Below are 56,314 nucleotides of genomic sequence, written 5' to 3' on the forward strand. Positions count from 1 at the left end.
GGCAGCGTGCGTGCCGCGCGGAACGAAGGTGTTCCGGGGACGTTCACGGCGGTTCGGAAGGAGTGCAAGCCGGTATGGGAGAAGGGCGGCGGCGGGTGCAGCTACTTCGGCGACTTCGTCAGTCGTGACGGTGCGGTGCGACTGACGGATGTGTTCTACGAGGGGGATCCGGGCGACATCGGAGACTCGGTGGCCGCGCAATACGTCGGCACGACGGATCCGCCCAGGGTCCACAAGGTCAGCTCGGACGAGTGGGTGTTCGTCGGTCTGTTCATCCTCGGCTCCAGCGGTTACCTGGTTTTCCGCGTGTGGAGCGGCCTGCGAACGCTCCACCGCCGGCGGGTCAGGCGCGCTTCCAGTGCGTCGGCCGGGTGACCGCAGCCGGCAGTTTGGTTGCGTGGTCGCCTCGGGCGGCGTTGATCTGGGACTGGGTGAGAAACAGAGCACCTGTCAGATCAGCGCCGCTCAGGTCGGCGTCGCGGAGGTCGGCGCCGATCAGGTCTGCTTGGCGGAGGTCTGCTTCGCGTAGGTCGGCTCCGATGAGGTAGGCGCCGCGGAGGTTGGCTTTCGCGAGGTCAGCTTGGTGCAGCCGTGCACCGATCAGGTCCGCGCCGCGTCGTTCCTTCTTCTTGCTCTGCTTGCCACGGACGAGTCTGCTGGTCTCGAGCAGCAGCTCGTTGACGATGGCCCGCTCAGCCGCCACGTCGACGGTCGTGAGGTCCGCCGTACGGCTCACTGTTTCCACTCGGTCGATCGCCGGCTGCAGATTCTTGTTGTATTCAAGGGCTTCCGTGAGATACCAGAGCAGCTCGTGCAACTGGCGGAGGATCGGGAGCGCGGCGAACATCTCCGGCCCCGGCTTCCCCATCCGCTGCGAGATCGCCTGCCCGGCGCCGAAGCAGTCGTACACCGTGCAGCCCGCGAAACCCTTGGCCCGCAAGGTGCTGTGGATCGTGCAGCGGTAGTCGTCGCTCAGGTTCGGGCACGGCTCACCCGCGGACTTGTCGATCGCGAAGTCCGCCGACTTGCTGAACGTCAGCGCGATACAGCAGAGGCCGAAGCAACTACTGCAGTCGGCCTGCAGATCAGTTGTGTTCGGCAACCGTTTGGCCGGTGCGGCGCCAGCGGATGCCGGCCTCGATGAAGTCGTCGATCTCGCCGTCGAACACACCGGACGTGTTCCCCGACTCGTACTGCGTGCGCAGGTCCTTCACCATCTGGTACGGGTGCAGGACGTACGACCGCATCTGGTCACCCCACGAGCCTTGCACGTCCCCGCGCAGCGCGTCGATCTGGGCCCGCTCCTCGGCCTTCTTCAGCGCGAGCAGCTTGGCCTTCAGGATCACCATCGCGCTGGCCTTGTTCTGCAGCTGCGACTTCTCGTTCTGGCAGGAGACCACGGTGCCGGTCGGGATGTGCGTGATCCGGACCGCGGAGTCGGTGGTGTTGACGCTCTGGCCACCCGGACCGGACGACCGGTACACGTCGATCCGCAGCTCTTCTTCCGGTACGTCGATCTCGTCGGTCTGCTCGAGCACCGGGACCACCTCGACCGCGGCGAACGAGGTCTGCCGGCGGCCCTGGTTGTCGAACGGCGAGATCCGCACCAGCCGGTGCGTCCCGGACTCGACACTCAGCGTGCCATACGCGTACGGCGCCTTGACCCCGAACGTCGTCGACTTGAGCCCGGCCTCTTCGGCGTACGACGTGTCGTAGACCTCGGTCGGGTAGCCGTGCCGCTCGGCGTACCGCAGATACATCCGCTGCAGCATCTCGGCGAAGTCGGCGGCGTCGACACCGCCCGCGCCGGAGCGGATCGTCACCAGCGCCTCGCGCTCGTCGTACTCACCCGACAGCAGGGTGCGGACCTCGAGGGACTGGACCGACTTGGTGACCGAGCGCAGCTCCTTCTCGGCCTCGGTCAAGCTGTCCGCGTCGTTCTCCTCGCGGCCCAGCTCGACCAGCGCGCCGACATCGTCGAGCCGGCCGCGCAGGTTCGTCACCCGCTCGACGTCGGACTGCAGGCTGGACAGCCGCGACGTCACCTTCTGCGCGTTCGCCTGGTCGTCCCACAGATCGGGCGCAGCGACCTGCTCGCCGAGCTCGTCGATCTCCTTGCGCAACGCAGGAAGATCGAGCACTTTCTCGATCGAGGTCATCGTCGCGTCGAGCTGCTTCAGCTCCGCGTCAAAATCCAGTCCAGCCACAACTAAGCAGCTTAGCTTAGAGGGCGACTGGGGGTCCTGCGCCGTAGCGAGCAGGTGCTCGGCGAGGTGCCCGCCGAGTGCCGCGCAGTAGGCGCAGGACCCCCAGTCGCCCTCTTAGCCGAGACCTCGGCGAAGAACGGCGAAGACCTCGGGGATCGCCTGCTCCAGCGCTGTCTGCGCTTTTTGGAGCTCCTCGGGTGAAGCGTTGTCGGACAGCGCGCGCATCAGCTGCTCCTCGAGGACCTTCTGCGCGGCGGCGTACAGGGCCGCGATCAGCCGGTTGCGCAGGTGATCCGGCGACCGCTCGTCGAGGGCCTGCGCGAGCGATGTCTCCAACTCGTCGACGGTCAGCCGGCGCCGGGCGAGCAGTGCGGGGCTGTCCTCGATCGTGCGGACGTACTGCTTCCAGGTGGCCAGATGACCGACCTCGAGCCGCTCCCGGGTCCCTTTGAGGTACTCGGCCTCCAACACATCCACCGGATCCGCGTCCGGCGGCGCCTCGCGGATCGCCCGCGCCGGCCCGGTCCACCACCCCGGCTCGTCGAAGAACAGGTCCTCCTTCGCAGGGAAGTGGTTGAACACCGTCTGTACGGCGACATCCGCGGCCCGCGCCACCTCGGCGACGGTGACCGCGTCGAAGCCGCGCTCGAGGAACAGCGTGGTGGCCACGTCCGAGATGGCCTGCCGCGTCTGCTGCTTCTTGCGTTCCCGTCGCCCGAGCTCCATTGCACCGACCCTAGCGGATCTGCTTTACTGATTCCATTCTTGTAGTCACTCTAACTTTGGAGCATCTCCAATGACTGTTCTCGTCACCGGCGGTCGCGGTGCGATCGCCCGCGCCGTCACCGCCGGCCTGATCGCGGCCGGACAGGACGTCCGCGTCGCCAGCCGCGAGCCCTCCGCCCTCCCGTCAGCCGTCGGCTACGACCCGGCCGACCCGGCCGAAGCGCTCCGCGACATCAGCCAGGTCTTCCTGTACTCCTCACCGGCGACGGCGCCCGCATTCGTGGCCGCAGCCGAAGCCGCCGGTGTGAAGCAGGTGGTCCTGCTGTCGTCGCTGTCCTCGGTGGGCGGTCCCGAGGATCCCCACGCGAAGACCGAGCAGGTGATCACGAACGCGTCGTACGCGACCACCCGGCTGCAGCCCGGCGCATTCATGAGCAACGCGAAGTACTGGGCTCACCAGGTCCGCGCGACCGGTCAGATCCGGCTGCCCTACCTCGAGGCCGAGGAAGCGCCGATCCACGAGCAGGACATCGCCGACGCGGCGCTGCGGGTGCTGCTCGACGGGCCGGGCAACGGACACGACGGTCGCGGGTACCCGATGACCGGCCCGGAGTCGATGACCCGCCGCCACCAGATCGGGCTCGTCACCGAGGTCACCGGCGTACCGATCGAGGCCGTCGACCTCACCCCCGACCAGGCCCGCGCCGAAATGCAGATGCGCGACGAAGGCCAACGCGAAACCCTCCTCGCCTACTGGGCGTCCCGCGTCGGCACCCCAGCCACCATCGAACCCGGCGTCGAACTCCTCACCACCCACACCGCCCGAACCTTCAAAACCTGGCTAACCGACAACCCCAACCTCTTCACCTAGAAGCGTCCCCGCGCGGCTAGGCCAGAAACCCTCCACCCACAGCTCACACGCACCGCCCGCTCGCCCCACCGCACCACCGCCCCACACGCACCACCGCACCGCTCGCCCGCACCACCACCACACCACCGCTCGCCCGCACCACACCACCGCACCCACCGCTCGCCCGCACCGCACCCCCACCGCTCGCCCGCACGCACCGCACCACCGCACTGCTCCCGGCATGCGCCGCCCGGTCCGTCCCAGCGCCGGCAGAGCGAGCGCGGCGAGCGCCTCGCACACGAGGGGATATCCGATGGTGTTGTGGCTTCTCCGGTGGTACTAGAGGGGAGAACCCACAACACCAGGGGATATCCAGTCTTCTGCTGGATGGGTGTGTGGTGGGTGTTGTGGTGCCGGCTGGCGGGTTATTTGGGCGCGATGGCGGGAAGCAGCAGGCCGGCGGTGACATAACCCGCCAGCGGTGATCTGCCGATGGGCACATCAGTCGCGAGAGCCGCGACAACCGTCCGGTCAGCGGATTGGGACGATGGCGGCGGCTTCGGAAGCGACGTCGGCTGTGCCGGGGAAGCCCGGCGGCTGGAACGGGAGGTCGGCGGTGGAGGTGAGCCGTACCGTCACCGTCGTACCCTCGACGTCCACGGACCAGTCGAGGTTGTCGAACCTGTTGCCCGCGGCAACGTCGTCGAGGTAGTCCGCGGTCAGCCGGCGCGCCTGGTCGGGGTCGATCGCGGCGTTGCCGCCGGCGCCGGGCTGGGCGTAGACCGCGGCGAGCCCGTTCGCGGCCGCGAGTACGGCGCCGTCCGCGGTGGCATCGAGGTCACGCCGGACCAGGAACGCCTTCGAGATGTCGGTGACCACGACGACCATCAGCAGGATCACCACGGTGAACCCGACGATCAGCACGGTCATCTGCCCCTCTTCACCCCGGAAGCCCCGCCTGCCCCGCCCGCCCTGTCTGCCCCGCCTGCCCTGCCCGCCCTGGCTGCCCTGCCCGCCCCGCCTGCCCTGCCCGCCCCGCCTGCCCTGCCTGCCCCGGGTCATCCGGTGCCCTTGGCCTGGCGGTAGTCACCGAACGCTTCGGTGTGCGAGGAGCTGATCCGGATCGCCGGCGGTTCACCCCCGAGCGCGTCCGGGATCAGCGGCAGCCGGACCTTCGTCTCCAGCGTGACCGTGACGGTCGAACCCGGCTGCAGACACGCCGGATTGCAGCTGATCGTGAGCTCGTCCGAGCTGAGCTCCATCCCCTGGTCCTTCATCGCCAGTTCCGCGGCGTCGAACGCACGCGCTCGCGCCTCGTCCTCGGACACCCCGTCCGGCACGATCACGAACGCGCGCCCGGCCGCGCGGGTCGCCGCCGTCGCGCCGTACGACGCTCGCTGTACGTCGAACACGCCGAGCATCATGTACACCAGCGGAACCATCAGCAGGATCGCCAACCAGGAGAACTCCACGACGGCGCTCCCCCGCTCGTCCCGGCGGCGCCTCACTCGCCCGTCTCCTTCACCGCATGTCCCTGGACGGTGAACGAGATCCCAGGTCCCCACAGCCCGAGCGGCGGCATGTGCGCCTCGACGGACACCTCGACGCCGGGCTGCCCGTCGATGTCGGTCTCCTCCGCGGACACCGAGTCGACCAGTTGGTCCGCCACGACACCTGCGATCAACTCCCGCGTACGTGCCGCACCGTCGTCCGGTGCCCGGTTGAGCACCGCCGCGTAGTGCGCACCTTCGGAGGCTGCGGCCGTCACCGTGTTGCGTACGTACAGGAACAGGCCGACCTGGAGGATGCCGAGGAACAACGGCACCAGGATCGTCGAGACCAGCACGAAGTCGACGACCGCCGAGCCCCGCTCGTCGCGCGCACGCATCACTTGTTGGAAACGGAGTCCAAGGCGTTCTGCAGCATCTCAGCGAGTTGCCTGCCGGCCAGTTTCCAGATCGCGACGACCAGGCCGGCCGTCATGACGGTGATCAGCACCCAGCCGGGTACGTCGCCGCGCTCCTTCCGCGCCGGACGTGGCTTCAGCAGCAACGTCAGGAACAGCCTCGTCAGGTATAGGGACATGACCTCTCCTCAGTTCATCCGGCGATCAGCCGGATTCCGACAGCGCCCGGGTAGAAGGCGAACGCGATGGTCACCGGAAGGACCAGGAAGACGACCGGGACCATCATGGCGACCTCACGACGGGCGCCGGACTCGATCAGTTCGCGGCGCCCGGCTTCCCGGATGTCACCGGCCTGCGCCCGCAGTACGTCGGCCAGCGGGGTGCCGCGCTCGAGCGCCACCGCCAGCCCGTCCGCGAAGCGCGAGAGCGCCAGCAACCCGGTGCGATCCGCGAGCGCGTCGAGCGCGCGGACCAATGTCTGTCCTGCCCTGGTCTCCGCCAGGACGCGTTTCAGCTCGTTGGCCAGCTCCCCGCGGGACGACCGGGCGACGCGGTCGAGGGCAGCGGCCGGACCTTCACCGGCGGCGACCGACAACGCGAGCAGTTCGGCCACGGTTGGCAGCTCCGCCAGCAGGCGCCGCTCACGCCGCCGTACCTGGGCCGTCAGGTATGTGTCGCGACCGAGGATCGCGGTGATCCCGAGCACCAGGCAGAACACCAGCAGCGCCACCGGATCCCCGAGGCCGACCGCGACGGCGACGACCGAGATCACGATCCCGGCGCCGAAGGCGATCGCGCCCCAGAGCAACTGCTCGATCCGGAACTCCTCGACCGTCCGGTCCAGCCCGGCTCGCTGCAACCGCCGGCGGATCGTGTTCGCGCCGCCGAGGATCCGCTCCAGCCGCTTCGCCGCGGACCGCAGCGACGGGCCGAACAACCGCAGGATCGCGTAGAACGGCGATCGCGAGTCGATCACGCCGACGAAGACGTCGGGCGCACCGAGATCCTGCAGGTACGGCGAAATTCGCTCGTCCACCGTGGGTTTGCGCAGGAACGGCAACCGCAGTACGACGATCAGCAGCCCGGCGCCGAGCACCGCGCCGAGGAAACCACCGAGCAGCATCGGGCTCATCGCAGCACCCGCTCAGGCTCGGGCAGCCGGCCGATCCGCAGCATCACCCGGTACGCGATCACACAGATCACGGCGCCGGCGGCGATGATCAGCGCGCCGACCGGCGAGTTGTACCGCTGGATGACGTCCCCCTGGAACGACAGCAACAACAGCACCAGCCACGGCGCCGCGACCGCGACCCGTGCGCCGTTGACCGACCACGACTGCCGGGACTCGAGCTCGGACCGGGTCCGCGCGTCGTCGCGCAGGAACGACGACAGCGACCGCAGCAACCGGCCGAGGTCGCCACCACCGACCTCGCGCGCGATCCGCAGCGCTTCGACCACGCGGTCACCGACCGGGTCGGCCAGCCGCGCCTTCAAGCGGTCCAGCGACTCGGCGAACCGGCCGGTCGAGGCGTAGTCCGCACCGAACCGCCGGAACGGTTCGCGCAACGGCAACGGCCCGCGCTCGCCCACCTGAGCCAGCGCCTCCGACAACGACAGCCCAGCACGTACGGCGGAGGCGATGTTGTCCACCACGTCCGGCCACAGCTCGCGGAACTCGGCCAGCCGCTTCCGGGCCCGTGACCGCACCAGCGCGATCGGCAGCCAACCGGCCATGATCCCGAACACCACACCGACCGGCAGCGTCTTGGACACCGCGAACATCAGCAGGAACGCAACCAGCCCCATCAGCACGCAGGCGCCGATGAACGCTCCCGGCGTCAAACCTTCGATCCCCGCGCTCGCGAGCAGGTCGCGGCTCTTGCCGCGCAGCCGCCCGTCCGAGCCGGGCACGGTCTCGACCGGCGCCACGAACGCCGCGATGATCAGCAGCAGGCCGACACCGAAGAACAGCCCGATCACGAGCCCCATCAGCCGGCCGCCCCACGCGGCAACTCGGTGAGCAGCCCGGCCACGTTGTACCCGCCCTGCTGGAACCGCTCCGGATGCGGCAGCTGCCCCTCCGCACGACGCAGGTAACCGTCGCGCGTACTGAACAGGGTCTCGGTCTCGATCGCCTGCTCCTCCAACCGCCCGGTGACGGCAACGATCTCGCGCACCCGCCGCCGCCCGTCCGCCGCGATACCGAGGTGTACGACGAGATCGACGCAACCGGCCACCGTCGGCAGCACGAACCGGGACCCGATGTTCTCACCGGCCAGCAGCGGCAGCGTGCACATCTTGGTCAGCGCCTCACGCGCCGAGTTGGCATGGATCGTGCACATGCCGGGGAGGCCGCTGTTCAGCGCGAGCAGCAGATCGAGGCATTCCTCGCCGCGCACCTCGCCGACGATCAGCCGGGACGGGCGCATCCGCAGCGACTCCTTGACCAGGTCGCGCAGCCGCACCTCACCGGTGCCTTCGAGACCAGCCTGCCGGGTCTGCATCGACACCCAGTCGGGGATCGGCAGCTTGATCTCGAAGACCTCCTCGCAGCTGATCACCCGCTCACTGCCGGGAATCGAACCGGCCAGTGCGTTCAGCATCGTGGTCTTGCCGGCCTGCGTGCCGCCGGAGACCAGCACATTGAGGCCGACGGCAACCGATGCCTCCAGCACCGCGGCCGCGTGCGGCGTCAGCGAACCGAGCTGGACCAGGTCGGTCAGCCGGGTCGCGCGTACGGTGAACTTGCGGATGTTGATCGCCGCATACCGCTGGGTGATGCCGCCGAGGACGATGTGGACGCGGCTCCCGTCGGGCAGGCGGGCGTCGGTGAACGGCTGCGACACGTCGATCCGGCGGCCGGTGGTCTTCAGCATCCGCTCGACCAGGTCGCTGACCTCTTCCTCGGTCAGCACGGTCGTGGTCAGCTCATGCCGGCCCTCGCGGGCGATGAACACCCGGCTCGGCTCGTTGATCCAGATCTCCTCGACGGACGGGTCGTCCAGGTACCGCTGCAGCGGCCCGAAGCCCGCGACCCGGTCGTGGACCTCGCGACTGACCGCCTCCAGGTCGCCGATCGGCGGCACCACACCGCTCAGACTGCGCTCGTCGTACTCCCGGACGACGGTGGCGACGATCGAGTTCACCGCGCCCGGGTCGCGGAGCGGGTCGATACCTTCCCGGCGCACCACGTCGCGCACCTGGGCGTCGATCAGCTCGATGGCACCGTTCCAGCTCGAGCGGTGCGCGTCGAGCCTGTCCGCAGTCATCGATCTCCCCGTGTAAGTCCCGTCTGGCGACCACGCTCGGTCACCATGCGGGACCATCCTTTCAACCGCGGGGCGTCCGGCGCCACCCGCGTCTGCTGCCCTGTGGACAACCGTGACACGCCAGTGGCTCACTCACCGTATCGATCAGGTCACGGCCGGGTCCACAAAATTGCAGCTTGTTGCAATTCCGTCGGTAACAGAACCGCCACTCACGGCGTCGAACCGGGCGACAGGTGACCTCGGGAGGGTGCTTTGCCACGGAAGCCCCAGTGGTTGGCGCAGGCACCGTGGTGCCGGCCGTCGACGCTGCCAGCGCGAGCGAGCGCTCGCGGTGGGGAAAGAAATCGCCTCTCAGTGGCGAAAAGTTACCCCGCTTCCCTGAGTACGAGCGACACACGGTCCCGGGAGACCTACCCACCTGAAACGACCAGCAGAACTCCCCACATGACCAGGCCAGCCGACAACCCCGACGAACTTGCGGGGCGGACCATCTAGCGGTGTACGAGCGTGTGCTCGAAGGAGTAGCGGCTGGCGCGGTAGAGGTGCGATCCGTACTCGACCGGCTGGCCGTGGTCGTCGTACGTGATCCGCGTGGTCGCCAGCAGCGGTGAGCCCGGCTCCTCCGACAGGAGCTTCGCCTGCTCGGGTGTTGCCGGTATGGCGGAGATGGTCTGGTGCGCCACCTTCAGCCGGACCCCCTCAGCTCGCAGCAGCTGGTAGAGACCACGCTCGGCCAGTGTGGTCGGGTCGGTCTCCAGGATGTCCGGCGGCAGCCAGTTGCGCATCAGAGCGAGCGGTTCGCCGTCTGCTCGCCGCAGTCGCTCCAGGCGCAGCACCCGGTCGCCCAGCTCGCATTGCAGTGCAGTGGCAACCTCTGCGGTCGCAGGTGAGATTCCGAAGCGCAGTACGTCGGTCTCGGGCTTCCGGTGCGCTGAGGCGAGGTCGTCGTACAGGCTGGTCAGTTCGAGCGAGCGACGTACCTGTCCGGAGTTACCGACCACCTGGGTGCCGACACCGCGTTTGCGGACCAGTAGGCCCTGGTCGACCAGCCGGGCGATCGCCTGGCGGACGGTCGGCCTGCTCAGTCCGTAGGCCTCGGCCAGGTCCACCTCGTTGCTCAACCGGGACCCGACGGGCAGCTCCCCGCCCTGGATGGCCGCCTCCAGCTGCTGCGCCAGCTGCACGTGCAACGGCGTACGGCTGTTCCGATCGACCTGGACCTGGACGGTACTCATGGGCTCATCCTGAAGGCTGGACCGGAATCCGTCGAGCCACCACCCGAATTTGATCAGACCTGCGCCGGCGTGCCTCGCGACGGGAACCAGGACGATCGGACGGCTGGTTCTACGGCAACGGCCGCGGCATCGACCTAGCGAGACACGCAGCAGCTCAGTGCCCCGGTTTCCGTCGGCTTCCGTAGCGGCGCGCGCCGAACAACGGTCCGACGCCGGGTGAACTTTGCGGTCCAGGCGGTCCGGATCGCGGGCACCGGGTTTGGAGGGCGGCTGCAGTGGGGCAGGATGACGGCTTCGTCTGCTCGGTGGACTATGTCGTGAGGAACTGGGGTTCACCACTCTCGAGGGAACTCGCCCACACCGCCCGGATGGTAGTCAGCAAGGGAGAACGCATGGAACCGCTTCGCATCGGCATCCTCGGTGCCGCCCGGATCGCCGACCGGGCCATCGTCGAGCCGGCCAAGCTGACCGGTGCGCGGCTGGTCGCGGTGGCCGCGCGCGACACCGGCCGGGCCGAAGCCTTCGCCGCCGAGCACGGCGTCGAGCGCGTCCACGCGTCGTACCAGCAACTCCTGGACGATCCGGAGATCGAAGCGATCTACAACCCACTGGCGAACGGGCTGCACGGGCCGTGGAACCTGCGGGCACTTGCCGCGGGCAAGCATGTGCTGACCGAGAAGCCGTCGACCAGCAACGCCACCGAGGCTCTGGAGGTCCGGGACGCCGTCCGTACATCCGGTCTGGTGTTCATGGAAGCGTTCCACTACGCGTACCACCCGGTGATGCGGCGGATGCAGGACCTGGTCTCCAAGGGCGAGCTGGGCGACCTGCAGACGGTCGAGACGACGATGGTGATGCCCCCGCCGCCGGACAACGACCCCCGCTGGTCGCTGCCGCTCGCCGGCGGTGCCGTGATGGACGTCGGCTGCTACGCGCTCCATGCGCAACGGATGTTCGCGCAGTACGCCGGTGGCGCGCCGAAGCTGATCAGTGCACGAGCCGGTGAGCGCAAGCGGCTGCCTGGTGTGGACGAGTGGCTGAACGCGGACCTGGAGTTCCCGAACGGTGCGACCGGTGTGGTGCGAACCAGTATGGCGTTCGAGGACGTCGAGTTCAGCCTCAAGGTCGTCGGCAGCCGCGGCGAGGCGGTCGCCCCGTTCTACGTGCTTCCGCAGAACGACGACCGGGTGATCGTCACGACCAAGGAAGACACGTGGGTCGAGCACCTCGGCACGCGTACGTCGTACACGTACCAGCTGGAGGCGTTCGCCGGAGCAGTCCGCAACGGCGCCCCGCTCCTCACCGACGCCGACGACGCCCTGGCCACCATGGAACTCATCGACGCCTGCTACCTCGCCGCAGGCATGGCCCCGCGACCAGCCTCCACGATCTGACTCGCTGTCAGCCCACGAGTAGTCGCTCCAGGCCAGCACCGGTCAACGGCAGGACGGCAGCCGCCCCGCGGTCTCGACGTCGGACCGAGGGGCGGCACAGTCGGCTTGCGGTTACTTCCGGCCCTGCTTGGTGGGCGGGACGATCGAGCTGTCGCCCGGGTTCGGTTTCGGCTGTTTGGGTTGCTTGGGCTTGCGGACTTCGCGCCCGCCTTTGTTCTTCGACATGACAAACTCCGGGGCCTTGCGGATCGCGGATGACGGACAGGCCAACCGGCCTTCGTACGCCGCGGTACTCCTCGTGCCCCGGGGGTTGCCTTCGACGCTACACCCAAGCAGCCGCTTTCAGTCGTGCGTCGGGAAGCCCAGGTTGATGCCGCCGTGGCTGGGATCGAGCCAGCGCGACGTCACGACCTTGCCTCTGGTGAAGAAGTGGACGCCTTCGGTCCCGTGCGCGTGGGTGTCGCCGAACAGCGAGTTCTTCCAGCCGCCGAACGAGTAGTACGCCATCGGCACCGGGATCGGGACGTTGATCCCGACCATCCCGACCTCCACCTCGTTCTGGAACCGGCGCGCCGCCCCGCCGTCGTTGGTGAAGATCGCGGTCCCGTTCCCGTACGGGTTCGAGTTCACCAGCTCGAGCGCCTCGTCGTACGACGGCGTACGCAGCACCGAAAGCACCGGACCGAAGATCTCGTCGGTGTAGATCGACATCTCCGGCGTCACGTTGTCGAACAGCGTCGGACCGAGCCAGAACCCGTCGGCCGCCCCGTCGAAGTCACCCGCGCGGCCGTCGACCACCAGCTCCGCGCCGGCCTCGACCCCGGCCGCGACGTACCCGGCGACCTTGTCCCGGTGCTCGCCGGTCACCAACGGGCCCATATCGCACCCGCGCGTCCCGTCGCCGGTCTTCAGCTTGCCCATCCGCTCCTTGATCTTGCCGATCAGCTCGTCCGCGATCGGCTCGACCGCGATCAAGGCGGAGATCGCCATGCAGCGCTCACCCGCCGACCCGAACCCGGCGTTCACGGCGGCGTCCGCCGCGAGGTCCAGGTCCGCGTCCGGCAGCACGATCATGTGGTTCTTCGCACCGCCGAGGGCCTGCACGCGCTTGCCGTTCTTGGTGCCGTTCTCGTAGACATAGCGAGCGATCGGCGTCGACCCGACGAACGACACCGACTTGATGTCCGGGTGCTCGAGCAGCCGGTCGACCGCCTCCTTGTCACCGTGCACGACGTTCACCACGCCGTCCGGCAGGCCGGCCTCCTTCCACAGCTCGGCCATCGCGTTCGCCGCGGACGGGTCCTTCTCGGACGGCTTGATCACCACGCTGTTGCCACAGGCAACCGCGATCGGCACGAACCACATCGGCACCATGGCCGGGAAGTTGAACGGCGAGATCACCGCGCTGACGCCGAGCGGCTGCCGGATCGAGTACACATCGACCTTGGTCGACACGCCTTCGCTGTACCCGCCCTTGAGCAGGTGCGGGATCCCGCAGGCGAACTCGATCACCTCGAGGCCGCGGGTCACCTCGCCGAGCGCGTCGGACAGCACCTTGCCGTGCTCGGCCGTGATGATCGCAGCGATCCGCTCCTTGTCCCGGTTCACCAGCTCGCGGTACGCGAACAGGACCTGGGCGCGCTTCGTGAGCGACGTCTGCGCCCAGGTCTTCGACGCCTCGTGAGCGACCTTGACGACCTCGTCGACGGTGGCCGTCGACGCCAGGTCCAGCTCGCCGGTGACCTGACCGGTCGCGGGGTTGTAGACCTTGCTGGTCCGCTCGGCCACGCCGGTCCACGAGCTGCCGCCGACGAGGTGGGTGATGCGCTTGCTGTCAGTACTCACGATGTTTCCTCACTGCCGGATTGCTGAAGGTGTTTCATCCGAGGACCTTGCTGCGGTCGGCCAGGGTGACGTCGACCGGTCTACCAGAGCTGAGCGACTCGAGGCCCGCCTCGCAGACCGCTGCCGCCGCGTAGCCGTCCCAGGCGCTCGGCCCGTCGATCTCACCGCGCACGGTGGCGTCGACCCAGCGCTGCACCTCGATGTCGTACGCCTGCTCGAACCGGATCCGGAAGTCGGCCGGCATCGCGCCGCCCCACTGCCCGCCGGCCCGGGTGAAGACACCGGACCCGAGGCCGATCGTCGCGCTCCCGCGCTCGGCCACCGCCTCACAGCGGACCTCGTACCCGACCTGGAAGTTCACGAACACCTCCACGTCGGCCATCGCCCCGTTCGCCAGCTCGAACACGGCCAACTGCGGATCGAGTACGCCGTCCCCGACCAGACTCGTCGGCGTTGGGGTGTGGACGGTGATCCGGGTGATCTCCTCGCCGAACAGCCACCGGGTGATGTCGACCTCGTGCACCATCGAGTCCCGGACGATCATCTCGCTCCGGAACGTCGGCGGGGCCGACTTGTTCCGGTGCACGTTGTGCAGCAGCAGCGTCCGCCCGAGATCACCCGAGTCGAGCAGCTGCTTCAAAGCGGCGTACTCCGGGTCGAACCGCCGCATGAACCCGACCTGGATCAGCTGCCGCCCGAGCTTGTGTTCGGCCTCGACCACGCGCAACGCCGACGCCGCGTCCATCGTCAACGGTTTCTCGCACAGCACCGGCTTCCGGTTCTCCAGGCAGGCGAACAGCTGCTCCGCGTGCGCGAATCCGGGCGACGCCAGGATCACCGCGTCGACATCGTCCGCGGCGATCAGATCCATCGGATCCTCCACCACGCGAACAGTCTCCGCGTACGCCGTACCGCCCGAGTGTCTCGCCGCACTGGCGGACCCGCCGCCTCCCGGCCTGTCCGACAGGCTGCCGGCGAGCGCCTCGGCCCGGCCCTGATCCGCATCGGAGACGGCGACCAGGCGTGCACCCGCCGTCTTCCGCACAACGCGTTCGGCATGGTCGGCGCCCATCACTCCGACGCCGACGATCCCGACCCGCAGCTCGGTCATGTCCCCTCCTGCCCCTGCTGCACATCATCCACGACCACCTCGGGATTGATCTCCCGCAGCTCGTGGCTCAGCGCCTCCAGCTCGGATCCGCCGGCCATCTCGGTCGTCAGCTCCTCGAGCGTGATCTCCGACCGGTGTGTGTCGAGCGCGACCCGGCCGAGCTTCAGGACGACGAAGTGGTTGCCGACCAGGTACGCGTGGTGCGGGTTGTGGGTGATGAAGATGACCCCGATCCCGGCGTCGCGCGCCTTCACGACGTACTTCAGCACGACGCCCGACTGGTTCACGCCGAGCGCAGCGGTCGGCTCGTCGAGGATCAGCACCTTGGCGCCGAAGTGGATCGCGCGCGCGATCGCCACACACTGCCGCTGACCGCCCGACAGCTTGCCGACCGGCTGCTCGAGATCGGGGATCGCGATCCCCATCTTGGTCAGCTCCTCCTGCGCGATCCGCTTCATCCTCGCCGCGTCCAGCTGCCGGAACGGCCCCTTGGTGATCTCGTTGCCGAGGAAGAAGTTCCGCCAGACCGACATCAGCGGCGCCAGCGCCAGGTCCTGGTAGACGGTCGCGATGCCGCTGTCGAGCGACTCGCGCGGCGAACCGAAGTGCCGCTCCTCGCCGTTCACCGACATCCGGCCCGACGTGTAGTCGTGCAGCCCGGCGATGATCTTGATCAGTGTCGACTTGCCCGCGCCGTTGTCACCGAGCACACAGGTGATCTCGCCCTGCCGGACCGACAGCGACACCCCGCGCAACGCCTGGATGTTGCCGTAGCTCTTGCCGACGTCCTCGAGCAGCACGATCGGCGTGTTCGGACTGCTCGTCGCGTCGTCCGCGAACGACTCTGTGGTGGTCATCGTGCCTCCGCCTTGTTCTTCACGACGAGGTTGACGATGGTTGCTAGGAGCAACATAGCGCCGAGGAAGACCTTGAACCAGTCAGGATTCCACTCCGCATAAACGACCCCCAACTGGACCATACCGAAGATCAGCGCGCCGACCGCGCCGCCGACGACCGATCCATATCCCCCCGTGAGAAGACAGCCACCGACTACCGCCGCGATGATGTAGAGGAACTCCTTGCCGACGCCCTCGCCGGACTGCACCACACCGTTGGAGTTGAACAACAGTTGCATGCCAGTGAACCAGGCAAAGAATCCGACGGCCACGAACAGACCGATCTTGACCTTGTTCACCGGTACGCCGACGGCCCTGGCAGCCGCCGCGTCACCGCCGACCGCGAAGATCCAGTTGCCGATCTGCGTCTTCAGCAGCACCCAGGCTGCCATCGCGACGAATGCGATCCACCAAACGATGATGATCTTGATCGTTACGCCGCCGAGTTTGAACTCCGAGGCGAACACCGCCTTCGCCGCGCCGAACCCGTCCATGTCGCTGATCGAGTTCGACGCGACGGCGCCGGAGGTCAGCCGCGTGACCGCGATGTTCACGCCCTGCAAGATGAAGAAGGTGCCCAGTGTCACTAGGAAGCTGGGCAAGCCTGTTCGCATCAGCAACCAGCCGTTGAACAGCCCGATCGCCAGCGAGACCGCCAGGGCGACGACCATACCGACCCAGACGTTCACACTCAACTGGTACGCGAAGATGCCCGCGGTCAGGCCCGTTGTCGTCACCGCGACCCCGGCCGACAGGTCGAACTCGCCGCCGATCATCAGCAGCGACACCGGCACGGCCATCACACCGATCAGCGCAGCCTGGTACAGGATCGTGCCGGTGTTGTTGATGTCGCGGAACGGCGGGGCTGCGATCAGGAAGAACACCAGGATCACGGCCGCGCCGACGAGCGATCCGATCTCCGGCCGGCTGAGCAGCCGGGCGCCGAGGGACCGGGCGGAGACACGGTCGTCCGCCGAGGTGGGTGAGGTGATGGTCGATGCCATGGCGCTACCTCAGCGCGTCCCGGCTTCGGCGTACTTCTGGACCGCCGCGATGTTCGACTTGTCGATGAAGGCCGGCCCGGTCAGGGTCGCCTCGCCGCCGCCGATGATGTCGCCGTTGGTCTTGTAGAGCCAGATCGCGTCGACCGCGAGGTAGCCCTGCAGGTACGGCTGCTGGTCGACGGCGAACTGCACGGTGCCGTCGCTGACCGCCTTGGCCATCTCCTTGCTCATGTCGAAGCTGCCGATCTTCGCCGACGATCCGGCGTCCTTGGCCGCCTGGACCGCGGTCAGCGCGATCCCCGCGTTCAGCGCCACCACGTAGTCGGCGGTCTTGTCCGCCTGCAGCTTCGAGGTCAGGGTCGCCTGCGTGCCGGGCTGGTCGGTGCCGTTGACGTTGATGTTCTGGGTTGTGGGCAGCTTGTCCTTGATGCCCTGGCAACGGGCCTCGAGGCTGACGTTGCCCTGCTCGTGAATGACGCAGAGGACGTTCTTCGCGCCGAGCTGCTTGAGTTTCTCACCGGTCGCCTGGCCCGCGATCCGCTCGTCCTGGCCGAAGTACCCGATCGCGCCGGTGGTCTTCCACTGGTCGAGACCACCGTTGAGGACCGTCACCGGGATGCCGGCCGCGATCGCCTTCTTGACGTTCGGGATCACCGCGTCCGGCTTGTTCAGCGTGACCGCGATGCCGTCGACCTTGGAGTCGATCGCGGTCTGCACGAGGTTCGCCTGCGCCGCGCCGTCCGGGTCCGCGGAGTACTGCAGCTCGATGTTGTCCTTCTTCGCGGCCGCCTCGGCGCCGCGCCGCACGATGTCCCAGAAGGTGTCGCCCGGACCCGAGTGGGTGATCATGGCAACCTTCATCCGCGGCGTGTCCGCGACGTTGCCGCCGCTGCCGCCGGAGCTCTGCTCCTTCTGCTTGCCGCCGGAGGAGCTGCACGCGGCCAGCGCCGCGGCGAGCACGACAGCCGCGACCGCGGCCCCCGCCTTCTTCTGCCACCGAACCATGACTTGCTACCAGCCTTTCAGGTGTTCCGCGGCACTCCGCGGACTTGCGTGGGACCCGAGAGTTTCACACTCCCGTGGCCGTCATCTCGATGCAGCACCCCCAGAAGCGGTGAGATACGTCAACGTCCGCGCCGCGATCGGCAGCGGTACGTCGGGCGCACACGGGTACATGTCCTGCTCCACGATCGCGAACACGTCGGCGTCGAGCGCGGCCAGCGCGTCGAGGACCGGCGGCAGCTCGGGTACGCCGTTGGGCGGCTCGCACATCACGCCCCGCCGTACCGCCTCGTCGACGCTCAGACCTTCGGCTTCGACCTCCGCGAGGATCTTCGGATCGACCTGCTTGAGGTGCACGTAGCCGATCCGGTCCGGGTACTTGCGGATCAGCTCGAGGTTGTCGCCGCCGCAGTAGCCGATATGACCGGTGTCCAGGCACAGGTTCACGTAGGCGCTGTCGGTCGTCTCGAGGAAGCGCTCGACGGTGTCCTGCGTGTCGATATGTCCATCCGCGTGCGGGTGGTACTGCGTCAGCAGCCCGAACTCCTCCGACAGGCGGCGGCCCAGCTCGGTCACCGCCTGTCCGTGTCTGGCCTGACCGTCGTGGTCCAACCGCTCCTCGACGACCTCACCGTTGTCACCACGCCACATCGACGGCATCACGACCAGATGCTTCGCACCCATCGCGGCCGTCAGCTCGGCAGTCTTGGCGACGTCGCGCCAGGTCGCCTCCCACCCGTCGGGACGATGCAGCTGCTCGAACGTCGTACCGGCGGTCATCGTGAGACCGCGCTGGTCGAGCTCGTCCTTCAGCCTGACCGGGTCGGTCGGAAGGTAGCCGTACGGACCGAGCTCGATCCGCGTGTACCCGGCCATGGCCACCTCGTCGAGGAACCGCGTCCACGGCGTCTGCTGCGGGTCGTTGGCGAACCAGACTCCCCACGAGTCCGGCGCCGTACCGATATCGACTCTGCCCATCAGCGCTCCCCCTCGGCGGGAGCCAGGTACGGACGCTGAGCCTTCTTGCTTTCCTCGTACGTCGCTGCCGCGGCCTGCGTGGACTGCAGCTCCGACACCTCGCTGACCGGAACGTCCCACCAGGAGTCGCTGTCCGGACCGCCGACCAGCGGGTCGGTCGTGACATGAATCGCGATCGGCCCGGTCGCAGCCTTCGCGGTCTGGATCGCCTTCTCCAGCTCGGGCCGGCTGTGGACGTCGATCACGTCGACACCGAAACTGCGCACGTTCGCCGCGAGGTCGATCGGCAGGTAGTCGCCGTCGAGCCGGCCGTCACCGGTCCGCTTGCGGTACGCCGTCCCGAACCGCTGGGATCCGAGCGACTCCGAGAGCGCGCCGATCGACGCGAAGCCGTGGTTCTGCACGAGAACCACGATGATCTTGAGGTTCTCCTGGACCGCGGTCGCCAGTTCGCTGGACATCATCAGGTACGACCCGTCGCCGACCATAACGAACACATCGCGATCCGGTGCACCGAGCCGGACACCGAGTCCGCCGGCGATCTCGTATCCCATGCAGGAGAAGCCATATTCGACGTGGTATCCCTTCGGGTCGCGCGGCCGCCACAGTTTGTGGAGGTCACCCGGCATGGAGCCGGCCGCGCAGACAACCACATCAGACGCCGCCGACAATTCGTTGACGGCGCCGATCACCTCGCCCTGGGTGAGCAGTCCTTCGGCCAGTTTCGCGGTCACCTCGGCGGAGGGCCGGAAAACTGCGTCCACAGTTCCGTTCCAGTTCCTTGTGAGTTCCTGGGCCTCGGCTGTGTACTTGGCATCCACGGACCACTCGCCGAGCGCGGATCCCAACGAAACAAGGGCTTCCCGCGCATCGGCCACTACCGGGAGGCCGGCATGCTTACCACTGTCGAATCGCGCCACGTTGATGTTCAGGAACCGGACCTGCGGATTCTGGAACGCAGTCCGCGATGCTGTCGTGAAGTCGCTGTAGCGGGTGCCGATCCCGATCACCAGGTCCGCGTCACGCGCCAACGCGTTGGCTGCCGTGGTCCCGGTCGACCCGACCGCACCCACCGCTTGCGGGTGATCGTAGGTCAGAGATCCCTTACCTGCTTGAGTTTCCGACACCGGTACGCCGGTGCGCTCGGCGAACTCGCGCAGCGCGTCCTCGGCTCCCGAGTAGTGCACACCACCACCGGCCACGATCAACGGTCGCTGCGCGGACCGTAGGAGATCTACCGCCTTGTCGACAATTGATGCCTCCGGCAAGGGCCGTGCGACGTACCAGGTGCGCTCGACGAAGAGCTCCTCAGGCCAGTCGTACGCCTCGGCCTGGACGTCCTGCGGCAGGGCCAGCGTCACCGCGCCGGTCTCGACCGGATCGGTCAGCACACGCATCGCGTTCATCAGTGCCGAGGGCAATTGTTCGGGACGCCAGACGCGATCGAAGTACTTCGACACCGGGCGGAAGGCGTCGTTGACCGACACGTCACCGGCGCCGAAGCTCTCCAGCTCCTGCAGCACGGGTGTCGCCACCCGGGTCGCGAACACATCCGAAGGGAGGATCAGCACCGGCAACCGGTTGATCGTCGCAAGGGCCGCACCGGTCACCATGTTGGTCGAGCCCGGCCCCACACTCGCCGTGCAGGCGTAGGTCTGGAGCCGGTCACGGGTGCGGGCGAAGGCCGCTGCGGTGTGCACCATGGCCTGCTCGTTGCGGGCCAAGATGTACGGCAACGCCTTCGGGTCCTCGAGTTCGGACTGCAGCAACGCCTGGCCGAGCCCGGCCACGTTGCCGTGGCCGAAGATGCCCAGCGACCCGGCGATCAGCCGCTGCCGCATCCCGTCCCGCTCCGAGTACTGGACGCTCAGGAATCGCACCAGGGCCTGCGCGACCGTGAGACGCACCGTCATGACTCATCTCCTGTTCGTCCGAAAGGTAGGCGCGGATCAAGATGCTGGGAGTTCCACAGGTCGCGGACCCAGGCGTGCTGCGGATCGTCGGTGATCAGCCACTGGCGCTCGGTGCCGGGTCCAGCCATCACATTGAGGTAGTACATGTCGTACCCGGGCGGGGCCATCGCGGGACCGTGCCAGCCGTGCGGGACCAACACCACGTCACCGCTGCGGACCTCCGCCAGTACGTCGATCGGGCGCTCCTCGGTGCCGTAGACCCGCTGGTAGCCGATCGGATCGTTGCCCTTGACACCTTCCGGGACGTCGTCGGACAGCTGCAGCTCGAAGTAGTAGATCTCCTCGAGCTCACTCTCCTTCCCGGGTTTGTGCTCATCGTGCTTGTGCGGCGGGTAGGACGACCAGTTACCCGCCGGCGTGATCACCTCGCACGCGATGATCGAGTCCGCCTCGAGAACTCCCGGCGTACCGAAGTTGCGGACCTGACGGGACGCGACACCGGCGCCACGGAGCTCGGTCTCGACATCGTCGGCGCCGATCCGCCGGAACGGATGGTCCGTCGCAGCCTTGGCGTGCGGGAACGCGATCCGCGCGCCACCGGCGCTGACCACGGCGAACGTCGAGTTCCGGGGCACGTACGCCAGATCCGTCGGCCCCGCGAACACATCGGCCCGTCCACCGAGCGGGACCGCCTCACCGTCCACGATCACCTCGGCCGACCCACTGAACGGAAGGACGATGTACTCACAGTCCCCGGTGTCGATCTGCACCGACTGCCCAGGAAGCAGGGTCCGAACCAGCAAGCCACTGTGATGCCACTCCGCCTCCCCCGGCCGCACCGCGAGCTCGAACCCATCGCTCGCCGCACTCCCGGCCGGCCGAACCCATTCAGTCATCCCAACAGTCCTTCCTCAGAACCTCAGCGGTCCGGGTCATACGGTGTCGCCGTGAACCAGCGCGGCGGCGCGGTCGACAGCCGCCGCCACGTCGCCGTCGGGTGGGAACAGCAGCGCCCGCCCGACCACAAGCCCACGTACCGACGGCAGCTCGAGCGCCTTACCCCACGAGGCATAGGTCGCTTCCGGCTCCGCGGTCGGATCTCCGCCGAGCAGCAGCGTCGGCAGAGTCGTTGCCTCCATCACCCGATCGAGCTCGTCCACGACCGGCAGCTTGAGCCACGTGTACGCACTCGTCGCGCCGAGACCGGACGCGATCTGGATCGACTTGATGACCGAGTCGGGATCGAGCAGGTTCGCGACCCGCCCGTCCTCGCCACGCGTCGACCAGAACGGCTCCACCATCGCCATCAGCTTGTGCTCGGCCAGCCCGGTCACCGCCGCGGCACTGCTCTCCAACGTCGCCACGGTCCCCGGATCACCGAGGTCGATCCGCGTCAGCATCTTCCCGCCGTCGAGCCGCCGTGCAGCGACCTCATCAGCAGTCCGGTACGCCGTGAACCGGTCGTCCAACTCGAACGCCGCCCCCTGCAACCCGCCCCGGTTCATCGACCCGATGACGACCTTGCCCTCCAAAGCACCGAGCAGCAGCAAGTCCTCCAACACGTCCGGCGTCGCTAGTACGCCGTCCACGCCCGGCCGCTGCAACGCAATCATCAACCGAGCAATCAGATCGGCCCGGCTCCCCATCGCCATCCGATCGCCCCGCACCCCCAACGCACCACGCGCCGGATGATCAGCAGCCACGATCAACAGCCGCCCGTCATCCCCCACCAACGCCCGAGTCCGCCGCTGCAACCACCCCTCAGCCACCCGCTCCGGATGCCGAACCCGAACCTCAGTCAACTCCCCCAACCGCTCAGCAACCCCCTCCCCCCAAACCAACCCCACTCGCACCCTGAGCCCCTGCTCCTGAACTGAGGCGGGCCCGTCAGGCTCACCAACCAAACCATCAGCCCGCCGACCTGCCCCACCAACAGCCCCAGCGCCTCCCGCCCCAACACCAAGTACTGCGCCAACACCAGCATCTGCACCAGCGGCAACTGCAACTCCGGGTTCTGCACCCGCACCTGCAGCAACTCCGACCCCAGCCTCTGAGCCAGCACCCGCTCCAGCTCCGGCTTCTACGCCAGCAGCAACACTTGCTCCAGTTGCCGCACCGGCTCCGACACCGGCTCCGACATCGGCCCCGGCTACGACACCGGCTCCGGCTCCAAGACCGGCTCCGACTGCAGCACCTACTCCGGTAGCCAAGGCACCTGCGGCGGCGCCGATCCCAGCAGCACCCGCAGCGCCATGCATGCCGGCACTGGCACCACCAGCCGCGTCGGACAGACCGGCAGCGCTAGCAACTCCAGCCGCGTCGGGCAGGCCCGCAGCACCGGACGTGCCGGCCGTGCCTGCGGCGTCGGCCGAGGCGCCGGGGCGGATTGTCGCGTCTTCATGGAAGGCTCCGGTGGTGTCCTCCGGCCACGGAGCACCCGCTTCATGCGCCTGTTCCCCGGGGCTGAACGAGACAGTGGGCTCGCCAGCCGTCAGACCGCCGACTGCTGATGCACCCGACGGACCGGCCGCCTGCTGCTCACCGACCTGCTGCTGTCTACCAGCGGACTGCTGTTCAGCGGGCGACTGCTCCACCGGCGGTGCGGTCGCGATGGCTGGTGGTGCGGTCGCGCTGGCTGGTGGTGCGGTCGGGTGTGGTTGGTCTGTGGCGGTGGGTGTTTGCTCGGTTGAGCCCGGCGTACCGCTTGATTGGGTCTCGGCGAGGAGTTCGCCTGCGTCGGCGGCCTGCTCTGTTCGGGGCCGGTTGAGCTGCCTGTCCACAGGAGCTGCGGGCAAAGTCGCTCGTTGTTCTCCGCGGACCGTTTGACCGCTCACCTGATGCCCCGGCGAAGCCTCCGCTCTGCCGAACTCATGCTCCCCCACGGCCTGCTCACGCGCTGCCTGCTCACCCACGGCCTGCTCACGCGCTGCCTGCTCTTGACCGGTCTGCTCGCGTGCGGTCTGGTCGCGGGGTGGCTGCTCGTCGGTTGCGTGGTCGGGGGTGGGGCGTTCGGGGGTGAGGTTCAGGTTGCCGATGACGGTTGTTTGGCCGTCGGGGGTTGCGGGGGGCCTCGCCTGGGAGGCGTCCATCGTCACCGTCAGGTCGTCGGGGCCGGGCGTGTCTGGGCGGCGCACAGCAACCGTTGGGTCGTTCAGGCCCGCGGTCGGGGCGTCCGGGTCGACGTACGGTCGCGCGGACGCGGCAGGCCCCGTCGGTGTGTTCGGCTCCGACGGCTGCGAGATGACGGTCGGCTCGTCCGCCCCGGCGTACGCGGACCCTTCAGCGACGTGCACCGTCAGGTCGTCCGACCCGGCGAACGGGGACCGCAGGTCGGCTCCCACGGTTGGGTCGTCGGACTCGGCGAACGGGGATCTCTGGTCGGAGCGCACCGTGGGGTCTTCGGGTCCGGCGTACGGGGATCGCTGCGGGGCGGGTGCGGCTTGGGAGGTCGGCGTACGTGGGTGGGGCGGGGGGACGCGGCTGCCAATGACTGTTGGGTCGTTTGCGCCGGGGGTTAGGACGGTGGCGTCGTTGGTCCAGTCGACCTGGTCTCCAGAGGAGGCGTTCTCGCTCGAGTCGCGGGCCGCGCGGTCGTCGGCGCGACGGGGCGGATCGGTGGGTCGGAGTGTCGGGTCGGTGGGGCGACGGGCGACGACGGTTGGGTCGTTGGGGCCGGGGGTGGTGGGGTCGGGGTCTTTGTGGGGGTGGTGGATGGGGATGGGGCGGGCGTGTTCGGAATACTGGTCTTCTTCGTGGGGGGTCATGCTTCGGCTCCCAGGTGGGAGAGGACTTCTTCGGTCGTGGGCATGGCGGTGGAGCATTCGAGGCGGGAGGCGACGATCGCGCCGGCGGTGTTGGCGAAGCGGATGATCTTCTCGAGCGGCCAGCCGGACAGGAGTCCGTGGCAGAGCGCTCCGCCGAAGCCGTCGCCAGCGCCGAGGCCGTTGACGACGTCAACCGGGTATGGCGGGACCTCGACGCGCTCATCCCGGGTACGGGCGAGTGTGCCGCGAGGGCCTTGTTTGACGACAGCCAGGTCGAGCCCACGATCGAGGAGGGCCTGTGCGGCCTTGTCGGGATCGGTCTCGCCGACGGCGACCTCGCACTCCTCACGGTTGCCGACAGCAACCGTGCAGTACTCGAGCGCGCGCGACACCTGCGAGTGCGCCTCGCTGGGGTCGGCCCAGAACATCGGCCGATAGTCGAGGTCGAGCACAGTGATCGGGCGACGTCCGCGTGCCTGCCAGGCGGCGAAGTGCGCGGACCGCGACGGTTCGGCGGACAGGCCGGTCACCGTGGACCAGTAGATGCGCGCGTCGCGGATCGCGTCCAGGTCGAGCTCCGATGGGTTGATGACCAGGTCGGGTGCTTTCGGGAAGCGGTAGAAGTACAGCGGGAAGCTGTCCGGCGGGAAGATCTCGCAGAACGTGATCGGTGTCGGCAGGCCGTCGACTCCGGAGACGAAGCGGTCGTCGACCCCGAGTTCGCCGAGCGTGCGGTGGATGAACGTACCGAACGGGTCGTTCCCGGTCCGGCTGATCACCGCCGACTTGCGCCCGTGCCGCGCTGCCGCCACCGCTACGTTCGTCGCGCTCCCCCCGAGGAACTTGCCGAAGGAGGTGACATCTTCCAGATGCGTCCCGATCTGCAGCGGGTACAGGTCGACCCCGATGCGCCCGATCGTCAGTACGTCGTCCACCATCAGACCTTCCCATCCGTACGGGTCCCCGAGGCGAGCCCCGCCGCGATCGACTGCAGGTGCGCGATACTCGCCCGTACGTCGGCCAGCGGCCCGTCGTCGACCGGGCGCGCCGGTAGGATCGTGTCCTGCTCCAGCACGTACCACCCGTCGTACGCGGACTTCTCCAGCGTGCTGACGATCGTGGTGATGTCGATGTCGCCGGCACCGAGCGGCCGGTACATCCCGGCGCGTACGGCGTCCGTGTACCCGACCTCACCGGATTGCACCCGCGCGGCCCACGCGGCGTCGACGTCCTTCAGGTGGGTGTGGCGGATCCGCGACGTGTGCTCGACCGCCAGCGCGACCGGGTCGACTCCGCCGATCAGCAGGTGACCGGTGTCGAGGGTCAACCCGATCGAAGAGCCCTGAAGCACCCGCTCGACGTCGTCAGTGGTCTCGACCATCGTGCCAACGTGCGGGTGGACGGTCGCCAGCACGCCTCGGGACGCCGCGAGCGCGGCCAGTTTGTCCAGGTTGGCGAGCAAAGTGCCCCAACCAGCGGAGTCCAGCGCCGGTCGGTCGTCGTACCCGTCCTGGCCGGTCGCTGCGGCGAGAACCAGCGTCCCAGCGCCGGCCGCCGCGAAGCCCTCCAAGGCCACCGCGACCTCGGCGGCTGGATCGTGCGAGGGATCATGCAGTACGACGGGAACGAACCCGCCGACTGCCCGCAGGCCGACGTCGGCAAGGGTTTTCGCCTTGTCCCCCGGTTCGTCGGGCAGGAACCCGTCCGGGCCGAACTCGGTCGCCGCCAGCCCGACCGCGCGCATCTCGGCGAGCACCGTCGCGGCGTCGTACTGCCAACCCCAGCCCGGCACCTCGCAGACGCCCCACGAGATCGGGGCACCGGCGATGCGGGGAGCAATTTCAGTCATCTCAATCCTTCAGAGGGTGACGATGCGGTTCTCGTGGCGGGACAGTTCGCAGGCGTCGGCGATCCGGAACGCGGCGAGCGCGTCCCGGACGGTGCACGGCACCTCGCGGGTCCCGGCGACGACCTCGGTGAAGGCGGTGAGTTCGGCGACGTACGCGGGCTGGAACCGGTCCATGAACGTCATGTGCGGCGGCCCCTCCGGGAAGCTGACGCCCGGCTCGGCCGACCGCAGGGCGGTGTGCGAGTCGAGGCCGACGGCGATCGAGCCGAGGCTGCCGTGGAGTTCCATCCGTACGTCGTGCCCGGCGCCGTTGTACCGCGTCCCGCTCACCGCGACGAACGTGCCGTCGTCGAGCGTGAGCAGCGCGGCCGCCGAGTCCACGTCGCCGTACTCACCGAAGAAGGTCTCGCCGCGGTTCGCGCCGGTGGCGTAGACGCTGACGACCTCGCGACCGGTGACGTAGCGGATGATGTCGAAGTCGTGCACCGTGCAGTCGCGGAAGAACCCGCCGCTCTGCGGGATGTACTCGCGGTGTGGCGGGAAGGCGTCGTTCGTGTTCGCCCGGATGTGGTGCACGAACCCGAGCTCGCCGGTCTGCACGGCCGCCCGCGCCGCCTGGTACCCGGCGTCGAACCGGCGCTGGAAACCGATGTGTACCGGCACCGAGGACGCCTCGACCAGCTCCACCACCCGCGACGTCTCCGCCAGATCGAGCGCGACGGGCTTCTCACAGAACGTCGGTACGCCGGCCTCGAGCCCGGCCTCGATCAACGCAGCGTGCGCGGATGTCGCCGCGGCGATGACGAACCCGTCCAGGCCGGACGCGAGCAGCGCCGGTACGTCGGGGACCGACGAGACGCCCAACTCCTTCGCGACCGCCTCGGCCCGGGCGGGGTCCGCGTCGGCGACGACCACCTGATCCACCGCCGGCAAGCCCTTCAGCGTCGCGGCGTGGAACGCCCCGATCCGCCCGACCCCGACCAACCCGATCCGCATCCGCGCTGCCCTTCTCGAAGAACGGGCGCGCCACAGCCCTGCGGCGCGCTGGTTGCCCGTCAGCTTTCCGGGCCGGTGCCAGAAGTGTCAATACTTTGTTAACACATTCTCACGTACGGACATGACCGGGTAGCATCCGCCTATGAATGCCCTGCCGATCCAGCTCGATCGGAGCAGCCCGGTGCCGCTGTACCACCAGCTGGCCGAGCAGCTGACTGCCGCCATCACGGACGGCCGGCTGCGGCCGGGCGACCCGTTCGAGAACGAGATCGGCATGTCCGACCGGCTGAACCTGTCCCGCCCGACGGTACGCCGGGCGATCTCCGAGCTGGTCAACCAGGGCCTGCTGGTCCGCCGCCGCGGGATCGGCACCACGGTGGCGAACCAGATGGTGCACCGCAAGGCCGAGCTGACCAGCCTGTACGACGACCTCGCGCGCGAGGGCCGGACGCCGCGGACCGAGGTGCTCGCGCTGGACTGCGCGGCGCAGGACGACCGCGCCGCCGCCGTACTCGAGGTCCCGCCCGGCACCCCGCTGGTCGCGATCGTCCGGCTCCGGTACGCCGACGACCTGCCGCTCGCGATCATGCGCAACTGGCTCCCGCCGGCCCTCAACGACCTGACCTTGGACGAGCTCACGAGCGACGGTCTGTACGCCGTACTGCGGGCCCGCGGCATCCGGCCGACGGTCGCGCGGCAGCGCATCGGCGCCCGCAACGCGACCGCCGAGGAACGCCGTACCCTGCACATGTCGAAGGCGGAGCCGCTCATCACGATGACCCGCTCCGCCTACGCCGCCGACGGCTCCCCCGTCGAATACGGCAACCACTGCTACCGAGCAGACCAGTACTCGGTAGATGTGGTTGTGTCCGAACGCTAGGCCTGGTTGGCGATCAGGGTTCGGACCAGGCGGAGGCCTACGGAGAGGTGGGCCAGTTCGGGGCCTTCGGTTTCGACGATTTCGTCCAGCATGGTGGCGGCTCGGGCCAGCGCCGTGGCGTTCTGGTCCTGCCAGGTGATGACGCGGTCCTCGGGATCGGCCGCCGGGTCGGTAGTGGCGAGGACCTGGCGGGTGAGGCGCGCGTGTACGGCGTGCAGGTCGTCGCGCAGGGCGGCGCGGGCCATGGTCTGCCAGCGGTCGGTGCGCGGCAGGCCGATGATCCGCTCCAGGAAGCGGCCCAGCTGCAGCCGCTCACCAAGTGCGAAGTGGACCTTGGCGACCTCGAAGATGTCGATGTCCTCGCGCGTCGCGGTCTCCACGATCCCGAGCCCGGCGTACGCCGGCGGCAGCACCGCGATCCGGGTCGCGAAGTCGTCCGAAACCCCCTTCTGCACCAGGGCTTCGCGTCGCTGCTCGAACAGCGCCAGCTCACGACCACGCAGTACGTCGGGCAACGCCGACGTCAGCTTCGCGATCCCCGGCCCGAAGAACTCGATCAGCTCCTCGATGTCGACCGGAGGCCGCCGGTTGCTGACCAGCCACCGGGTGGCCCGCTCGACCAGCGTCCGCGTCTCGAGCCGCATGTGCGTCTGCGTCGCCGCGTCGACGACATTGTCGAGCTCGGCGTTGCGGGACAGCAGTTCGGGCTGCGCGAAGATCCGCGACGCGGCCAGGTTCGCCCGCACCACGTCCTCGACGGTCCCGCCGGTCTCCAGCGAGAGCCGGTGGTACGCCGTGACGCCTGACGTGTTCACGAACTCGTTGACCACCTGCGTCGTGATGATCTCGCGGCGCAGCTGGTGACTCTGGATCTGGTCGGTGAACCGCTCCTGGATCGCCTTCGGGAAGTAGCTGGCGAGCTTGTGCTTCAGGAACGGGTCGTCCGGAAGCGACGTCTCGAGCAGCTCGGCTTCCATCACGATCTTGGTGTACGCGATCAGCACCGACAGCTCCGGCGAGGTCAGTCCCTTGCCCTCGGCCTTGCGCTTCTTGAACTCGGTCACACTCGGCAGGAACTCCAGCTGCCGGTCCAGCAGCCCTTCCTTCTCGAGCCGCCGGACCCAGTCCTGGTGGACGTGCATCAGCGCCGGCGCCTGCTCGGACGCATTCGCCAGGGCGATGTTCTGCCGGTAGTTGCTCTTCAGCACGAGCGCACCGACCTCGTCGGTCATCGACGCGATGATGTCGTTGCGCTGCTTCTCGGTCAGGTCGCCGTCCGCGACCACGGTGTCCAGCAGGATCTTGATGTTCACCTCGTGGTCGGAGGTGTCCACACCGGCCACGTTGTCGATGAAGTCGGTGTTGATCCGGCCGCCGGTCCCGGCGTACTCGATCCGGCCGAGCTGGGTGAAGCCGAGGTTGCCGCCCTCACCGACCGCGCGGGCGCGCAGCTCGGAACCGTTGATCCGGATCGCGTCGTTGGCCTTGTCGCCGACGTCCGCGTTCGACTCGCCGGACGACTTCACGTAGGTGCCGATGCCGCCGTTCCAGAACAGGTCGACGGGCGCCTTCAGGATCGCGTTCATCAACTCGGCCGGCGTCAGGGTGCCCGAACTGCTCTCGATCCCGAGCGCCGCACGAACCTCCACGGAGATCGGGATCGCCTTGTCGGTGCGCGGGAACACCCCGCCGCCGGCGGAGATCAGGGACTTGTCGTAGTCCGCCCAGGACGACCGCGGCAGCTCGAACAGCCGCCGCCGTTCCGCGAACGACGAGGCCGCGTCGGGCGTCGGGTCGAGGAAGATGTGCCGGTGGTCGAACGCGGCGACCAGCCGGATGTGCTCGGACAGCAGCATGCCGTTGCCGAACACGTCACCGGACATGTCGCCGACGCCGACGACCGTGAAGTCCTCGCTCTGGCAGTCGTGCCCCATCTCGCGGAAGTGCCGTTTGACCGACTCCCACGCGCCGCGGGCGGTGATGCCCATCGCCTTGTGGTCGTACCCGACCGAGCCGCCGGACGCGAACGCGTCACCGAGCCAGAACCCGTACTCCTTGGCGACACCGTTCGCGATGTCCGAGAACGTCGCCGTACCCTTGTCCGCGGCAACCACCAGGTAGGCGTCGTCGCCGTCGTACCGCACCACGTCGTGCGGCGGAACGATGTCACCGGCAACGATGTTGTCGGTGATGTCGAGCAGCCCGGAGATGAAGGTCTTGTACGACGCGATGCCCTCGGCCAGCCACGCGTCCCGGTCGACGGACGGATCCGGCAGCTGCTTGGCGTAGAACCCGCCCTTCGCGCCGACCGGCACGATCACCGAGTTCTTCACCATCTGCGCCTTCACCAGGCCGAGCACCTCGGTGCGGAAGTCCTCGCGCCGGTCCGACCAGCGCAGACCGCCGCGCGCGACCGCGCCGAACCGCAGGTGCACCCCTTCGACCCGCGGCGAGTACACGAAGATCTCGTACGCCGGCCGCGGCTGCGGCAGGTCCGGGATCGCCTTCGGCTCCAGCTTCAGCGAGATGTACGACCGCGGCTTCCCGTCGGCGCCCGGCTGGAAGTAGTTGGTCCGCAGCGTCGCCTTCATGACGGTCAGGTACGAGCGCAGGATGCGGTCCTCGTCCAGGCTCTGCACCGTGTCCAGCGCGGCCAGGATCTCCTTCTCCAGCTGGTCCGTGCGCATCGTCCGGTCCGGGTCGTCGGCCGGTCCGCGCGCCGGGTCGAAGCTGGTCTCGAACAGCTGCACCAGTAGGCCCGCGACATCCACGTGGTTCAGGAAGGTGTTCTCGATGTAGGACTGGCTGAACGGCGTGCCGCCCTGGCGGATGTAGCGCTGGTACGCGCGCAGGATCGACACCTGCCGCCAGCTGAGGCTGCCGCGCAGCACCAGCGCGTTCAGCTTGTCGGACTCGGCCCGGCCCTGCCAGACCGCCTGGAACGTGTCGGAGAACAGGGCGCGCAGTTCCTCACGCTCCTCGGTGTTCTCCGGCGCCCGTAGGCCGAAGTCGTAGATGTAGGCCATGGTGCCGTCGTCGCAGCGGATCTCGTACGGGCGTTCGTCGACGACCTCCACGCCCATCGCGCTCAGGTGCGGCAGCACCTGCGACAGGGACAGCGCCGACCCGGTGCGGAACACCTTGAACCGCCGCTCGCCCTCCCACTCCTCGTCGAGCGGGGTGTAGAGCGACATGGCCAGCCCGTTGTCGGCCGGCAGCCCTTCGAGCACGTGCACGTCGTTGACCGCGACGCGCGCGTCGAAGTCCTCCTTGTACGCCTCCGGGAACGCTCCTCCGTACCGGCGGGACAGCTTGGTGACCGCACCGTCGCCGCCCTGTGCGTGCAGCGCCGCGGTGAAGTCGTCCTGCCACGCACGGGTCGCCTCGATGACCTGCTGCTCCAGCAGGTCCGGGTCGTACTCGCCGACGGTCTCGCCCTGCTTCATCCGCACCACGAAGTGCACCCGGGCCAGCACGGACTCGGTGACGTAGGCGGCGTACGTGACGGTCTCGGCGCCGATCGCGTCCTTCAGGATCTGCTGCATCTTCAGCCGCACCGCAGTGGTGTAGCGGTCACGCGGCAGGTACACCAGGCACGACAGGTACCGGTTGTAGACGTCACGGCGTACGAACAGCTTGACCGCGCGCCGCTCCTGCAGGTGCAGCACCGACTGCACGATCGGCAGCAGGTCCTCCACAGGTGCCTGCAGCAGCTCGTCACGCGGGTAGGTCTCCAGCACGTCGAGCAGACCCTTGCCGCTGTGGCTGTTCGGGTCGAAGCCGGTCAGGCGGAACAGCTCCAGCGCCTTGCGCCGCAACACCGGCACCTGCATGACGCTCTCGGTGTACGCCGTCGACGACAGCAGACCGATGAACCGGCACTCGCGGACCGGGTTACCGCTCTCGTCGAACTGCTTGATGCCGACGTAGTCCAGGAACGTCGACCGGTGCACCGTGGAGCGGGAGTTCGCCTTGGTGAGGATCAGCAGCTTCCGCTCCTGCGCCTTGGCGCTCACCTCCGGCGGCAGCTTGCCGGAACCCGGCTTCGGGTCCGGCCGGAGGATGCCCAGGCCGGTGCCTGCGCGGCCGCGCAGGATGCCCTGCTCGCCCTCCATGGTGAAGTCGTACTCGCGGTAGCCCAGGAAGGTGAAGTGCTCGTCGGCCAGCCACTCCAGCAGCTCGCGGGCCTCCTCCACCTCGTTCTCGGAGACCGGCAGGTCGGCGGCGTTCAGACCGGCGGCGATCGTGACCGCCTTCTCGTGCATCTTCGGCCAGTCCTCGACCGCCTCGCGGACGTCGTTCAGCACCTTCTGCAGGTCCTTCTCGAGCGCGCGGTGCTCGGCGACGTCCGCGATCCGCTCGATCTCCAGGTGCATCCAGCTCTCGCGGACCAGGTCGTGCCCGTCCGCGGTCGTGCTGTCGTCGAGGACCTCCTGCAGCGTGCCGGCCATGTCGCGGCGGACCACGAACTGCGGGTGGATCAGCAGCTGCAGCTCGAGGTTGCGTTCGGTGATCGCCATCGAGGCGCTGTCCACCAGGAACGGCATGTCGTCGATGACGATCTCGACCACGGTCCGGCCGCTCGCGGCCCAGCCGTTGTCCTCGAGCGTCGGCGTGAACACATGCACCTTCGCCGTACCCTGCGGGCGGGACATCGCGGACTTGTAGTGGTGCCGCGCGGCGCCCAGGCAGTCGTTCGGCTGGCGCTCGGCGACGTCCTCGGCGGCGACGTGCCGGTAGTACTGCTCCAGGAACGTCTTCAGCTTGCCCGGGTCGGCCGACTTGTCGTGACCATGTGTTCCCGCGGCCACCGCCTTGGCGAGCACATCCGCCTTCTGGACGTCCAGCTTGCTCTGCATTCCCCACCGTCTCCACACGTGACTTTCGGCGTCGGTCGCGCCGGACCGCACCACATTGTGCGGTCACTCAGAGATTAGTCCACCTTTGTCACTGGTGTGGTGTCGGGACGGGGCTGTCATCGATTGGTGAGGCGGAGTGCGAGAGCTGGGCAGGCGAGGATTGCGCGGCGCGCGTCCGGGAGCTCACCGGCGGTGATTTCGCGGCCCCGGAGCACCGGGAATCCCCACTCGTCGAGGACGACGTCGTCGGGCAGCAGACCGGCGCACAAACCGTGCCCGTCGCACCTGGTCCAGTCGATCTCGAGCTTGTTCATCGGGTACCTCCGGGGACGGGCAGAACTCCGAGGACCGGCCGGCCGCAGCCCTGACCGGACAGATGACGCCGTACGTCGTCGCCGAACACCTCGAGCGCCGATGTGAGGAACCTCGCAGCCCCGTCCGGGTGCGCGCAGGCGCCTCTGCCCGGAATCAGACCGAGGTGCCGCTGGGCGTCGTACCAGCCCTGCTGGTCGCCGATGGTCAGCCGGGCGAAGTCGTCGACAAGTGAGGCGAGGCCGAAGACACAGGGCCCGCACTGGCCGGCCGACTGACTCCTCAACCACTCAGCGACCCTGGTGACCTCACCGAGCGGACAGGTGCTCGAGCCGAGCGCCAAGATGATCCCGGCGGAGACCTCTGGTCGCTGCAGCAGCACACCGTCGGTCTGCGGCAACCAGCGCCCGTGGTACCCACCCAGCAGGACAGGTCCCGGCTCTGCACCGGCGTACTGCAGGACTGTGTTCAGTGGGACTCCTGTCGGCGTCTCGATCACACCGGGCCGTTGGACCGCCCCGTCGATCGTCAGCAGCTGCGTACCGGGCTCGCTGATCAGACCGGTGCTGCTGAACCCACGGGACCCGAGCCGCGCGAGTAGGGCAAGCTGAGCGAACGTCTCCACGTTCGACAGGAACGTCGGCCGCCCGTGATACCCCTTCCGCGTCGGTAGGACGCGCCGCCCCGGTGGAACCGCAGTACCGCCTTCCAGCGCACTCAGCACGGCCCGAGCCTCACCTGCGACGAACCGGCCCGGGGTCTCACGCACCTCGATCGCCAGCCGGTCGTCCCGCTCCATCAGCGCCTCTCGGAGGGAGGTGGCTGCGGCAGTGTCGTGTACGGCGATCAGCACGTGGGGCGCCCGCAGTGCGTGCGCGAGACCGACTGCGCCGTCCAGAACGAGGTGTGGCGACCGGGTGAGGAGCAGGCGGTCCTTGCGACTCACCGGCTCGCTCTCGGAGCCGTTGACCACGACCGCTTCCACACCACGAGCTGGGAGATCCTGCAACTTCAGTGCGACCGGAAAGGCCGCACCACCACGTCCCCTCAGACCTACGGCTTCGCAGAGCCGCACGTAGTCGTCGCGGGTCAGCTCAGGCAGCGGACCGTAGGTCAAAAGGTGTTGCTGGAGGTCCTGGTCGAGCCCGGCCAGCACCCTGGCCTCACCGATCACCCTGGTGTCATCGACCGTGATCACTGAGTCCTCCAGACTCTCGAGGGGTTTGCATTGAGCCGATACGCACCTGCAGTGGCGACCGCGGCCAGACAGCCGAGCGTGATGCCGAGCATCCATGGCGTACTGCGGTCGGTACCCGCCAGCAGTGCGTGGCCGATGGACAGCAACCACCCGACCGACGCGGCGATGTGCAGCTTGCGCCAGTGCTTCGTGAACGACTGCGACACGGCCAGCCGGCCACGGGCTGCTCCGACGAGGGACGCCAGTACCAGGCTGTAGAGAGCGAGCACGCCGAGACTCATGGCGAACGGCCGGTAGCCAGCACCGAACGGCCACACCAGAACAGTCGGACTGATGGCCACGTAGCTGTCGGCGATCACTGCGACCACATGCGTCGCCAGCAGGACCAGTCCGGTCACAGCCGCCGAGCGGTGCACGTACTGCAGCCAGAACCGCCGCTCCGGTCGACGGACGTTCGGCATGACCATTCCGAGCACGGCCGACAGCGTGAACATGATCATCGTGACCACGCCGGCCGCACGGGCCAGGTACCACAGGGTCATCAGGCGGCCCTGCTCGCTGTCGGCCACCCGCACAGCTCAGTGACCTCACCGTCGTCGGCAATCAGCCGCGCCGGGTGACCGGACAGCTTCAGCCGCCCCACAGCAGCTTCGCCAGTCGCGATCAGCGCAGTACTGAAGGTGTTCGCCCGTACGGCGGTCGGCGCCCAGACGGAGGCAGTCCGGTACGGACCCTCCGCGGGACGGCCCGTTCGCGGGTCGACGATGTGATGCCCGTAGCCGGTCGGTGTCTGCCAACGCCGTACGGTCCGGGTCGACGTGGTCAGACCGCCGTGGGCGAGCGTGACGAGGACGCCCTGGTCACCGGCGCGCTCCGCGACGGTGATGACCCACGGCTGCTTCGGCGTACCCGCCGCTCGCAGGTCGCCGCCGATCTCGACGAGGACCGCGCAGCCGTAGCGCTTGCTGATCATGTTGGCCGCCCGGTCCGCGGTCCAGGCCTTGGCGGTCGCGCCGAGGTCGAGCGCGCACTCCTTCGGCACACCTAGCAGTGCTAGCTTCCGGTTGAGCCGAACCTCCTGCCAGCCGGCGATCTGCGTCGGGTCCTCGGGTGCCTGCGGGAAGCGCCGCCGTACCGCTTCGATGTCGGCGTCGTACCCGGCCGCGATCACCGCCGGTCCGACAGTCGGGTCGACCGCCCCGCCACTCAGCTGGGCCGCGACCAGGCTGACGTCGACCAGGTCGACGAGCAGACGCGACACCGGTACGAGCGCACCGGCGCGGGTGTTGACGACCGACAGCTCGGAGTCCGGCCGGAACCGGCTCGCGGCCTTGTCGACGCGGTCCATCAGCGTCTTGAGCTCACCGCACGCCGCCCCCAGTACAGCGGGGTCGTCGACGGTCAGCCGGACCGTACAACTCCACGCGGTCCACGTGCGGGAGGCGGTCATGACCCGTTGCTCCCGCCCTGCGACGTCGAGCCGGAGCCGGCCGATCCGACGCCGCTCGAGCTGCTGCTGTCGTCCGAGCTCGAACCGGAGCTCGAACTCGACGACGAGGAGTCCGAGCTGCTGGATGTCGACGTCGTCCCGGTGCCGGTGCTGTTCGAGTGCTTCGACGACACGACCGCGACCGAGATCCCGGTCGCGCCGACACCGAGGACGGCAGTGGCTATCGCGGCCGCGGACGCTCGGTGCAGCCAGCGTCGGCGGTTGGGCTGGGGTTCGTCTGTGGTGACCATGCCGTAAGCCTCGTTCGAGGCCCGTCAGCCGCACTCCAAGAGAAGATCAAGCCACCGTCAAGTTCTCCTGAAAGCTCACTGAGAGCTGTTCTCAGGGCAGGCCTCAGGAGCGGGTCTCCAGCGGGCAGTCGGTGTCGCAGTGCTTGCCGATCGTGCCGACGATCTCGTCGGCGACCTCACCGAGCACGGCGAGCCGGTCCGGCCCGAACACGTCGACGAAGAACTCCCGCACCCGCGCGGCATGCGCCGGCGCGCACTCCTTGATCGCGGCCAGGCCTTCCTCGGTGATGGCGATCTCCGGGTACCGCGCGTCGCAGGCCTCCTTGCGGATCAGCCCGCGTTTCTCCATCCGGGTCAGGTGATGCGACAGCCGGCTCTTCTCCCACTGCGTCGCGTGGCCGAGCTCGAACGCGCGCATCCGGCCGGACTCCGACTCGGACAGGTTCACCAGGATCTCGAAGTCCGACTTGGACAGGCCGAAGTCCCGCTGGAGGTGCCGCTCCAGGTGCGTCTCGAGCGTGCGGTTCATCAGCAGGTAGCTGCGCCACGCCTTCTGCTCGTCGTCGTCGAGCCACGGTCCCTTGCTCACGAGAGCCATCCTACCCGCTCGGGTTGACACATCAACCAATCGCGTTACGATCGGTCAGGTTGACACATCAACCTAACTTCTCGAGGAGTGAACGATATGAGCAAGCTGATCGCCGTCGTCGGAGCCACCGGAGCACAGGGCGGCGCGCTGGTCCGCGCGATCCTGGCGGATCCGTCCGACGAGTTCGCCGTCCGCGCGCTGACCCGGAACCCGGACTCCGGCGCAGCGAAGGACCTCGCCGCCGCGGGCGCCGAGGTGGTCGCCGCCGACCTGAACGACGAGGCGAGCATCCGGGCCGCGTTCGACGGCGCGTACGGCGCTTTCGTGGTGACGAACTACTGGGCGCCGCTGACCGCGGACGAGGAGGCGGCCCGGACGCGCGCCGAGATGGAGCTCGCCCAGGCCGAGATCGCCGCGCGGGCCGCCCGCGACGCCGGCGTACAGCATCTGGTCTGGTCGACGCTCGAGGACACGCGCCCGTTCTTCGCCGGGCGCGACGACGTACCGAGCCTGGACGACGGGCGCTACAAGGTCCCGCACTTCGACGCGAAGGGCGAGGCGGACGAGCTGTTCACCGAGTACGGCGTACCGACGACGTTCCTGCGGACCACGTTCTACTTCGACGCGTTCGTCACCGCCATGCCGCCGACCCGGAACGCCGACGGCACCCTGACGATCACGTTGCCGATGGGCGACCGGCGCCTGTCCGGTATCGCCTCCGACGACATCGGCCGCAGCGCGCTCGCCATCCTCAAGCGCCCCGACCTGATCGGCCGAACCGTCAGCGTCGCCGGCGACCACCTCACCGGCGACCAGTACGCCGCCGCCCTCACCGAAGCCCTCGGCGAAAAGGTCACCTACCACTCCCCGACCCTCGAGGAGTACCGCGACTACCCGTTCCCGATGGCCGTCGAAATGGCCAACATGTTCCAGTTCTACGCCGAAAACCACGACGAGTTCACCGGTGCGCGCGACCTGGGGGAGGTCCGCGAACTGAACCCGGCCCTGCAGTCCTTCGCAACCTGGCTCGACACCCACCGCGACGAACTCAAAGCCTCGCAGAACTGATGGCGCGGCAGGTCAGGTAGATGGTGAAGGAGATGGTGGTGATGTAGGGGCTGATCGGGAGGGAGCTGCCGGCTGCCAGGAGGACTCCGCCGACTGCTGCGAGGAGGGCGAAGAGTGTGCTGAGCAGGGGCACACGAAACGGAGAGGCGGAGACGCGGAGCGCGGCGGCCGCGGGGGTGACCAGGAGCGAGAGCACCAGGAGCGCTCCAACGATCTGCACCGAGACCGCGACCGCGAGTCCTAGCAGGGCCATGAAGACAAGGGACATGACGCCTACTGGGACTCCGCGGGCGGCCGCCACGTCCGCGTCGGTGCTGGCGAAGAGCAGCGGACGCCAGACCAGAACCAGGCCGATGATCACCACGGCGGAGATGATGATCAGGGACTTGATCTGCGGGTCGTCGATCGCCACGATCTGGCCGGTCAGCAGGCCGAACTTGTTGGCCGCTCGACCGTGGTAGAGACCGAGGCACAAGATGCCGAGACCGAGGCCGAACGGCATCAGGACCGCGGTGACAGAGTTGCGGTCCCGGGCCCGGGATCCAAGGATGCCGATCAGCAGGGCGGCCACGAGTGAGCCGACCAGTGCACCGGCGACGACGCTGACGCCGAGGAGCAGGCCGGCAGCGGCGCCGGCGAAGGAAAGCTCGCTGACGCCGTGGACCGCGAAAGCCATGTCGCGTGTCATCACGAACACGCCGATCAGGCCGCCCATGATCCCGAGCACGACACAGGCGATCACCGAGTTCTTCAACAGGGGCAGCAACTGCGCGTAGCCGGAGAAGTTGAAGATCTCGGACCAGAGGGAGCCGACGGAGTCCAGCCCGATCACCGCGGCACCTGCTCACGCTCGACGAGATCTGGATGGTGATACGGCTGATGATCGGGTACGCCGGCGACCAGGATCCGGCCCCGGTGCCGGATCACGTCGACGGGCGCGTCGAACAGGTCGCTGAGCACCTCGCTGGTCATCACCTCGTCCGGTGTCCCGATCCGGAAACGGTTGTTGGCGATGTACAGCACCCGGTCGACCTTGTCGAGAATCGGGTTGATGTCGTGGGTGACGAACAACACGGCGAGGTCGAGCCGGTGGCGGGCGCCGTCGACGAGGTCGCTGACGAGCCGCTGGTGCGGCAGGTCCAGCCACAGGAGTGGTTCGTCGCAGAGCAGCAGCCGCGGCTCGGCCGCCAATGCCTGGGCGATCCGCAACCGCTGCTGTTCACCACCTGACAGCGAGGCCACCGGGACGGATTCGTACGCCTCGGCTCCGACCGACGACAGCAACTGATTGACCCGCTGACGGCGCCGACGTGAGGGCAGTGGGACACCCCACCGATGCCCGTCGACGCCGAGCGCCACCAGGTCCCGGCCGCGGAGCGGGAGCCCGTCCTCGGCCAGCCGCTGCTGCGGTATGTAGCCGATCCGCCGATCCCCACGTCGTACCGGCGAACCCAGAAACCTGGCGCTGCCGGACCGCAGTCGCAACTGGCCGAGGACAACCTTCAGCAGGCTCGATTTGCCGGAGCCGTTGGCGCCCAGTACGGCGATGAGCTCGCCGCTCCGGACCTCGAGATCGAGGTCGTCCCAGAGCATGCGGGATCCGAACCCGAGCGCGGCATGCTCCAGCGTCAGCAGAGGTTCGGTAGAACTCATGATCACTGGCCCAGCGCTACGCCGAGCGCCGCGAGGTTCGCCGACATCCAGCCGACGTAGTCCTTGCCTGCCGGCAGCGTCTCGGTCACCGGCACAGCCGGGATGTTGTTCTGCTTCGCCGCGGCCAGCACCTTCTCGGTCTCCGGTCCGCTCGTCTGCGCGTTGTACGCGAGCAGCTTGACTTCGTGCTTGCTGTACAGCTGCAGCGTCTCGTTGAGGACCTTGGCCGGTACGCCGGTGTCCTCCTCGATCGCCGCACTGAACGCGACCGGAGTCTTGTTCTGCAATCCGACGGCGTCCAGCAGGTACACCGGCACCGGTTCGGTGATCGCTACGGGCTGCCCGTCGTACTTCTGCTTCAGAGTGGCTTCCTGCTGCACGAGACCGTCGACCTTCTGCTTCAGGGCGTCGGCGTTGCGCTGGAACGTCGCTGCGTTGCTCGGGTCAGCCTTCGCGTACGTCTGCTCGAGCTGGTCGATCACCTTCGCGACCGTCGGGAAGTCGTACCAGACGTGCTCGTTGAGCCCCTCACCGCCGGCGGCCTTCTTGCCCGAGATCGTGACTGCGTTCAGCACGGTTACCGAGCTGTTCTTGGCGCTCTTCAGCATCCGGTCGATGAAGTCGTCGTACCCGCCGCCGTTCTCGATCACCACCGTGGCCTCGGACAGCGACAGTTGGTTGCGGGTGTTGGCCTCGTACTCGTGGGGATCGGCGTCGGGGTTGCTGATGATCGACGTCACCTGGACCTTGTCGCCGCCGACGGCGCCGGCGAGATCACCCCAGACGTTCGTCGAGGCCACGACCTTGATCGAGGCAGCGGCGGCCGGAGAGGACCCTGACGCCCCTTGCGAGTCGCCGGAGGAACAGCCGTACAGTCCCACGGTCACGGCGGCGACGGCAGCGGGCAGGGCAAGCAGTCTGCGGTTCACGAGCTGACCAACCTGACATTCGAGCGGATGAAATGACAACCGTTATCATTATCATGATTCGCCGTCAGCACAAGTCCTGCAGTCCACGCACACCCCGACCAGCTCCAAGGTGTGCTCGACCTCGGCGAACTCGGTGTCGTCCGCAAGCTGCTCGACCCAGCGCTCGACGACCTCGGTATCGACGGGTCGATTGAGCCCGCAGCGCCGGCAGATCAGGTAGTGCCGATGCTCCGCGGCGACCCGCTGACGGAAGTACCGCTCACCGGCGTCGTCGCGAATGACATCGAGCAACTCGACGCGCTCGAAGTCGTGCAGCGCGCGATAGACCGTGGTCAACCCGATGGGCATCCCCGCGGAATCCAGCAGCCGGTGCAGGTCCTGCGCCGACAGGAACTCCCGGCTGTCGGCCAGGATCGCCAAGATCGCCATGCGCTGCCGGGTCCGACGCAGGCCGGTCGCCACGAGCGGCGAGCGTTGCTCCACCGCGCCACCTCCTCCCGTCGCCACAGGGTCACCGGCAGCGTAGATGAACACGATTTCCATGTCCATCAACGGCCGACTTTTACCCGCCACGACGGTGAGTGCGAGGACAGTCTAATGAAAATGATTGTCGATTCAGATAGAGTGCCCGGCTGTGACCGCCACTCACGCTCCATCGCGTCTCGCTGCCCTGATCGCCTTGCTCCTCGGAGGTCTGCCGCTCTGGCTCAGTTCGCCGGTCAGCGCGTCGACTCCGCCAGAGGTGTTACAGGCTGTGCATACCGACGTACTGCACACCACGTACGACGGCACCTCGTTGCAGCTCCTGACCCGGATCGGAACCGGCGATGTCCGGGAAGCCGACCCCGCCGGCCTGATCTTCAACCTGGAGGACCGGGGTGCAGCCAGGCTCGAGGTTCCGGACGCGCCGGCGTTCGCGTTCCTCGGTACGCCGGGTTCCACCGTCTGGATCGCGCCGGAGTCACAGGACCCCGAGCTGATCTGGCCGGGATGGGACACCGAGGCGATCCCCGCCGGTGTGCTGAAGGACGATGTCGTCGACCTGACGCTGGTGAGCGCCGAAGGACCCGGGGCAGTCGAGGTGTTCTTCAATTACGACGCGTTCAGCGGTGCGGTCCCGCGGCTGTTCAGTTCGGTCGATCCGACGTACCGGACGGTGCACCAGGCGGTCGGGCGGCATGTGCATGCCAACTGGTCATTTGGTGCCTTGGGCACCTACAAGCTCAGGTTCCAGGCGACGGCGACCACGGCAGCAGGTGCGCCCGTCACGTCCGGGCCGGTCGAGTACACCTTCGTCGTCGGCCCATACGAGCAGCCGACCACACCTCCCACGAGCCCCCCGACCACTCCGCCCACCACTCCACCCACGAGTCCGCCGACCACGCCACCCAGCACACCGGGCACGCCGCCGGTGACTCCTCCGAGCACGCCTACCACCACGCCGCCTACCACCACACCGACCACTCCCACGCCGGGCAACACCCCGACAACCACGCCACCACCCACCCGCCCGACAGTCAGCCCTACCCCGGCACCAACTAGAGCCCGGATCACCCCGCGAACCACCGCGCCGACCCGGCTGCCGACCACGGCTTCGGACGAGTCGCACCGGGCGTCGCCCGCGCAATCGACACTCCGGCCGTGCATCACGACCCAGTCGCCCACCGGGGACCCGACAAGGGCCGGTGGGACAACGTCGGCCGGTACGACGGCCTCACCCAGTACGACGAGCTCGCCGGGTGCGACGACCTCAGCCGGTGCGACGGGATCGCCCGGTACGACGGTGCCGGCCTCGACGACGCTGACCAGCGGCCATGCGGACTACGCCGTACGGATCGAGAACGGAGCGCTGACCTCGCGCCTGAAGGACGGGACCAAGGGCGGTGATCCGGTCTGGCGTGACCCGGGGTCGGTGATCGTCCGGCTCGGCTCACCGGCCGGTACGACGGTGCCTGGCGGCGCGTTCTCGTTCCTCGGCGCGGCAGGTACGCAGATCTGGCAGATCCCGCAGACGCAGAAGGACGGCGTCGTGTGGCTCGGCTGGAACACCGAGGAGCTGAACGCTGCACAGGTGTACGGCGGCGGAGTCGACTGGCGTCTCGACAAGGTGACCGGCCCCGGCCGGGTTGCCGTCTTCGAGTTCGACTCCTTCGGTCAACCGAAGGTCATCTTCAACTCAGGTGACGGCCTCCCCGACACTTACCGCATCCCGCTCGGAACGCATGCCCACGGCAACTGGGCGTTCACGAAGGCCGGCACCTATCGGGTCACGTTCACGCACACCGCGACGTTTGCCAACGGCAAACAGTCCACGGACACCGCCACCCTCACGTTCGAGGTCGGGGCGTCGGGCGGAGCCCGCTCGGCGGACGGCAGCAGCCACTTTGTGCACCGTTCGACCATTCTCGGCGCCGATTCGTGGTCGAACCGTGCACAAAGTCAGACGGCAAACGATGCGGGAGGCTGCAAGTTGGCGATGACCGGTGGATCGGTCGGGTTCTGGTGGATCGGCGCCGCCGCCGTCTTCGCCGTACTGGGTGTCGTCCTGCTCGTCGCATCCCGCCGGAGCCCCCGATGAACCCGCACACCACGCCGACGGCCCCTACCCGCCCGGTCCGCCCACATTTCCTGCTCCTGCCTGTCCGCCCGGGGCGCCGTTGGATCGCTGCCGCGACCGCGACAGCGGTTCTTCTCGCGGGGCGCTCCGGGCAGGCAGCTGGTGGGGATGACGGTCGGCTGAACGTCGTTACCACCACGGAGATCCTTGCCGACCTCGTGCAGCAGGTCGGCGGGGACCGCGTGGACGCGTCGTCTCTGGTGCCGGCCGGTGGTGATCCGCACTCCTACGAACCGACTCCGGCCGACGCGAAGCGGGTCGCGAAGGCCGACGTGACCTTCACGAACCATCTGCTGCTCGAGCCGCAGTCGCTGATCAAGACCATCGACGCGAACGCCGGCAAGGACGCCCCGAACGTCTCGCTGGCCGAGGCGGCGGAGTCGTACGGCGCTCACGTCATCCCGCTCGTGGAGAACATCGGGCTGGATGTGCTCTGGCTCGGCCTCCGCGTCCGCGGTACCGGCAAGGCCCGTGGCGCGACCCGCACGAGCTCCGTCAAGCTCGCCGCGACCAAGCTCGACGGCCCTGGCCAACTGGTCGCCTACCTGACCGAGTCGCTCGGACAGCCGGACAAGTACTTCGACTCGACCGACGGCCTGGGGCCCGCTGACAGCACGACGCTGCCACCAGCCGCGCACACCCATCTGAACTGGGCCTTCACCAAGCCCGGCATCTACCACCTGACTTTGACCGGGAGTCTCGACAACGGCAACGGCAAACCCTTGCAGCCATTGGGCTTCGGGACGTTCACCTTCGCCGTCGGCGTCGAACCGCACACCGTCAAGCCGGCCGACGGCGGCACGGCGACGGTTCTCGGCGAGGGGCACACAGACCTGACGGTCGACCTGGATTCCGGCCAGGTGTACGCCTACTCGAACGCGCACAAGGTCGGTGCCCCTCAGTCCCAGGTCCCGGCCGGGCGCGTGGTCGTCGACGTACCCAACAAGGCGCTGGTTCCGGTCCCGGACGACCCGCGGTTCGCATTCCTCGGCAAGCCCGGAACGCAGATCCATCAACTCCCCCAGGCCGTACTCGGAAAGCACGTCCACGGCGAGATCGACCCGCACCTGTGGGAGGACGTCGCGAACGCCAAGGCCTACGTGCAGCTCATCCGCGACACCCTCGTCACCGCCGACCCCGACGGCAAACAGGTCTACCAGGACAACGCCACGGCCTACCTGCGTCGACTGGGCGAGCTCGACGACTACGTCCGTACGACGCTCGCCCGGATCCCGACCAACCGGCGGCAGCTGATCACGACTCACGACGCCTTCGGCTACATGGCCTCGGCGTACGGCATGTCCGTCGCGGGATTCGTCGTACCCAACCCGGCGCAGGAACCGAGCGTCGAGCAGGTCCGGAAACTGACCGACACCATCCACAACCTCAAGGTGCCGGCCGTCTTCACCGAGCCGAACCTCGCCCAGCGCGCGTCCGTCCTGATCCAGGTCGCGCACGACCAGGGCGTTCGGGTCTGCTCGCTGTACGGCGACTCGTTCGACGAACACGCCCGTACGTACGTCGCGATGATGCAGCACAACGCCGACGAACTGCTGCGCTGCCTAGGAGAAACCCGATGAAGCTCCTCGCCGCCCTGATCCTTGCACTGGCACCCGTCACCGCACCTGCAGAACAAGTTGTCATCAGCAACGGTCACGTCGACCTGGGTCCGCGGTTCGTCGACGGCCACTGGACGATCCAGCTGCGCGACGACACCACGGCCGCACCCACCTGGCGCCCGCTCGACACCGTCGTCCTGCAGGCGACGAGCAGAGCCCGGATCGCCGTTCCCAACGACCCGGCCTACCAGTTCCTAGGCAAGCCCGGACAGTCGATCTGGGTCATCCCGCAGGTGCAGCAGGACGGAATCGTCTGGCCGGGCTGGAACACCCAGGACCCCGAGGTCGCCCGCCGGGTCGCCCGCGAGGTGACGTGGACGCTCGAGAAGATGCGCGGACCGGGCGCCTTCACGCTGTTCCTGAATTCGGATTTCGGGAAGCCGTCAGCGGTCTTCGACAGTCGCAAGCAGCTACCCCAGGAGACCGGGATCGACGTGAACACGCACGTCCACGGCAACTGGACCTTCGATGCCGAAGGCATCTACCTGCTCGACGTCGCGATGACTGCCGAGCTCACCGACGGGCAACACGTCACCGACCGCCGGACGCTGCGCATCTACGCCGGCGACGGAGACGCCCGCGCGGCGTCCGCCGCAGAGGACGCCGCCCAGAACGCAGGACAGAACGCGGGACAAGACGCGGCACAAGGAACAGCGCAGGCCCCCGACGACCGTGTCCAGCTGTGGTGGTTCGCCGTGGGCACGGGCGTCGTCCTGCTCGTGACCACCACCGTCATCGTGATCAGGAGACGCCGATGACCATCCTGCACATCACCAACCTCGGCGTGGATCTCGCCGGCCGCGAGGTCCTCGATCACGTCGACCTCGACGTCGCCGCCCACGAGCACGTCGGTCTGATCGGCCCTAACGGCGCGGGCAAGACCACACTCCTCCGCGCACTCCTAGGGCTGCTGCCGATCAGAACCGGCAGGATCGAGATCGACGGCCGGACACCGTCCGAGGCTCGCGGCACGATCGGGTACGTGCCACAGCGGCACGAGTTCGTCTGGGACTACCCCGTCCAGGTCCGTACGGCGGTGATGACCGGCCGGACGCATCGCATCGGCTGGCTACAACGGCCGCGGTCCGAGGATCGCAGCGCCGTACAGGAAGCTCTCGAACGAGTAGACCTCACCAACCTGTCCCGGCGACCCATCGGCGAGCTGTCTGGTGGCCAACGGCAACGAGTGCTCGTCGCGCGGGCGCTGGCCCTGCGGCCGAAACTCCTGTTGCTCGACGAGCCGTTCACCGGTCTCGACGTACCGACGCAGGAAATCCTGACCCAGCTGTTCCGCAGCCTCACAGCGGAGGGCACAGCCATCCTGATGACCACGCACGACCTGCCGGCCGCAGCGGAAACCTGTCACCGGTTGTGCCTGCTCAACGGCGCAGTCGTCGCCGACGGTTCACCGGACGAGCTACGGGACCCGGCCGTTTGGCTGCGGGCGTTCGGGGTCGCACGGTCCGAGCAACTGCTGCACAGCCTGGGAGTTGCCCGATGATCGAGTTCTTCACCGAGCCCTGGGAACACGTTTTCATGCAGCGCGCGTTCCTCGTCGTACTCATGTCCGGAGTCGTCTGCGGCGTGATCGGCACCCACGTCGCGCTCCGCGGCATGGCGTTCATCGGCGACGCGGTCGCGCACTCGGTCTTCCCCGGCATCGCGATCGCGTTCGTACTCAAGACCAGCCTCGTCCTCGGCGGCATCGTCGCCGGGCTCGTCACCGCACTCGCCGTCGCCGTGTTCGCCCAGAACCGCCGTCTCAAGGAGGACACCGTTATCGGTGTGTTCTTCGCGGCAGCGTTCGGACTCGGCATCGTGGTGATGAGCACGGCGCCCGGGTACGGCGGATCGCTGGAATCCTTCCTGTTCGGTTCGGTGCTCGGAATCAGCAGCGGTGACGTGATCACCGTCGCGGTCGCCGGCGCGGCCCTGCTGCTGATCACCGGTGCGCTGCACAAGGAGTTCGTCACGGTCGGTCTGGACCGGGAGACCGCACGATCCGCCGGCCTGCCGATCTTCTGGCTCGACCTCGCGCTCTACGCGATGGTGACCGTCGCGATCGTCATCTCGATCCAGGCCGTCGGCAACATCCTCGTACTGGCGCTACTCATCACCCCGGCCGCCTGTGCGCGGCTGCTCACCGACCGGATCGGCGTGATGATGCTGCTCGCGCCACTCATCGGCGCCCTCTCGGGGCTCACCGGCCTCTATCTGTCGTACGCGCTCAACCTCGCCGCCGGCGGGTTGATCGTGCTCACCGCGACCGCGGTGTTCATCGCGTGCTGGGTGTTCGCACCCCGGCACGGCCTGCTCTCCCGCCGCGGCCCAGCGGCGGCTCGGGTGCAATCCGTCCAACCCTGAAAGGAAATTCATGCGCAAGCCTTTCCGCGTGATTCTGCCGATCGCGGCAGTTCTCGCGCTTGCCGGCGTCGCAGCGCCGGCCGATGCGGTACCAAGAGTTGTGCTGGACCAAGGCCATGTCGACGTCGTCGGCATCGCCTACGAGAACGGCGCGTTCGACGTGCACGTCCATGACGAGGAGCACGGCGTCGAGTACTCCCCGTCCGAGGTGGAGCTCGTCGCGAAGCCCTCGTCGGAGATCGCCGTACCCGAGGATCCGGCGTACCGCTTTCTCGGTACGGCGGGAAGCCGCGCCTGGGTACTGCCCCAGGTCCAGGACCCCTCGCTGCTCTGGCCAGGCATCGGCGCCGAGGAGATCGCGCCCGGTGTCTTCGCGGGTGACTCGTTGAAGGTCGACGTCGTCGGCGTCAGCGGCCCGGCAGACGTCAGCATCTTCACCACCGACGCCTTCGGCGCACCGACGGTCCTCGCGGACAGCGGCGACGGCCTGCCCGACACGATCAACACGACGGCAGGTGGTCATCTGCACGCCAACTGGGCCTTCGAAGCACCCGGGTACTACACGCTGAAGGTCCGGGTCAGCGGCACGCTCGCCGCCACCGGCAAGCACGTCACCTCCGGCATCGCCACCTACTGCTTCAAGGTGGGCCTGTGAAGACGCGGCGGCTCGCCGGCAGCCTGATCGCCGGCTTTGTGGCCGCAGTCCTCACCGTCGCCCCGGCCCACGCGGCCACGACGATCTCGTCCGGTCACGTCGACGCGATCGACGTCGACTGGACCGGGTCCGCACTCACGCTCGACCTCCGCGACAGCACGGTCACGCCGGCGGTCGACCGCAACCCGGCGGACGTCGTACTGAATGCTGTATCGGCCAGCAAGACCACCGTCCCGTCCAACTCCGCGTACTCGTTCCTGGGTACGCCGGGATCCCCGGTGTGGATCCTCCCGCAGACCCAGGCGAGTGGGATCGTCTGGCCCGGGTTCAACACCGAGGATGTCCCGAGCGGGGTGCTGTCGGGCAACGCCGTCACGGTGAAGCTCGTCTCTGTCACCGGACCGGCCGACGTCAGCGTCTACACGACCAGCTCGCTCGGCACGCCGACGATCTGGTTCGACAGCGGTAACGGCCTTCCGGACACCCGGTCGATCGCGATCAACACCCATGCCCACGCCAACTGGGCCTTCGAAGCCGCCGGCACCTACACCGCCGTCTTCGAAGTCACCGCCACCACCTCCGGCGGCACCGCGATCACCACCGGCCAGAAGACCTACAACTTCGCGGTCCAGCCGTAACACTGCGACCTGGGACGCGGCGCGCGACGCGTCCCAGGTCCTAGCGCGCGATGTCCCGCCGCGCCAGCATGCGGACTACTGAATGTCTACTCAACTAGTAGACTTAAGGTTGGCGTTGTGAGCGATCAACTGCTGCGGTACTTCGGTCCGACGCCGGCGAACTGGGTGCGTACTACGGGGTTCGATCACGATGCGGTGGTCGTGGGTGCTGGACAGTCGGGGCTCGGGATCGGGTTCGCCTTGCGGCGGGGTGGGATCGGGCGGGCGACTGTTGTCGACGCCGCGGCTCCCGGGGAGGCCGGGGTGTGGACGACGACGGCGCGGATGCGGACGTTGCGGACTCCGAAGGCCTGGCCGGAGCCGGAGTTCGGATTCCCGGAGCTCAGCTTCCGGGCGTGGTACGAGGGCCTGCACGGCGAGGCGGCGTACGACGAGTTGGCGCGGATCCCGCGGACGGCGTGGGCCGAGTACGTCGCGTGGTTCGAGCGGACGGTGGAGGTTGCCGTCCGCCACCACACGCGGCTGATCGGTGTCACGCCTGCCGAGGATCATCTGGTACTGCGGTTCGCGGTGACTCGTCCGGACGGTCGTGTTGACGAGGTTGTCGAGACCACTCGGAAGTTGGTGCTGGCGAACGGCGTCGAGGGCACCGGCGGGCCGGTGCTACCTGCGCCGTTCGTGGGGCTGCCCAACGAGTTCGCCGCTCATACCGGTGATCGGATCGACTTCGCGGCGTTGGCCGGTCGCAGTGTCGGCGTGCTCGGGGCGGGCGCGTCGGCTCTCGATGCGGCCGGTGCGGCGCTCGAGGCGGGTGCGAGCGAGGTGCATCTGTTCACGCGGCGTCCCGAGCTCATGGTCCAGGCCCCGGGCGCGGGCTCGCCGCAGGGCCTGGGAGCGCGGGAGAACTTCCACCGGCGCAGCGACGCCGACCGCTGGAGTCTTAAGGTCGCCGCGGCCCGGGCCGGGCGCAGTTGCACGCTGGAGTCGGTGGAACGTGCGGCCGCGTTCGGCGGGTTCCGGGTGCATCTGTCGGCGCCGTGGCACGATGCGCGGGTCGCCGGCGGGAAGGTGCATGTCGACGCGGCCGATGGTTCGCACCTGTTCGACTTCGTCATCGCCGGTACGGGATATCAGTACGACCCGCACACGCGTCCGGAGCTGGCCGAGATCGCGGATCATGTGGCGCTGTGGGCCGATCGGTACCAGCCGCCGAGCGAGTTGGCGGACGAGTCGCTCGGCAGTTTCCCGTACCTAGGCGACGGCTACGAGCTCGTCGAGAAGCATGCCGGTACGGCGGCGTGGGCCGGACGGATCCACGTGTTCTCGGCGGCGGCGGGGCTCAGCTTCGGGATCCCGGTCGGCGACGTACAGAGCCTGGCGACCGGGATCCCACGGTTGGTCGACGCGATCGGCCGAGACCTGTTCCTGGAGGACCAGCATCTCCCCGCGCCGGCGACTCCGGCGCCACCGAAGCCGGAGTCGCTACGGGCCGCCTACGACCACGCAATCTGGCGAGTGGACCTGGTCCCAGCAGACCGCTGACCCCACTCACCCGGCCCCGGCCACCCGACGCAGCTCCCGAGCAGGGCGGTTCTGGGTCCAGGGGGTGACGCCGAGGCGGTCGCGGAGGGTTGTGCCGGTCTTGGCTGGGGCGAAGAGGCCTCGTTCGACGAGGATCGGAACGACCAGGCGGGCGAAGCGGGGGAAGTCGACGGCGGTGTCGGCGTACATGATCGTGAAGCCGTCGGCGGTGCCGGCGCGCCACCAGGACTCGAGGTCGTCCGCGATCTGCGACGCGGTACCGATCAGCAGGCGATGGCCGCTTCCCGGCGCGTGGCGCGCCAGCTCCCGCGCCGACAGCGGCCGCTCGGCCAGCAGCGCGCGGGTGCTGACCTGAAACCCGACCGAACCAGCCTCGGCCACCGGGATCTCCGGCAGTTCGTCGAACCGGATCGGCTCGTCGAGGTCGCGATCCGGCAACCCCAGCGCGGTCAGCACGCCACGCGCCAGATCGTCGATCGCCAGAGTCGCGTACAGCTCGTCGGCCCGTCGGCGAGCATCCTCCTTGGTCTCGCCGACGAGGACGATCACGCCCAGCGAGACCTTGACCTCGTCCAGCCCGCGCCCGGCAGCGACTGCCCGCCGGCGAATGTCGTCGCGGAAGCCGACCGCCTTGGCTTCGGTCTGCGCGACCGTGAAGATCACATCAGCCAGCTCCGCGCCCAGTCTGAGCCCGCCTTCGGACCCGCCCGCCTGCACGACCACCGGATGTTCACCAGGCACCGGCAACGCCCCGGCAACCGAGAAGAACTCGCCGCGATGGTCGGCCGGGTGGATCAGCGCGGGATCGGCGTACCGGCCGGTCTGCTTGTCGGCGATGATCGCGCCGCGGTCCCAGCTGTCCCACAGCCGTCGTACGACCGTGAGGAACTCGTACGCACGCCGGTACCGCGTCTCCTTCTCCATCGGCTCGGTCAACCCGAAGTTCGCGGCCGCGGCCGGCGCGAACGTCGTGACGAGGTTGACCGCCGCCCGGCCCTTCGTGACGAGGTCGAGGGCCTGGAAACGACGAGCGAGGTTGTACGGCGAGTTGTAGCTGGTGGAACTCGTGATCAGTACGCCGACGCGCTCGGTCACGGCCGCCAGGTGACCGAGCAGGATCAGCGGATCGATGCCGGTACCGGGGTTGACGGCGACCTCCGGACCGAGCGCCGGTGCGTCGCCGAGGAAGATGGCATCCAGGCCCACGTCGTCGGCGATCCGCGCGAGTCCGCGGAAGTAGTCGATGTCGAGGTACGCGTTCGGGTCGGCGTCCGGCAACCGCCAGGCGCCCCGGAAATGACCGGGCGTCATGAGCGAAGCGATGAGATGGAACGTCATGAGGCCTCCTGCCAGCCGAGCCGCCGCGCCACATCAGTTGCCGCCTGCAACAATCGGAGATGTTCGTCGACCGGCGGCACCCCAGGGACGAAACTGACCAGCAGGTCGGTCACGTGTTCCAGTGCGGGATCCGCGGCCAAGGACTCGGCGATCCCGTCCGACGGGCCGAGGAGCGCGTTGTCCTGGACAAGGAACTCCTCGACAGTCAGCTCAGGCAGGCCGCGGCGCGAGGCGATCCACGACTGCCATCGGACGGCTCCCGGGGCTACGGCGGCCACAGCCGCCGCGCGATCCGGATGCGGGTAGATCGCGCGAGACACCTGCAATCGTGGAGTGACGCCGGGGTGCTCAGCAGCGTGGGCTTCCCGGAACGCCGCCACGATCTCGGCCTGCCGCTCAGGTGTCTGATGCCGGTTGAACGACGTGGCCCGGGAAAGTTGCAACCCGTCTCCCGCACGGCCTGCTGCCTGAGCGGAGGTGATCGCGACCGCCGGATCGGAAGAGGTTGCCTGCCACAACCGTCGGCGCAGCTCGCGGGCCGGTGGGTGCAGTACCTCGCCGAGGCTGTTCAACGGATGACCGGAGAACAAGCGGTGCAGGCTTGTCACGCCCGCGTCGTACAGGGTGTGGCGATCGTCGAGACTCTTGCCGAACGCTTCCCAGGCACCGGGGAACGGGCCCGAGCCGACACCGAACTGCAGCCGTCCGCCGCTCAGCTCGTCGAGGGTGGCGGCCGCCTCGGCGACGACCAGCGGGTCCTCGAGCGGTAGGACGTACACGCCGGTGCCGAGGTGGATCCGGCTGGTGTGCTCGGCGATCGCGGCCAGCAGCACCAGCGGCGCCGACACGTGCTCGTTGCCCTGCCGGAAGTGCCGGTGGATGACCCACCCGGAGTCGTACCCGAGCTCCTCAGCAGCCCGGAACAGCTCGATCGCCTGCCGGTACGCCGCCGCCGGCGCACTGTCGTTGTCGAGGTGCAACAGGAAGCCCAACCGGAACGGCCGGCCGTCGTCGGTCCCTGCCCCGATCCGTCGAGCCGTCACAGCCTCGCTCACAGTTTCAGTCCCGTGCCGTGCTCGTCCACGAGAGCCAATTCGTCATCCGTCAGCGGCAGGAAGCTCAACGCCTGCAGATTATGGTCGAGCTGGGTCGTCGAACTTGCGCCAATCAGGGCCGAGGTGACCTCGTCGCGGCGCAGGACCCACTGCAGGGCGAGCTGGGCGAGCGACTGCCCGCGTGATTCGGCCAGCTTGTTCAGTTCCGTCGTACGGCGTCGATAGGTGTCATCGATGACGTCGGGTGAGAGGAACGTGCTGTTCTGGGCGCGTGCGCCATCGGGAATCGCGTCGAGGTACTTGTCGGTCAGCAGCCCCTGCGCGAGCGGGCTGTAGACGATCAGGCCGAACCCGTCCTGGTCGGCCGTCTCCAGCAGACCGTTCTGTTCGGGACGCCGGTCGTAGATCGAGTAGCGGGTCTGGTGGATCAGCAGCGGTACGCCGGCCTCGCGGAGCAGCTCGGCCGCGGCGTGCGCGCGATCCGGCAGGTAGTTGCTGATACCGACGTACAACGCCTTGCCCTGCTGCACCGCGCTGACGAGCGCACCGACGCTCTCCTCCAGAGGCGTCTGCAGATCCGGGCTGTGGTGATAGAAGATGTCGACGTAGTCGGTGCCCAGGTCACGCAGGCTGTGGTCGAGCGACGTGAGGATCGACTTGCGCGAACCGCCGGTGAGATAGGGGCTCGGGCCGATCGGATTGCCGGCCTTCGTGGCGAGGATCAGCTCGTCGCGGTACGGCGCGAGGTCCTTGGCGAGTACCCGACCGAACGTCTTCTGCGCGGCGCGGTGCGGCGGTCCGTAGCGGTCGGCGTTGTCGAAGTGGCTGATCCCGAGGTCGAACGCGTGCAGGATGATCTCGCGCTGCGTCTCGTACGCGTAGTCGGTGCCGAACTTCTGCCAGAGACCGAACGAGACCGCCGGCAGCACCAGACCGGACGAGCCGGTACGGCGGTAGGGCAACGTCTCGTACCGCGTCGCGTCGGCGCTGTAGGTCGTCATCGGTCGTGCCTCTCAGTCGGGTGGTTCCGGCGCAGTGCGCCGGGTTGGAGCGAAGGGGTGTCCCGGCCGGTGTCGCGTTCCAGGAACTGCGTCCCCGGGTCGACGATGTCGTCGATCCGGTCGAGCAGCTCGTCGTTCAGCTGTACGTCGACCGCGTTGAGATAAGCATCCAGGTGTTCCCGCGTGCGCGGGCCGATGATCACGCTGCTGACCGCCGGGTGGTTCAACGCGAAGGCGATCGCGAGTTGGACGAGCGTGAGACCGTTGCCCTCGGCAACGTCGGCGAGTGCGTCGGCCGCCGCGAGCTTGCGCTGGTTGCGGTCGAGCGAGATGTCGAACCGGCCCGCGATCAGGTCCGCGCGGGCCGAGGCCGGCTGCTCGCCGCCGAGACGATACTTTCCGGACAACCACCCGGCCGCGAGCGGACCGTAGCTGATCACGCCCACGCCGTACTTCTGGACAACGGGGAACACCTCGCGCTCCACACCACGGACCAGGAGCGAATACGGCACCTGCTCGGTGTGCGGCGCGATCAGGCCGTGCTTCTCGGCGAGCCAGTGCGCCTCGACCAACTGGTGCGCCGGGAACACCGAGGTTCCGTAGTACCGGATCTTGCCGGAGCGGACCAGGCCGTCGAGGGTCTGCAGCGTCTCGAGCAGGTCGGTGTGCGGGTCGGGTCGGTGTGCTTGATAGAGGTCGAGGTAGTCGGTGCCGAGTCTGCGCAGGCTGTTCTCGACGGTCTGCGTGATCCAGCGCCGGCTGTTGCCAGCGTGCTGCGGGTTGTCTCCGACCTGACCGTGGAACTTGGTGGCCAGGAACAGGTCCTCACGTCGCGTCGAAGCCGACGCGATCGCCTTGCCGACGATCTCCTCGGAGCGCCCGTTGCCGTAGACATCTGCCGTGTCGAGCACGGTCACACCGGCATCGATGGCGGCGTGGATGATCTCGATGCTGTCGTCCTCCTCGGCCCAGCGCCCGAAGTTCATCGTCCCCAGAGTAAGCGGCGGGACGAGAACGCCTGTGCGGCCGAGGACGCGGTTGAGTGTCATGTGCTGCCTTTCAGAACAGTCCGGAGGTCGGTGGCTCGGCGCCGGTCAGGTGGAAGGCGCCGACCGCGGCGGCCTTCCAGTTGCGCGGGTTGTGGTTGGCGACCGTACGGGCGTTGCGCCAGTGCCGGTCGAGCGCCGTACGGCGATCGGTCGCGGAGCCACCGCCGACGTCGAAGGCGAGCTCGGCCGCCCGCAACGCCGACTCCACGGCCACGTACTGCGCCTGCGCAACAGTCAGCGCGGCCCGCGCCCCGGCGTCGCGAACCTCGTCGTCCGCAACTGCTGGAACCGCGCCCAGTTCTTCGGCTGCGAGTAGTACCACGGCGCGGGCGGCGTTGGCGCGGGCGGCGATCTCGCCGACGACGTGCCGCACGTACGGATCGTCGACCGCCCGGTCCGCCGTACTGTGCTTGATCGGCCGCGCCTTCTCCTGCGCGAACCTCACCGCGTCGTCGAACGCGGCTCCCGCAATACCGGCCTCGATCGACGCGAGATACAACTGCGCGAACGACCCCTGCCACGGGTTCCGCGGCGGCGTCTCGTCGGCACGGATCAGCTCGTCGGGATACACCTGTACGTCGTTGAGCCGCGTCGTACCGCTCGCTGTCAGCCGTTGCCCGATCGCGTCGAAGTCGTCCAGCCGCTCGACACCCTCCCGATCGGCGGGAACCGTGAACCGGACAACCTTGCCGTCCTCGTCGGTCGCGGTGCCGCTGAACCACTGCGCGAACAGACCGCCGGTCGAGTAGTACTTGGCGCCGCTGAGCACCTCACCGTCGCCCTTGCGTAACAACCTCGTCGCCACCGCACCGGCCGCACCACCGCGCTCGTTGCTGGTACCCGCGAACAGGTCCCCGTTCCGCAGCCGCTCGAGAGTGCGGTCCCGATGCGGAAGCTCCTGGCGAGCGATCACGCTCGCAGCCGTCAGGAAGCTGGACCGAAGCGCCTGCGCGACGTTGGAGTCCGCCCGCGCGATCGCGATCACCAGGTCGACGACATCACGCAACGTCCCGCCCGCACCACCATCCTCGACCGCGACACCGACCAACGTGATCCGCTGCTCCGCAAGCGCCCGCACCTCCTCGAACGGATAGTCCCGCGTCCCCTCCCGCTCCCGCGCCGTCGCCGCCAACCGCTCCAGAACCGGCGCGATCCCCGCACGAATCCCCGCAACCGTCACACCCGAACCGACCGCCCGCCCAACAGCTTTCCGCTCGCCGGTCCCCGGACCGGTGCTTGCTGCGATGACGCCCGGTCCGGCGGCCGCGGCGCTCATGCGGCACCTGCCGCGTCGGCGGCGCCCTCTGCGCCCGGCGCTTCCGTGGCGGCTCGGGTGGGGGCGACCGGTGTGAGTCCCAACGCTTCCCGGAGGCTGCCTGTTGGGCCGGGCGCGACGAGCCTCGACACCACGTTCTCGACCAACGCGATTAGCTCGCGGGTTGGACCGTTCACGGTCAGCACGAGGCCGTCGAGGGACTGTGTGGTGACCCGGTCGTGCAGCCAGTCGGCGTCGATTGCGGGTGGCACCTGGATCCGTCCCAGCAAGGCGACCTCAGCACGTTTGCGACCGTCTCGTTCCAGCGCGGCGTACAAGGCGGCGTCGGCGAGCGGTGCGGCGGCGACGTCCACGATGACGGCGTCGGCATGCCCTGCCACGCAGGCGATCTCGGACGCGTCGGTGACCGCCGCGACCTGTACCGGCCGGCCCTGCACCGACGACGGGCCGTCGATCGAACCGGCCACCCGATAGAACCGGCCGTCGAATCCGGCCGGCCGGATCAACTCGTCACGCACGAACACCGCCGACTCCTGATCCCCCACGAGCGCCTCGGCGGGGAACGAGTCCCACAGCCGCCGCAGAATCTCGGCGTACTCGCACCAGCGCTCTTTACGATCGGTCGCCGACGGATCTGGTACGACGGCACTCGTCACCTCATCGCCCTCCCCCGGCCGCAGCACCAGCCCGGCTCGGCCGTCCGTCGCACGGTCGATCGAGAGGATCCGGCGGGCCAGGTTGTACGGCGCGTGGTGAGTCGTCGGCACGTCCGCGAGGTAACCGAGTGCCGACGTACGCCCGGCCAGGAACGACACGACCACCGTGGGATCGAGTACGGCGAACCCGGGCACCGTATCCAGCAGCCGAAGACCGGCGACTCCCGCGGCCTCCGCAACCTGCGCGATCCGGACGGCATCGGACAGGCTGCTCACCAACGGCGAGTCGGGCCCACGACCATCCGGGTCGGTCGACTGGCCGACCGCGAGT

At 68.4% G+C, this 56,314-nt stretch carries 54 protein-coding genes (2 of these 54 running past the window's edge); 14 read left to right on the forward strand and 40 right to left on the reverse strand.

What is annotated here, in order from left to right:
• A protein-coding gene (locus ACWF0M_RS06275) for a hypothetical protein (protein WP_452234547.1) crosses the window boundary here: on the forward strand, window positions 1-375 show its 3' portion. It extends 117 nt beyond the left edge of the window; only the last 375 of its 492 coding nucleotides appear in the window; its start codon lies off the left edge, out of view; it ends in the stop codon at window positions 373-375.
• Here ACWF0M_RS06275 and ACWF0M_RS06280 read toward each other — a convergent pair.
• The 3 genes from ACWF0M_RS06280 to ACWF0M_RS06290 form a co-directional block, all read right to left on the reverse strand.
• Window positions 344-1,102 (reverse strand): pentapeptide repeat-containing protein, encoded by a 759-nt coding sequence (locus ACWF0M_RS06280; RefSeq protein WP_452234548.1) that lies wholly within the window; start codon window positions 1,100-1,102, stop codon window positions 344-346. The genes ACWF0M_RS06275 and ACWF0M_RS06280 overlap by 32 nt on opposite strands.
• Window positions 1,086-2,207 (reverse strand): peptide chain release factor 2, encoded by a 1,122-nt coding sequence (prfB, locus tag ACWF0M_RS06285; RefSeq protein ID WP_452234549.1) that lies wholly within the window; start codon window positions 2,205-2,207, stop codon window positions 1,086-1,088. The genes ACWF0M_RS06280 and prfB overlap by 17 nt, the downstream gene beginning before the upstream one ends.
• Window positions 2,208-2,321: 114 nt before the next feature.
• Complete coding sequence (locus tag ACWF0M_RS06290; protein WP_452234550.1) at window positions 2,322-2,933, reverse strand: TetR/AcrR family transcriptional regulator; 612 nt, start codon at window positions 2,931-2,933, stop codon at window positions 2,322-2,324.
• A 70-nt stretch (window positions 2,934-3,003) separates the two neighbouring features.
• Between ACWF0M_RS06290 and ACWF0M_RS06295 the strand changes: the two genes are divergently transcribed.
• A complete protein-coding gene (locus ACWF0M_RS06295; protein WP_452234551.1) occupies window positions 3,004-3,804 on the forward strand; it encodes a hypothetical protein in 801 nt (266 codons plus the stop codon).
• Window positions 3,805-4,314: 510 nt separating this feature from the next.
• Here ACWF0M_RS06295 and ACWF0M_RS06300 read toward each other — a convergent pair.
• From ACWF0M_RS06300 to ACWF0M_RS06335, 8 genes are all read right to left on the reverse strand, one after another.
• Window positions 4,315-4,713 (reverse strand): pilus assembly protein TadG-related protein, encoded by a 399-nt coding sequence (locus ACWF0M_RS06300; RefSeq protein WP_130382204.1) that lies wholly within the window; start codon window positions 4,711-4,713, stop codon window positions 4,315-4,317.
• Window positions 4,714-4,841: 128 nt separating this feature from the next.
• Window positions 4,842-5,291: a TadE/TadG family type IV pilus assembly protein gene (locus ACWF0M_RS06305; protein WP_452234552.1), complete on the reverse strand. Its 450-nt coding sequence runs from the start codon at window positions 5,289-5,291 to the stop codon at window positions 4,842-4,844.
• The gene (locus ACWF0M_RS06310; RefSeq protein WP_452234553.1) at window positions 5,288-5,671 is read right to left on the reverse strand and encodes a TadE family protein; all 384 of its coding nucleotides are present in this window, start codon (window positions 5,669-5,671) and stop codon (window positions 5,288-5,290) included. The genes ACWF0M_RS06305 and ACWF0M_RS06310 overlap by 4 nt, the downstream gene beginning before the upstream one ends.
• Window positions 5,671-5,868: a hypothetical protein gene (locus ACWF0M_RS06315; RefSeq protein ID WP_452234554.1), complete on the reverse strand. Its 198-nt coding sequence runs from the start codon at window positions 5,866-5,868 to the stop codon at window positions 5,671-5,673. Before ACWF0M_RS06315 ends, ACWF0M_RS06310 begins: the two co-directional genes overlap by 1 nt.
• Before the next feature lie 14 nt (window positions 5,869-5,882).
• Window positions 5,883-6,821: a type II secretion system F family protein gene (locus tag ACWF0M_RS06320; RefSeq protein WP_452234555.1), complete on the reverse strand. Its 939-nt coding sequence runs from the start codon at window positions 6,819-6,821 to the stop codon at window positions 5,883-5,885.
• Window positions 6,818-7,678 (reverse strand): type II secretion system F family protein, encoded by an 861-nt coding sequence (locus ACWF0M_RS06325; RefSeq protein WP_452234556.1) that lies wholly within the window; start codon window positions 7,676-7,678, stop codon window positions 6,818-6,820. The genes ACWF0M_RS06320 and ACWF0M_RS06325 overlap by 4 nt, the downstream gene beginning before the upstream one ends.
• The gene (locus ACWF0M_RS06330; RefSeq protein ID WP_452234557.1) at window positions 7,678-8,958 is read right to left on the reverse strand and encodes a CpaF family protein; all 1,281 of its coding nucleotides are present in this window, start codon (window positions 8,956-8,958) and stop codon (window positions 7,678-7,680) included. Before ACWF0M_RS06330 ends, ACWF0M_RS06325 begins: the two co-directional genes overlap by 1 nt.
• 491 nt (window positions 8,959-9,449) lie before the next feature.
• Entirely contained in the window at window positions 9,450-10,193 is a 744-nt protein-coding gene (locus ACWF0M_RS06335) for a GntR family transcriptional regulator (protein ID WP_452234558.1), read from the reverse strand.
• 392 nt (window positions 10,194-10,585) lie between these two features.
• Here ACWF0M_RS06335 and ACWF0M_RS06340 point away from each other — a divergent pair, with 392 nt between their 5' ends.
• Window positions 10,586-11,587: a Gfo/Idh/MocA family protein gene (locus tag ACWF0M_RS06340; RefSeq protein WP_452234559.1), complete on the forward strand. Its 1,002-nt coding sequence runs from the start codon at window positions 10,586-10,588 to the stop codon at window positions 11,585-11,587.
• A gap of 342 nt (window positions 11,588-11,929) precedes the next feature.
• Here the strand turns inward: ACWF0M_RS06340 and ACWF0M_RS06345 are convergent, their stop codons facing one another.
• The 13 genes from ACWF0M_RS06345 to ACWF0M_RS06405 form a co-directional block, all read right to left on the reverse strand.
• Complete coding sequence (locus tag ACWF0M_RS06345) at window positions 11,930-13,432, reverse strand: CoA-acylating methylmalonate-semialdehyde dehydrogenase (protein WP_452234560.1); 1,503 nt, start codon at window positions 13,430-13,432, stop codon at window positions 11,930-11,932.
• A 34-nt stretch (window positions 13,433-13,466) separates the two neighbouring features.
• Window positions 13,467-14,543, reverse strand: coding sequence for a Gfo/Idh/MocA family protein (locus ACWF0M_RS06350; RefSeq protein WP_452234561.1), 1,077 nt, complete (start codon window positions 14,541-14,543; stop codon window positions 13,467-13,469).
• The gene (locus ACWF0M_RS06355; protein WP_452234562.1) at window positions 14,540-15,400 is read right to left on the reverse strand and encodes an ATP-binding cassette domain-containing protein; all 861 of its coding nucleotides are present in this window, start codon (window positions 15,398-15,400) and stop codon (window positions 14,540-14,542) included. The genes ACWF0M_RS06350 and ACWF0M_RS06355 overlap by 4 nt, the downstream gene beginning before the upstream one ends.
• On the reverse strand, window positions 15,397-16,443 hold the full coding sequence (locus ACWF0M_RS06360) for an ABC transporter permease (protein ID WP_452234563.1): 1,047 nt from the start codon (window positions 16,441-16,443) through the stop codon (window positions 15,397-15,399). The genes ACWF0M_RS06355 and ACWF0M_RS06360 overlap by 4 nt, the downstream gene beginning before the upstream one ends.
• A gap of 9 nt (window positions 16,444-16,452) precedes the next feature.
• The gene (locus ACWF0M_RS06365; RefSeq protein WP_452234564.1) at window positions 16,453-17,448 is read right to left on the reverse strand and encodes a sugar ABC transporter substrate-binding protein; all 996 of its coding nucleotides are present in this window, start codon (window positions 17,446-17,448) and stop codon (window positions 16,453-16,455) included.
• Window positions 17,449-17,529: 81 nt separating this feature from the next.
• On the reverse strand, window positions 17,530-18,423 hold the full coding sequence (locus ACWF0M_RS06370) for a TIM barrel protein (protein ID WP_452234565.1): 894 nt from the start codon (window positions 18,421-18,423) through the stop codon (window positions 17,530-17,532).
• On the reverse strand, window positions 18,423-20,336 hold the full coding sequence (iolD, locus tag ACWF0M_RS06375) for a 3D-(3,5/4)-trihydroxycyclohexane-1,2-dione acylhydrolase (decyclizing) (RefSeq protein ID WP_452234566.1): 1,914 nt from the start codon (window positions 20,334-20,336) through the stop codon (window positions 18,423-18,425). Before iolD ends, ACWF0M_RS06370 begins: the two co-directional genes overlap by 1 nt.
• Window positions 20,333-21,232 (reverse strand): 5-deoxy-glucuronate isomerase, encoded by a 900-nt coding sequence (gene iolB, locus ACWF0M_RS06380; protein ID WP_452234567.1) that lies wholly within the window; start codon window positions 21,230-21,232, stop codon window positions 20,333-20,335. The genes iolD and iolB overlap by 4 nt, the downstream gene beginning before the upstream one ends.
• A gap of 36 nt (window positions 21,233-21,268) precedes the next feature.
• Window positions 21,269-22,147: a Cgl0159 family (beta/alpha)8-fold protein gene (locus ACWF0M_RS06385; protein ID WP_452234568.1), complete on the reverse strand. Its 879-nt coding sequence runs from the start codon at window positions 22,145-22,147 to the stop codon at window positions 21,269-21,271.
• A gap of 383 nt (window positions 22,148-22,530) precedes the next feature.
• Entirely contained in the window at window positions 22,531-22,737 is a 207-nt protein-coding gene (locus tag ACWF0M_RS06390) for a hypothetical protein (protein WP_452234569.1), read from the reverse strand.
• A 1,359-nt stretch (window positions 22,738-24,096) separates the two neighbouring features.
• Entirely contained in the window at window positions 24,097-25,038 is a 942-nt protein-coding gene (iolC, locus tag ACWF0M_RS06395) for a 5-dehydro-2-deoxygluconokinase (RefSeq protein ID WP_452234570.1), read from the reverse strand.
• The gene (locus ACWF0M_RS06400; protein ID WP_452234571.1) at window positions 25,038-25,949 is read right to left on the reverse strand and encodes a sugar phosphate isomerase/epimerase family protein; all 912 of its coding nucleotides are present in this window, start codon (window positions 25,947-25,949) and stop codon (window positions 25,038-25,040) included. The genes iolC and ACWF0M_RS06400 overlap by 1 nt, the downstream gene beginning before the upstream one ends.
• 9 nt (window positions 25,950-25,958) lie before the next feature.
• On the reverse strand, window positions 25,959-26,945 hold the full coding sequence (locus ACWF0M_RS06405) for a Gfo/Idh/MocA family protein (RefSeq protein ID WP_452234572.1): 987 nt from the start codon (window positions 26,943-26,945) through the stop codon (window positions 25,959-25,961).
• Between the two features lie 142 nt (window positions 26,946-27,087).
• Here ACWF0M_RS06405 and ACWF0M_RS06410 point away from each other — a divergent pair, with 142 nt between their 5' ends.
• The gene (locus ACWF0M_RS06410) at window positions 27,088-27,825 is read left to right on the forward strand and encodes a GntR family transcriptional regulator (protein WP_452234573.1); all 738 of its coding nucleotides are present in this window, start codon (window positions 27,088-27,090) and stop codon (window positions 27,823-27,825) included.
• Here ACWF0M_RS06410 and ACWF0M_RS06415 read toward each other — a convergent pair.
• From ACWF0M_RS06415 to ACWF0M_RS06435, 5 genes are all read right to left on the reverse strand, one after another.
• Window positions 27,822-32,684 (reverse strand): NAD-glutamate dehydrogenase, encoded by a 4,863-nt coding sequence (locus tag ACWF0M_RS06415; protein ID WP_452234574.1) that lies wholly within the window; start codon window positions 32,682-32,684, stop codon window positions 27,822-27,824. The two genes, ACWF0M_RS06410 and ACWF0M_RS06415, sit on opposite strands and share 4 nt — an antisense overlap.
• 116 nt (window positions 32,685-32,800) lie before the next feature.
• A complete protein-coding gene (locus ACWF0M_RS06420; protein WP_452234575.1) occupies window positions 32,801-32,998 on the reverse strand; it encodes a ferredoxin in 198 nt (65 codons plus the stop codon).
• Window positions 32,995-34,194 (reverse strand): NADH-ubiquinone oxidoreductase-F iron-sulfur binding region domain-containing protein, encoded by a 1,200-nt coding sequence (locus ACWF0M_RS06425; RefSeq protein WP_452234576.1) that lies wholly within the window; start codon window positions 34,192-34,194, stop codon window positions 32,995-32,997. Before ACWF0M_RS06425 ends, ACWF0M_RS06420 begins: the two co-directional genes overlap by 4 nt.
• A complete protein-coding gene (locus ACWF0M_RS06430; RefSeq protein WP_452234577.1) occupies window positions 34,191-34,763 on the reverse strand; it encodes a hypothetical protein in 573 nt (190 codons plus the stop codon). The genes ACWF0M_RS06425 and ACWF0M_RS06430 overlap by 4 nt, the downstream gene beginning before the upstream one ends.
• Complete coding sequence (locus ACWF0M_RS06435) at window positions 34,736-35,644, reverse strand: FAD:protein FMN transferase (RefSeq protein ID WP_452234578.1); 909 nt, start codon at window positions 35,642-35,644, stop codon at window positions 34,736-34,738. The genes ACWF0M_RS06430 and ACWF0M_RS06435 overlap by 28 nt, the downstream gene beginning before the upstream one ends.
• Before the next feature lie 6 nt (window positions 35,645-35,650).
• On the opposite strand from ACWF0M_RS06435, the gene ACWF0M_RS06440 reads away from it, so the two are divergent.
• Window positions 35,651-35,941, forward strand: coding sequence for a hypothetical protein (locus ACWF0M_RS06440; protein ID WP_452234579.1), 291 nt, complete (start codon window positions 35,651-35,653; stop codon window positions 35,939-35,941).
• 96 nt (window positions 35,942-36,037) lie between these two features.
• Here ACWF0M_RS06440 and ACWF0M_RS06445 read toward each other — a convergent pair whose 3' ends face one another.
• A complete protein-coding gene (locus ACWF0M_RS06445; RefSeq protein WP_452234580.1) occupies window positions 36,038-36,532 on the reverse strand; it encodes a MarR family winged helix-turn-helix transcriptional regulator in 495 nt (164 codons plus the stop codon).
• A gap of 87 nt (window positions 36,533-36,619) precedes the next feature.
• Here ACWF0M_RS06445 and ACWF0M_RS06450 point away from each other — a divergent pair, with 87 nt between their 5' ends.
• Complete coding sequence (locus ACWF0M_RS06450) at window positions 36,620-37,591, forward strand: NmrA/HSCARG family protein (RefSeq protein ID WP_452234581.1); 972 nt, start codon at window positions 36,620-36,622, stop codon at window positions 37,589-37,591.
• On the opposite strand, the gene ACWF0M_RS06455 is transcribed toward ACWF0M_RS06450, so the two are convergent.
• The 4 genes from ACWF0M_RS06455 to ACWF0M_RS06470 form a co-directional block, all read right to left on the reverse strand.
• The gene (locus ACWF0M_RS06455; RefSeq protein WP_452234856.1) at window positions 37,572-38,414 is read right to left on the reverse strand and encodes a metal ABC transporter permease; all 843 of its coding nucleotides are present in this window, start codon (window positions 38,412-38,414) and stop codon (window positions 37,572-37,574) included. The two genes, ACWF0M_RS06450 and ACWF0M_RS06455, sit on opposite strands and share 20 nt — an antisense overlap.
• Window positions 38,415-38,419: 5 nt before the next feature.
• Window positions 38,420-39,244, reverse strand: coding sequence for a metal ABC transporter ATP-binding protein (locus ACWF0M_RS06460; RefSeq protein WP_452234582.1), 825 nt, complete (start codon window positions 39,242-39,244; stop codon window positions 38,420-38,422).
• A gap of 2 nt (window positions 39,245-39,246) precedes the next feature.
• Window positions 39,247-40,131 (reverse strand): metal ABC transporter solute-binding protein, Zn/Mn family, encoded by an 885-nt coding sequence (locus tag ACWF0M_RS06465; RefSeq protein WP_452234583.1) that lies wholly within the window; start codon window positions 40,129-40,131, stop codon window positions 39,247-39,249.
• A gap of 93 nt (window positions 40,132-40,224) precedes the next feature.
• Window positions 40,225-40,656 (reverse strand): Fur family transcriptional regulator, encoded by a 432-nt coding sequence (locus ACWF0M_RS06470; RefSeq protein WP_452234584.1) that lies wholly within the window; start codon window positions 40,654-40,656, stop codon window positions 40,225-40,227.
• A gap of 271 nt (window positions 40,657-40,927) precedes the next feature.
• On the opposite strand from ACWF0M_RS06470, the gene ACWF0M_RS06475 reads away from it, so the two are divergent.
• From ACWF0M_RS06475 to ACWF0M_RS06510, 8 genes are all read left to right on the forward strand, one after another.
• Window positions 40,928-42,751 carry a TIGR03773 family transporter-associated surface protein gene (locus tag ACWF0M_RS06475; RefSeq protein WP_452234585.1) on the forward strand — a complete coding sequence of 608 codons (1,824 nt, stop codon included), beginning with the start codon at window positions 40,928-40,930 and terminating at the stop codon, window positions 42,749-42,751.
• Window positions 42,748-44,370: an anchored repeat ABC transporter, substrate-binding protein gene (locus ACWF0M_RS06480; RefSeq protein WP_452234586.1), complete on the forward strand. Its 1,623-nt coding sequence runs from the start codon at window positions 42,748-42,750 to the stop codon at window positions 44,368-44,370. The genes ACWF0M_RS06475 and ACWF0M_RS06480 overlap by 4 nt, the downstream gene beginning before the upstream one ends.
• On the forward strand, window positions 44,367-45,167 hold the full coding sequence (locus ACWF0M_RS06485; protein WP_452234587.1) for a choice-of-anchor M domain-containing protein: 801 nt from the start codon (window positions 44,367-44,369) through the stop codon (window positions 45,165-45,167). Before ACWF0M_RS06480 ends, ACWF0M_RS06485 begins: the two co-directional genes overlap by 4 nt.
• Window positions 45,164-45,910: an anchored repeat-type ABC transporter ATP-binding subunit gene (locus tag ACWF0M_RS06490; protein WP_452234588.1), complete on the forward strand. Its 747-nt coding sequence runs from the start codon at window positions 45,164-45,166 to the stop codon at window positions 45,908-45,910. Before ACWF0M_RS06485 ends, ACWF0M_RS06490 begins: the two co-directional genes overlap by 4 nt.
• Entirely contained in the window at window positions 45,907-46,773 is an 867-nt protein-coding gene (locus ACWF0M_RS06495) for an anchored repeat-type ABC transporter permease subunit (protein ID WP_452234589.1), read from the forward strand. The genes ACWF0M_RS06490 and ACWF0M_RS06495 overlap by 4 nt, the downstream gene beginning before the upstream one ends.
• A gap of 10 nt (window positions 46,774-46,783) precedes the next feature.
• Complete coding sequence (locus ACWF0M_RS06500) at window positions 46,784-47,428, forward strand: choice-of-anchor M domain-containing protein (RefSeq protein ID WP_452234590.1); 645 nt, start codon at window positions 46,784-46,786, stop codon at window positions 47,426-47,428.
• Window positions 47,425-48,066: a choice-of-anchor M domain-containing protein gene (locus ACWF0M_RS06505; protein WP_452234591.1), complete on the forward strand. Its 642-nt coding sequence runs from the start codon at window positions 47,425-47,427 to the stop codon at window positions 48,064-48,066. Before ACWF0M_RS06500 ends, ACWF0M_RS06505 begins: the two co-directional genes overlap by 4 nt.
• A gap of 117 nt (window positions 48,067-48,183) precedes the next feature.
• Entirely contained in the window at window positions 48,184-49,608 is a 1,425-nt protein-coding gene (locus ACWF0M_RS06510) for a SidA/IucD/PvdA family monooxygenase (RefSeq protein ID WP_452234592.1), read from the forward strand.
• 6 nt (window positions 49,609-49,614) lie between these two features.
• Here the strand turns inward: ACWF0M_RS06510 and ACWF0M_RS06515 are convergent, their stop codons facing one another.
• The 6 genes in view from ACWF0M_RS06515 to ACWF0M_RS06540 are tightly spaced (at most 10 nt apart) and all read right to left on the reverse strand, a layout consistent with a single transcriptional unit that may run on beyond the window.
• The gene (locus ACWF0M_RS06515) at window positions 49,615-50,946 is read right to left on the reverse strand and encodes an NtaA/DmoA family FMN-dependent monooxygenase (protein ID WP_452234593.1); all 1,332 of its coding nucleotides are present in this window, start codon (window positions 50,944-50,946) and stop codon (window positions 49,615-49,617) included.
• The gene (locus tag ACWF0M_RS06520; protein WP_452234594.1) at window positions 50,943-52,001 is read right to left on the reverse strand and encodes an LLM class flavin-dependent oxidoreductase; all 1,059 of its coding nucleotides are present in this window, start codon (window positions 51,999-52,001) and stop codon (window positions 50,943-50,945) included. The genes ACWF0M_RS06515 and ACWF0M_RS06520 overlap by 4 nt, the downstream gene beginning before the upstream one ends.
• Window positions 51,998-53,002 carry an aldo/keto reductase gene (locus ACWF0M_RS06525; protein WP_452234595.1) on the reverse strand — a complete coding sequence of 335 codons (1,005 nt, stop codon included), beginning with the start codon at window positions 53,000-53,002 and terminating at the stop codon, window positions 51,998-52,000. Before ACWF0M_RS06525 ends, ACWF0M_RS06520 begins: the two co-directional genes overlap by 4 nt.
• The gene (locus tag ACWF0M_RS06530) at window positions 52,999-54,051 is read right to left on the reverse strand and encodes an aldo/keto reductase (protein ID WP_452234596.1); all 1,053 of its coding nucleotides are present in this window, start codon (window positions 54,049-54,051) and stop codon (window positions 52,999-53,001) included. The genes ACWF0M_RS06525 and ACWF0M_RS06530 overlap by 4 nt, the downstream gene beginning before the upstream one ends.
• A 10-nt stretch (window positions 54,052-54,061) precedes the next feature.
• Complete coding sequence (locus tag ACWF0M_RS06535; RefSeq protein ID WP_452234597.1) at window positions 54,062-55,327, reverse strand: acyl-CoA dehydrogenase family protein; 1,266 nt, start codon at window positions 55,325-55,327, stop codon at window positions 54,062-54,064.
• Window positions 55,324-56,314, reverse strand: partial view of an LLM class flavin-dependent oxidoreductase gene (locus tag ACWF0M_RS06540; RefSeq protein ID WP_452234598.1) — the 3' portion only. 23 nt of this gene lie beyond the right edge of the window; the window shows 991 of its 1,014 coding nt (coding positions 24-1,014); its start codon lies beyond the right edge, outside the window; its stop codon occupies window positions 55,324-55,326. The genes ACWF0M_RS06535 and ACWF0M_RS06540 overlap by 4 nt, the downstream gene beginning before the upstream one ends.

The sequence above is a fragment of the Kribbella sp. NPDC055110 genome (assembly GCF_053607525.1).

Coding starts and splice junctions, on each gene's coding strand:
- ACWF0M_RS06405 (WP_452234572.1), bottom strand. CDS start 26,945: ATGCGGATCGGGTTGGTCGGGGTCGGGCGGATCGGGGCGTTCCACGCC.
- ACWF0M_RS06400 (WP_452234571.1), bottom strand. CDS start 25,949: ATGACTGAAATTGCTCCCCGCATCGCCGGTGCCCCGATCTCGTGGGGC.
- ACWF0M_RS06500 (WP_452234590.1), top strand. CDS start 46,784: ATGCGCAAGCCTTTCCGCGTGATTCTGCCGATCGCGGCAGTTCTCGCG.
- ACWF0M_RS06460 (WP_452234582.1), bottom strand. CDS start 39,244: ATGAGTTCTACCGAACCTCTGCTGACGCTGGAGCATGCCGCGCTCGGG.
- ACWF0M_RS06355 (WP_452234562.1), bottom strand. CDS start 15,400: ATGACCACCACAGAGTCGTTCGCGGACGACGCGACGAGCAGTCCGAAC.
- ACWF0M_RS06315 (WP_452234554.1), bottom strand. CDS start 5,868: ATGTCCCTATACCTGACGAGGCTGTTCCTGACGTTGCTGCTGAAGCCA.
- ACWF0M_RS06525 (WP_452234595.1), bottom strand. CDS start 53,002: ATGACGACCTACAGCGCCGACGCGACGCGGTACGAGACGTTGCCCTAC.
- iolD (WP_452234566.1), bottom strand. CDS start 20,336: ATGACGGTGCGTCTCACGGTCGCGCAGGCCCTGGTGCGATTCCTGAGC.
- iolB (WP_452234567.1), bottom strand. CDS start 21,232: ATGACTGAATGGGTTCGGCCGGCCGGGAGTGCGGCGAGCGATGGGTTC.
- ACWF0M_RS06420 (WP_452234575.1), bottom strand. CDS start 32,998: ATGAACAAGCTCGAGATCGACTGGACCAGGTGCGACGGGCACGGTTTG.
- ACWF0M_RS06490 (WP_452234588.1), top strand. CDS start 45,164: ATGACCATCCTGCACATCACCAACCTCGGCGTGGATCTCGCCGGCCGC.
- ACWF0M_RS06300 (WP_130382204.1), bottom strand. CDS start 4,713: ATGACCGTGCTGATCGTCGGGTTCACCGTGGTGATCCTGCTGATGGTC.
- ACWF0M_RS06450 (WP_452234581.1), top strand. CDS start 36,620: ATGAGCAAGCTGATCGCCGTCGTCGGAGCCACCGGAGCACAGGGCGGC.
- ACWF0M_RS06310 (WP_452234553.1), bottom strand. CDS start 5,671: ATGCGTGCGCGCGACGAGCGGGGCTCGGCGGTCGTCGACTTCGTGCTG.
- ACWF0M_RS06415 (WP_452234574.1), bottom strand. CDS start 32,684: ATGCAGAGCAAGCTGGACGTCCAGAAGGCGGATGTGCTCGCCAAGGCG.
- ACWF0M_RS06390 (WP_452234569.1), bottom strand. CDS start 22,737: ATGAAGACGCGACAATCCGCCCCGGCGCCTCGGCCGACGCCGCAGGCA.
- ACWF0M_RS06435 (WP_452234578.1), bottom strand. CDS start 35,644: ATGACCGCCTCCCGCACGTGGACCGCGTGGAGTTGTACGGTCCGGCTG.
- ACWF0M_RS06515 (WP_452234593.1), bottom strand. CDS start 50,946: ATGACGTTCCATCTCATCGCTTCGCTCATGACGCCCGGTCATTTCCGG.
- ACWF0M_RS06410 (WP_452234573.1), top strand. CDS start 27,088: ATGAATGCCCTGCCGATCCAGCTCGATCGGAGCAGCCCGGTGCCGCTG.
- ACWF0M_RS06335 (WP_452234558.1), bottom strand. CDS start 10,193: ATGAGTACCGTCCAGGTCCAGGTCGATCGGAACAGCCGTACGCCGTTG.
- iolC (WP_452234570.1), bottom strand. CDS start 25,038: ATGGTGGACGACGTACTGACGATCGGGCGCATCGGGGTCGACCTGTAC.
- ACWF0M_RS06350 (WP_452234561.1), bottom strand. CDS start 14,543: ATGACCGAGCTGCGGGTCGGGATCGTCGGCGTCGGAGTGATGGGCGCC.
- ACWF0M_RS06445 (WP_452234580.1), bottom strand. CDS start 36,532: ATGGCTCTCGTGAGCAAGGGACCGTGGCTCGACGACGACGAGCAGAAG.
- ACWF0M_RS06295 (WP_452234551.1), top strand. CDS start 3,004: ATGACTGTTCTCGTCACCGGCGGTCGCGGTGCGATCGCCCGCGCCGTC.
- ACWF0M_RS06480 (WP_452234586.1), top strand. CDS start 42,748: ATGAACCCGCACACCACGCCGACGGCCCCTACCCGCCCGGTCCGCCCA.
- ACWF0M_RS06365 (WP_452234564.1), bottom strand. CDS start 17,448: ATGGTTCGGTGGCAGAAGAAGGCGGGGGCCGCGGTCGCGGCTGTCGTG.
- ACWF0M_RS06485 (WP_452234587.1), top strand. CDS start 44,367: ATGAAGCTCCTCGCCGCCCTGATCCTTGCACTGGCACCCGTCACCGCA.
- ACWF0M_RS06535 (WP_452234597.1), bottom strand. CDS start 55,327: ATGAGCGCCGCGGCCGCCGGACCGGGCGTCATCGCAGCAAGCACCGGT.
- ACWF0M_RS06530 (WP_452234596.1), bottom strand. CDS start 54,051: ATGACACTCAACCGCGTCCTCGGCCGCACAGGCGTTCTCGTCCCGCCG.
- ACWF0M_RS06290 (WP_452234550.1), bottom strand. CDS start 2,933: ATGGAGCTCGGGCGACGGGAACGCAAGAAGCAGCAGACGCGGCAGGCC.
- ACWF0M_RS06370 (WP_452234565.1), bottom strand. CDS start 18,423: ATGGGCAGAGTCGATATCGGTACGGCGCCGGACTCGTGGGGAGTCTGG.
- ACWF0M_RS06325 (WP_452234556.1), bottom strand. CDS start 7,678: ATGGGGCTCGTGATCGGGCTGTTCTTCGGTGTCGGCCTGCTGCTGATC.
- ACWF0M_RS06330 (WP_452234557.1), bottom strand. CDS start 8,958: ATGACTGCGGACAGGCTCGACGCGCACCGCTCGAGCTGGAACGGTGCC.
- ACWF0M_RS06320 (WP_452234555.1), bottom strand. CDS start 6,821: ATGAGCCCGATGCTGCTCGGTGGTTTCCTCGGCGCGGTGCTCGGCGCC.
- ACWF0M_RS06340 (WP_452234559.1), top strand. CDS start 10,586: ATGGAACCGCTTCGCATCGGCATCCTCGGTGCCGCCCGGATCGCCGAC.
- ACWF0M_RS06360 (WP_452234563.1), bottom strand. CDS start 16,443: ATGGCATCGACCATCACCTCACCCACCTCGGCGGACGACCGTGTCTCC.
- ACWF0M_RS06495 (WP_452234589.1), top strand. CDS start 45,907: ATGATCGAGTTCTTCACCGAGCCCTGGGAACACGTTTTCATGCAGCGC.